55 protein-coding genes and 1 tRNA gene (1 of these 56 cut by a window edge) are annotated in these 56,627 nt (G+C 67.1%); 31 read left to right on the forward strand and 25 right to left on the reverse strand.

The genetic code is table 11. From position 1 onward, the window contains the following. Positions 1-10: 10 nt before the first annotated feature. The 4 genes from ABJK40_RS09205 (at position 11) to ABJK40_RS09220 (ending at position 5,706) form a co-directional block, all read left to right on the forward strand. Positions 11-994 carry a hypothetical protein gene (locus tag ABJK40_RS09205; RefSeq protein ID WP_348480464.1) on the forward strand — a complete coding sequence of 328 codons (984 nt, stop codon included), beginning with the start codon at positions 11-13 and terminating at the stop codon, positions 992-994. Between the two features lie 65 nt (positions 995-1,059). Then, positions 1,060-3,429 carry a heavy metal translocating P-type ATPase gene (locus ABJK40_RS09210; RefSeq protein WP_348480465.1) on the forward strand — a complete coding sequence of 790 codons (2,370 nt, stop codon included), beginning with the start codon at positions 1,060-1,062 and terminating at the stop codon, positions 3,427-3,429. Further along, the gene (locus ABJK40_RS09215; protein WP_348480466.1) at positions 3,413-5,587 is read left to right on the forward strand and encodes a copper-translocating P-type ATPase; all 2,175 of its coding nucleotides are present in this window, start codon (positions 3,413-3,415) and stop codon (positions 5,585-5,587) included. The genes ABJK40_RS09210 and ABJK40_RS09215 overlap by 17 nt, the downstream gene beginning before the upstream one ends. After that, positions 5,584-5,706: a hypothetical protein gene (locus tag ABJK40_RS09220; protein ID WP_348480467.1), complete on the forward strand. Its 123-nt coding sequence runs from the start codon at positions 5,584-5,586 to the stop codon at positions 5,704-5,706. Before ABJK40_RS09215 ends, ABJK40_RS09220 begins: the two co-directional genes overlap by 4 nt. A gap of 85 nt (positions 5,707-5,791) precedes the next feature. Here ABJK40_RS09220 and ABJK40_RS09225 read toward each other — a convergent pair whose 3' ends face one another. The 3 genes from ABJK40_RS09225 to ABJK40_RS09235 form a co-directional block, all read right to left on the reverse strand. Next, on the reverse strand, positions 5,792-6,397 hold the full coding sequence (locus ABJK40_RS09225) for a DUF305 domain-containing protein (protein ID WP_348480468.1): 606 nt from the start codon (positions 6,395-6,397) through the stop codon (positions 5,792-5,794). A gap of 26 nt (positions 6,398-6,423) precedes the next feature. Beyond that, positions 6,424-7,854: a CopD family protein gene (locus tag ABJK40_RS09230; protein WP_348480469.1), complete on the reverse strand. Its 1,431-nt coding sequence runs from the start codon at positions 7,852-7,854 to the stop codon at positions 6,424-6,426. 335 nt (positions 7,855-8,189) lie between these two features. Further along, on the reverse strand, positions 8,190-9,083 hold the full coding sequence (locus ABJK40_RS09235; RefSeq protein WP_348480470.1) for an alpha/beta fold hydrolase: 894 nt from the start codon (positions 9,081-9,083) through the stop codon (positions 8,190-8,192). 10 nt (positions 9,084-9,093) lie between these two features. On the opposite strand from ABJK40_RS09235, the gene ABJK40_RS09240 reads away from it, so the two are divergent. Further along, the gene (locus tag ABJK40_RS09240; protein ID WP_348480471.1) at positions 9,094-9,444 is read left to right on the forward strand and encodes a hypothetical protein; all 351 of its coding nucleotides are present in this window, start codon (positions 9,094-9,096) and stop codon (positions 9,442-9,444) included. A 25-nt stretch (positions 9,445-9,469) separates the two neighbouring features. Here ABJK40_RS09240 and ABJK40_RS09245 read toward each other — a convergent pair whose 3' ends face one another. Together ABJK40_RS09245 and ABJK40_RS09250 are read right to left on the reverse strand one after the other, a co-directional pair. After that, a complete protein-coding gene (locus tag ABJK40_RS09245; RefSeq protein ID WP_348480472.1) occupies positions 9,470-9,739 on the reverse strand; it encodes a hypothetical protein in 270 nt (89 codons plus the stop codon). Continuing rightward, entirely contained in the window at positions 9,736-10,047 is a 312-nt protein-coding gene (locus tag ABJK40_RS09250) for a cytochrome c (RefSeq protein ID WP_348480473.1), read from the reverse strand. Before ABJK40_RS09250 ends, ABJK40_RS09245 begins: the two co-directional genes overlap by 4 nt. A gap of 433 nt (positions 10,048-10,480) precedes the next feature. On the opposite strand from ABJK40_RS09250, the gene ABJK40_RS09255 reads away from it, so the two are divergent. The 5 genes from ABJK40_RS09255 to ABJK40_RS09275 all read left to right on the forward strand — a co-directional run bounded on the left by ABJK40_RS09255 (position 10,481) and on the right by ABJK40_RS09275 (position 15,713). Next, complete coding sequence (locus tag ABJK40_RS09255) at positions 10,481-10,834, forward strand: BlaI/MecI/CopY family transcriptional regulator (RefSeq protein WP_348480474.1); 354 nt, start codon at positions 10,481-10,483, stop codon at positions 10,832-10,834. Continuing rightward, positions 10,831-11,700 (forward strand): M56 family metallopeptidase, encoded by an 870-nt coding sequence (locus ABJK40_RS09260; RefSeq protein WP_348480475.1) that lies wholly within the window; start codon positions 10,831-10,833, stop codon positions 11,698-11,700. The genes ABJK40_RS09255 and ABJK40_RS09260 overlap by 4 nt, the downstream gene beginning before the upstream one ends. 266 nt (positions 11,701-11,966) lie before the next feature. Next, complete coding sequence (locus ABJK40_RS09265; protein ID WP_348480476.1) at positions 11,967-13,196, forward strand: peptidoglycan DD-metalloendopeptidase family protein; 1,230 nt, start codon at positions 11,967-11,969, stop codon at positions 13,194-13,196. Between the two features lie 251 nt (positions 13,197-13,447). Beyond that, positions 13,448-14,425: a L,D-transpeptidase gene (locus tag ABJK40_RS09270; protein ID WP_348510240.1), complete on the forward strand. Its 978-nt coding sequence runs from the start codon at positions 13,448-13,450 to the stop codon at positions 14,423-14,425. 124 nt (positions 14,426-14,549) lie between these two features. Continuing rightward, positions 14,550-15,713: a L,D-transpeptidase family protein gene (locus tag ABJK40_RS09275; protein ID WP_348480479.1), complete on the forward strand. Its 1,164-nt coding sequence runs from the start codon at positions 14,550-14,552 to the stop codon at positions 15,711-15,713. Between the two features lie 232 nt (positions 15,714-15,945). Here the strand turns inward: ABJK40_RS09275 and ABJK40_RS09280 are convergent, their stop codons facing one another. The 7 genes from ABJK40_RS09280 to ABJK40_RS09310 form a co-directional block, all read right to left on the reverse strand. Then, positions 15,946-17,187, reverse strand: coding sequence for a tyrosine-type recombinase/integrase (locus ABJK40_RS09280; RefSeq protein ID WP_348480480.1), 1,242 nt, complete (start codon positions 17,185-17,187; stop codon positions 15,946-15,948). Positions 17,188-17,342: 155 nt separating this feature from the next. Further along, positions 17,343-17,433 (reverse strand) — tRNA-Ser (locus tag ABJK40_RS09285). A 54-nt stretch (positions 17,434-17,487) separates the two neighbouring features. Beyond that, entirely contained in the window at positions 17,488-18,291 is an 804-nt protein-coding gene (locus tag ABJK40_RS09290) for an SDR family oxidoreductase (protein WP_348480481.1), read from the reverse strand. Position 18,292: 1 nt separating this feature from the next. After that, entirely contained in the window at positions 18,293-18,508 is a 216-nt protein-coding gene (locus ABJK40_RS09295) for a hypothetical protein (RefSeq protein ID WP_348480482.1), read from the reverse strand. Continuing rightward, complete coding sequence (locus ABJK40_RS09300; RefSeq protein ID WP_348480483.1) at positions 18,505-19,938, reverse strand: aromatic ring-hydroxylating dioxygenase subunit alpha; 1,434 nt, start codon at positions 19,936-19,938, stop codon at positions 18,505-18,507. The genes ABJK40_RS09295 and ABJK40_RS09300 overlap by 4 nt, the downstream gene beginning before the upstream one ends. Before the next feature lie 45 nt (positions 19,939-19,983). Beyond that, complete coding sequence (locus ABJK40_RS09305) at positions 19,984-20,625, reverse strand: HAD family phosphatase (protein ID WP_348480484.1); 642 nt, start codon at positions 20,623-20,625, stop codon at positions 19,984-19,986. A gap of 10 nt (positions 20,626-20,635) precedes the next feature. Then, the gene (locus ABJK40_RS09310) at positions 20,636-20,983 is read right to left on the reverse strand and encodes an antibiotic biosynthesis monooxygenase (protein WP_348480485.1); all 348 of its coding nucleotides are present in this window, start codon (positions 20,981-20,983) and stop codon (positions 20,636-20,638) included. A gap of 171 nt (positions 20,984-21,154) precedes the next feature. On the opposite strand from ABJK40_RS09310, the gene ABJK40_RS09315 reads away from it, so the two are divergent. From ABJK40_RS09315 to ABJK40_RS09350, 8 genes are all read left to right on the forward strand, one after another. Further along, entirely contained in the window at positions 21,155-22,189 is a 1,035-nt protein-coding gene (locus ABJK40_RS09315; RefSeq protein WP_348480486.1) for a zinc-binding dehydrogenase, read from the forward strand. 75 nt (positions 22,190-22,264) lie between these two features. Beyond that, positions 22,265-23,182 (forward strand): SDR family oxidoreductase, encoded by a 918-nt coding sequence (locus tag ABJK40_RS09320; protein ID WP_348480487.1) that lies wholly within the window; start codon positions 22,265-22,267, stop codon positions 23,180-23,182. A 159-nt stretch (positions 23,183-23,341) separates the two neighbouring features. Further along, entirely contained in the window at positions 23,342-24,877 is a 1,536-nt protein-coding gene (locus ABJK40_RS09325) for an ABC transporter substrate-binding protein (protein ID WP_348480488.1), read from the forward strand. Between the two features lie 142 nt (positions 24,878-25,019). Further along, on the forward strand, positions 25,020-27,587 hold the full coding sequence (locus ABJK40_RS09330) for an ABC transporter permease (protein ID WP_348480489.1): 2,568 nt from the start codon (positions 25,020-25,022) through the stop codon (positions 27,585-27,587). Between the two features lies 1 nt (position 27,588). Further along, complete coding sequence (locus tag ABJK40_RS09335; RefSeq protein ID WP_348480490.1) at positions 27,589-28,440, forward strand: ABC transporter ATP-binding protein; 852 nt, start codon at positions 27,589-27,591, stop codon at positions 28,438-28,440. Beyond that, the gene (locus tag ABJK40_RS09340) at positions 28,437-29,216 is read left to right on the forward strand and encodes an ABC transporter ATP-binding protein (protein ID WP_348480491.1); all 780 of its coding nucleotides are present in this window, start codon (positions 28,437-28,439) and stop codon (positions 29,214-29,216) included. The genes ABJK40_RS09335 and ABJK40_RS09340 overlap by 4 nt, the downstream gene beginning before the upstream one ends. 21 nt (positions 29,217-29,237) lie before the next feature. Next, a complete protein-coding gene (locus tag ABJK40_RS09345; protein ID WP_348480492.1) occupies positions 29,238-31,235 on the forward strand; it encodes an ABC transporter permease in 1,998 nt (665 codons plus the stop codon). A 7-nt stretch (positions 31,236-31,242) separates the two neighbouring features. Beyond that, the gene (locus ABJK40_RS09350; protein WP_348480493.1) at positions 31,243-32,067 is read left to right on the forward strand and encodes an SDR family oxidoreductase; all 825 of its coding nucleotides are present in this window, start codon (positions 31,243-31,245) and stop codon (positions 32,065-32,067) included. Between the two features lie 49 nt (positions 32,068-32,116). Here the strand turns inward: ABJK40_RS09350 and ABJK40_RS09355 are convergent, their stop codons facing one another. Then, positions 32,117-32,980, reverse strand: a complete 864-nt coding sequence (locus tag ABJK40_RS09355) for an LLM class F420-dependent oxidoreductase (protein WP_348480494.1) — start codon at positions 32,978-32,980, stop codon at positions 32,117-32,119. 211 nt (positions 32,981-33,191) lie between these two features. On the opposite strand from ABJK40_RS09355, the gene ABJK40_RS09360 reads away from it, so the two are divergent. Beyond that, positions 33,192-33,596 carry an antibiotic biosynthesis monooxygenase gene (locus ABJK40_RS09360; protein WP_348480495.1) on the forward strand — a complete coding sequence of 135 codons (405 nt, stop codon included), beginning with the start codon at positions 33,192-33,194 and terminating at the stop codon, positions 33,594-33,596. 36 nt (positions 33,597-33,632) lie between these two features. Here the strand turns inward: ABJK40_RS09360 and ABJK40_RS09365 are convergent, their stop codons facing one another. The 3 genes from ABJK40_RS09365 to ABJK40_RS09375 form a co-directional block, all read right to left on the reverse strand. After that, positions 33,633-33,914: a hypothetical protein gene (locus ABJK40_RS09365; RefSeq protein ID WP_348480496.1), complete on the reverse strand. Its 282-nt coding sequence runs from the start codon at positions 33,912-33,914 to the stop codon at positions 33,633-33,635. 36 nt (positions 33,915-33,950) lie between these two features. Then, entirely contained in the window at positions 33,951-34,136 is a 186-nt protein-coding gene (locus ABJK40_RS09370; RefSeq protein ID WP_348480497.1) for a hypothetical protein, read from the reverse strand. A gap of 88 nt (positions 34,137-34,224) precedes the next feature. Then, entirely contained in the window at positions 34,225-36,438 is a 2,214-nt protein-coding gene (locus tag ABJK40_RS09375; protein WP_348480498.1) for a molybdopterin-dependent oxidoreductase, read from the reverse strand. A 136-nt stretch (positions 36,439-36,574) separates the two neighbouring features. Here ABJK40_RS09375 and ABJK40_RS09380 point away from each other — a divergent pair, with 136 nt between their 5' ends. The 4 genes from ABJK40_RS09380 to ABJK40_RS09395 all read left to right on the forward strand — a co-directional run bounded on the left by ABJK40_RS09380 (position 36,575) and on the right by ABJK40_RS09395 (position 40,881). Continuing rightward, positions 36,575-37,558 (forward strand): TIGR03621 family F420-dependent LLM class oxidoreductase, encoded by a 984-nt coding sequence (locus ABJK40_RS09380; protein ID WP_348480499.1) that lies wholly within the window; start codon positions 36,575-36,577, stop codon positions 37,556-37,558. Positions 37,559-37,603: 45 nt separating this feature from the next. Then, positions 37,604-38,692, forward strand: a complete 1,089-nt coding sequence (locus tag ABJK40_RS09385; RefSeq protein ID WP_348480500.1) for an LLM class flavin-dependent oxidoreductase — start codon at positions 37,604-37,606, stop codon at positions 38,690-38,692. 63 nt (positions 38,693-38,755) lie between these two features. After that, positions 38,756-40,048, forward strand: coding sequence for a cytochrome P450 (locus ABJK40_RS09390; RefSeq protein ID WP_348480501.1), 1,293 nt, complete (start codon positions 38,756-38,758; stop codon positions 40,046-40,048). Then, the gene (locus ABJK40_RS09395) at positions 40,048-40,881 is read left to right on the forward strand and encodes an SDR family NAD(P)-dependent oxidoreductase (protein WP_348480502.1); all 834 of its coding nucleotides are present in this window, start codon (positions 40,048-40,050) and stop codon (positions 40,879-40,881) included. Before ABJK40_RS09390 ends, ABJK40_RS09395 begins: the two co-directional genes overlap by 1 nt. Positions 40,882-40,911: 30 nt before the next feature. Here the strand turns inward: ABJK40_RS09395 and ABJK40_RS09400 are convergent, their stop codons facing one another. Continuing rightward, positions 40,912-41,766: an SDR family NAD(P)-dependent oxidoreductase gene (locus ABJK40_RS09400; RefSeq protein ID WP_348510241.1), complete on the reverse strand. Its 855-nt coding sequence runs from the start codon at positions 41,764-41,766 to the stop codon at positions 40,912-40,914. Positions 41,767-41,943: 177 nt separating this feature from the next. Here ABJK40_RS09400 and ABJK40_RS09405 point away from each other — a divergent pair, with 177 nt between their 5' ends. Next, positions 41,944-43,719: an amidohydrolase family protein gene (locus ABJK40_RS09405; protein ID WP_348480504.1), complete on the forward strand. Its 1,776-nt coding sequence runs from the start codon at positions 41,944-41,946 to the stop codon at positions 43,717-43,719. A gap of 110 nt (positions 43,720-43,829) precedes the next feature. Further along, a complete protein-coding gene (locus tag ABJK40_RS09410; RefSeq protein WP_348480505.1) occupies positions 43,830-44,087 on the forward strand; it encodes a hypothetical protein in 258 nt (85 codons plus the stop codon). Positions 44,088-44,197: 110 nt separating this feature from the next. Here ABJK40_RS09410 and ABJK40_RS09415 read toward each other — a convergent pair whose 3' ends face one another. The 3 genes from ABJK40_RS09415 to ABJK40_RS09425 all read right to left on the reverse strand — a co-directional run bounded on the left by ABJK40_RS09415 (position 44,198) and on the right by ABJK40_RS09425 (position 47,853). Then, on the reverse strand, positions 44,198-45,013 hold the full coding sequence (locus ABJK40_RS09415) for a PPK2 family polyphosphate kinase (RefSeq protein ID WP_348480506.1): 816 nt from the start codon (positions 45,011-45,013) through the stop codon (positions 44,198-44,200). A gap of 74 nt (positions 45,014-45,087) precedes the next feature. Then, on the reverse strand, positions 45,088-45,276 hold the full coding sequence (locus ABJK40_RS09420; RefSeq protein ID WP_348480507.1) for a hypothetical protein: 189 nt from the start codon (positions 45,274-45,276) through the stop codon (positions 45,088-45,090). A 69-nt stretch (positions 45,277-45,345) separates the two neighbouring features. Next, entirely contained in the window at positions 45,346-47,853 is a 2,508-nt protein-coding gene (locus tag ABJK40_RS09425; RefSeq protein ID WP_348480508.1) for a serine/threonine-protein kinase, read from the reverse strand. Between the two features lie 173 nt (positions 47,854-48,026). On the opposite strand from ABJK40_RS09425, the gene ABJK40_RS09430 reads away from it, so the two are divergent. From ABJK40_RS09430 to ABJK40_RS09445, 4 genes are all read left to right on the forward strand, one after another. Continuing rightward, positions 48,027-48,797: an ATP-binding cassette domain-containing protein gene (locus ABJK40_RS09430; protein ID WP_348480509.1), complete on the forward strand. Its 771-nt coding sequence runs from the start codon at positions 48,027-48,029 to the stop codon at positions 48,795-48,797. Beyond that, the gene (fetB, locus tag ABJK40_RS09435) at positions 48,794-49,564 is read left to right on the forward strand and encodes an iron export ABC transporter permease subunit FetB (RefSeq protein ID WP_348480510.1); all 771 of its coding nucleotides are present in this window, start codon (positions 48,794-48,796) and stop codon (positions 49,562-49,564) included. The genes ABJK40_RS09430 and fetB overlap by 4 nt, the downstream gene beginning before the upstream one ends. Positions 49,565-49,655: 91 nt before the next feature. Beyond that, the gene (locus ABJK40_RS09440) at positions 49,656-50,264 is read left to right on the forward strand and encodes an ATP-dependent Clp protease proteolytic subunit (protein WP_348480511.1); all 609 of its coding nucleotides are present in this window, start codon (positions 49,656-49,658) and stop codon (positions 50,262-50,264) included. Next, positions 50,261-50,920 carry an ATP-dependent Clp protease proteolytic subunit gene (locus ABJK40_RS09445; RefSeq protein ID WP_348480512.1) on the forward strand — a complete coding sequence of 220 codons (660 nt, stop codon included), beginning with the start codon at positions 50,261-50,263 and terminating at the stop codon, positions 50,918-50,920. The genes ABJK40_RS09440 and ABJK40_RS09445 overlap by 4 nt, the downstream gene beginning before the upstream one ends. Here ABJK40_RS09445 and ABJK40_RS09450 read toward each other — a convergent pair. Continuing rightward, a complete protein-coding gene (locus tag ABJK40_RS09450) occupies positions 50,852-51,262 on the reverse strand; it encodes a helix-turn-helix transcriptional regulator (protein ID WP_348480513.1) in 411 nt (136 codons plus the stop codon). The genes ABJK40_RS09445 and ABJK40_RS09450 overlap by 69 nt on opposite strands. A 166-nt stretch (positions 51,263-51,428) precedes the next feature. On the opposite strand from ABJK40_RS09450, the gene ABJK40_RS09455 reads away from it, so the two are divergent. After that, entirely contained in the window at positions 51,429-52,034 is a 606-nt protein-coding gene (locus ABJK40_RS09455) for a flavin reductase family protein (RefSeq protein ID WP_348480514.1), read from the forward strand. 34 nt (positions 52,035-52,068) lie between these two features. Here ABJK40_RS09455 and ABJK40_RS09460 read toward each other — a convergent pair whose 3' ends face one another. Then, on the reverse strand, positions 52,069-52,917 hold the full coding sequence (locus tag ABJK40_RS09460; RefSeq protein ID WP_348480515.1) for a crotonase/enoyl-CoA hydratase family protein: 849 nt from the start codon (positions 52,915-52,917) through the stop codon (positions 52,069-52,071). Between the two features lie 125 nt (positions 52,918-53,042). Between ABJK40_RS09460 and ABJK40_RS09465 the strand changes: the two genes are divergently transcribed. Next, a complete protein-coding gene (locus ABJK40_RS09465; RefSeq protein ID WP_348480516.1) occupies positions 53,043-54,230 on the forward strand; it encodes a CoA transferase in 1,188 nt (395 codons plus the stop codon). 91 nt (positions 54,231-54,321) lie between these two features. Here the strand turns inward: ABJK40_RS09465 and ABJK40_RS09470 are convergent, their stop codons facing one another. From ABJK40_RS09470 to ABJK40_RS09480, 3 genes are all read right to left on the reverse strand, one after another. Continuing rightward, entirely contained in the window at positions 54,322-54,951 is a 630-nt protein-coding gene (locus ABJK40_RS09470; RefSeq protein ID WP_348480517.1) for a methyltransferase domain-containing protein, read from the reverse strand. Beyond that, positions 54,948-55,580 (reverse strand): DUF1269 domain-containing protein, encoded by a 633-nt coding sequence (locus ABJK40_RS09475; RefSeq protein ID WP_348480518.1) that lies wholly within the window; start codon positions 55,578-55,580, stop codon positions 54,948-54,950. Before ABJK40_RS09475 ends, ABJK40_RS09470 begins: the two co-directional genes overlap by 4 nt. Positions 55,581-55,720: 140 nt before the next feature. Beyond that, positions 55,721-56,627: the 3' portion of an acyl-CoA dehydrogenase family protein gene (locus tag ABJK40_RS09480; RefSeq protein WP_348480519.1), read on the reverse strand. The gene runs 302 nt beyond the window's last position; 907 of the gene's 1,209 nt are visible here — the last part of the coding sequence; its start codon lies beyond the right edge, outside the window — the gene reads right to left on this strand; its stop codon occupies positions 55,721-55,723.

Consider the following 56,627-nt stretch of genomic DNA (forward strand, 5'->3'; position numbering starts at 1 on the left):
GGGAGAAGTGATGCGCACCCCGACCAAACTGGCCGCCTTCGGCGGCGGCGTCACCCTCGTGTTCGCCGGATCGCTCGGCGTGGGCGCCGCGACCGGCAGCCCGATCGCGGACAGCCCCATGAGCCCTCATGGCGCTGAGCACGGCCAACACGAGTCCACTCCAACAGGTGAGGGAACCCCGAGCGACTCGCTCCCGGGTGGCCTCGTCGTCGCTGACCGCGGGTATGCGCTCGTTCTGGCCGAAACGGTCCTGCCCGCAGGCAGTGCGGTCGATCTCGCCTTTCGGCTCACCACCGCTGGCGGTGACCCGGTCGTGGACTACGAGGTCAGCCACGAGAAGGAGATGCATCTGATCCTGGTGCGTCGCGATGGCACCGGTTTCCAGCATCTCCACCCGACGATGACGCCTGACGGCACGTGGTCGACGTCTGCAGAACTGACTCCGGGCGCGTGGCAGGTGTTCGCCGACTTCGTTCCCGCCGGCGGCGAGAACCTCACGCTCGGCTCGGATCTGTCGGTCCCCGGCGTCTGCGACCCCGAGGAGATTCCGGAGCCGGCGGCGATGGCGACGGTCGACGGCTACGAGGTGACCCTCGACGGCGAACTGGTCCCTGGGCGCGAGAGTGAGCTGACCTTGTCGGTCAGTCGCGACGGTGTGGCCGTCGACGACCTGGAGCCGTACCTCGGTGCCTACGGGCATCTGGTTGCGCTGCGCGCTGGTGATCTGGCCTACCTGCACGTCCATCCCGATGGCGACTCCAGCGACAGCACCACGCCGGCTGGCCCGGACGTGACGTTCTACGCAAACGCACCATCGAGTGGCACGTACCTGCTGTACCTGGACTTCCAACACGACGGCCGGGTCCGCACCGCTCAGTTCACGGTCGCCACCGGCGTCCAGCACGACGCGACCGCCCCGTCGTCGGCCCCGGCTGACCACGGCAGCGACGACCACAGCAGCGACGGCCACGGCGACGACGGCCACGGCCACTGAACCGCTCGGGCGTCCATCGCGCCCTTGCGAGGAGTTTTCCACGACGAACAACGAGGAGTGAACAGATGAGTTCATGGACAGAAATCGCGACAGACAAGCAACTGAAGCAAGGTGACGAGCGAGCGCTCGAGCTGACGATCGGCGGGATGACCTGCGCCAGCTGCGCCAACCGCATCGAGAAGCGGCTGAACAAGCTCGAGGGTGTGCACGCCACCGTCAACTACGCCACCGAGAAGGCGAAGGTCACATTCGGCGGCGACCTGCTGGCTCCCGAGGACTTCGTCGCCGCCGTCGAGTCGGCTGGCTACACCGCCAAGCTCCCGGCTGCCGACACTGGGATCCTCGGGGGCGACGCCGGCGCTGACCGAGACGCCGCGGAGGATGACCCGACTTCCGGCCTCCGTCAGCGGGTGACGATCAGTGCGGTGCTGAGCGTGCCGATCATTGTGATGGCGATGATCCCGGCGTTGCAGTTCACCTACTGGCAGTGGTTGAGCTTCGCGCTGGCTGGACCGGTGCTGTTCTGGGCAGGTCTACCGTTCCACCGGGCGGCGTGGGCCAACTTGAAGCACGGCGCGGCGACGATGGACACGCTCATCTCGATGGGCACGCTCGCCGCGTTTGCGTGGTCGACGTATGCGCTGTTCCTCGGGACTGCGGGCGAGCCCGGTATGACCCACCCATTCGAACTGACCGTGTCGAGGATGGACGGCGCGGCGAACATCTATCTGGAGGTCGCTGCTGGGGTCATCACGTTCATCTTGCTCGGCAGGTACTTCGAAGCCCGCTCCAAGCGACGCGCCGGCGCGGCGCTGCGTGCGTTGCTCGAACTCGGAGCCAAGGATGTCGCAGTGCTCCGCGACGGGCGCGAGCAGCGGATCCCGATCGCCGAGCTCGCGGTCGGCGACGTGTTCGTCGTTCGCCCGGGAGAGAAGATCGCCACCGACGGGATCGTGGAGGAGGGCACGTCGGCAGTCGACATGAGCATGCTGACCGGTGAATCCGTTCCGGTCGAGGTCGGACCTGGGGACCGGGTCGTGGGCGCCACTGTCAACGCAGGCGGTCGGCTCCTCGTCAGCGCCACGCGCATCGGCTCCGACACCCAACTCGCGCAGATGGCCAAACTCGTCGAGGACGCGCAGAACGGCAAGGCACAGATTCAGCGTCTGGCTGACCGGATCTCGGGCGTCTTCGTGCCTGTCGTCATCGTTGTTGCGGCGGCGACTCTCGGGTTCTGGCTCGGAGCCGGCGAGTCCGCCAGCACTGCGTTCACGGCTGCGGTCGCAGTCCTGATCATCGCCTGCCCGTGTGCATTGGGGCTCGCCACGCCGACTGCGCTGCTCGTCGGAACCGGCCGTGGAGCCCAGCTCGGCATCCTTATCAAGGGTCCTGAGGTACTGGAGAGCACCCGCAAGATCGACACGATCGTGCTGGACAAGACCGGCACCGTGACCACCGGCAAGATGACCCTGCTCGACGTCGTCGCCGCCGACGGCGTCGACCGTGCAGAACTGCTCCGCCTGTCCGGAGCGCTCGAGAACGCGTCGGAACACCCGATCGCCCAGACGATCGCCGCGGGTGCCGCCGATGAGGTCGGCGAACTCCCGGCCGTCGAGGACTTCCAGAACCTCGAGGGCCTGGGCGTTACAGGGATCGTCGACGGCCACGCCGTCCTCGTCGGCCGAACCCGACTCCTCGAGGACTGGTCCCAACAGCTGCCGGCCGCCCTGCAGCACGCCAAGGCTGACGCCGAACGGCAGGGCCGCACGGCAGTTGCCGTCGGCTGGGACGACCAGGCCCGAGGCGTCCTCGTCGTCGCCGACGCCGTGAAGCCCACCAGCGCCGAGGCCATCGCCCAGTTCCGCTCGCTGGGCCTCACCCCGATCCTGCTGACCGGCGACAACGCCGCGGTTGCGCAGACAGTCGCCGACGAGATCGGCATCGACGAGGTCATCGCCGAGGTCCTCCCCGCGGACAAGGTCGACGTCGTCAAGCGGCTGCAGGCAGAAGGCAAGGCCGTTGCGATGGTCGGCGACGGCGTCAACGACGCTGCGGCACTTGCGCAGGCCGATCTCGGACTCAGTATGGGAACCGGTGCCGATGTCGCCATCGAGGCGAGCGACTTGACGCTCGTGCGCGGCGACCTGCGTGTGGCCGCTGACGCGATTCGCCTGTCACGGCGGACACTTCGCAGCATCAAGCAGAACCTCGTGTGGGCCTTCGGGTACAACGTCGCTGCGATCCCGCTGGCAGCCGCCGGTCTGCTGAACCCGATGATTGCCGGCGCTGCCATGGCGTTCTCGTCGGTGTCCGTGGTCGCGAACAGCCTCCGGTTGCGTCGCTTCCAGGCGCTTAACGACCAACTCGACCACCCAGCACCGGAGGCCTCCCTCGGGGCAGGCTCCAAGAGAGGTTCCCATGTCCGGGCCACCTGAAATACACCATCAGTCGAACGCGGCCACCGCCGCACCTGGTGTGGGCGGCACCTCAGGCTGCGATGACCAGCACACCGGTCACGACAAGCACACCGGACACGACAAGCACAGCGGACACGACAAGCACAGCGGGCATGACCCCGAGTCGTTCCGGCGTCGTTTCTGGATCTCGCTGCTCCTGACCGTTCCGCTGGTCGTCACCAGCCACATGGTCATGGACTGGTTCGGGTACATGCTCGATTTCCCTGGCATCGAGTGGGTCGGCCCGATACTCGGCTCGATCGTGTTCGTGTGGGGCGGCTGGCCGTTTCTCCAAGGCGGCTGGCGCGAGGTGCTCGATCGCCAACCGGGGATGATGCTGCTCATCTCGATGGCGATCGTCGTCGCGTACACCGCGTCGATGGCGACGAGTCTCGGCCGGTTCGACCTGGACTTCTGGTGGGAACTCGCAGCGCTCGTCACGATCATGCTCCTTGGCCACTGGCAGGAGATGAAGGCAATCGGCCAAGCACGCGGGGCGCTCGCAGCGCTCGCCGAACTCATCCCCGACGACGCGGAAGTCATCGACGAGAACGGTGCCGTCGAGACCGTCTCGGTCGCCTCGCTGAGCGTGGGCGACATCGTGCTCGTCCGCGCCGGCGGTCGAATCCCGGCCGACGGCGACATCGCCGAGGGTGAAGCCGAACTCGACGAGTCGATGATCACCGGAGAGTCCCGACCAGTACCGAAGGGGCCCGGCGACGACGTCGTTGCCGGCACCGTCTCGACCGACTCGGCACTCCGTGTTCGGATCACCGCCGTCGGCGACGACACAGCGCTCGCAGGTATCCAGCGCATGGTCGCAACCGCGCAAGCCTCTGGCAGCCGTGCCCAGGTGCTCGCCGATCGGTTTGCCGCCCTGCTGTTCTACGTCGCCGCCGGTGCCGCCGCGCTCACGATGCTGATCTGGACCCTGCTCGGCGACGTCGATTCTGCCGTCGTCAAGACCGTCACCGTTCTGGTCATCGCGTGCCCACATGCGCTCGGTCTCGCCATCCCGCTGGTCATCTCGATCTCCACTGCCGTCTCGGCACAGGCCGGCATCCTCGTGAAGGACCGCCTCGCCCTGGAACGCATGCGGACCATCGACGCGGTGCTGTTCGACAAGACCGGCACCCTCACCAAGGGCGCCCACATCGTCACCGGCGTCGCCGCTGCGACCGGGATCGACGAAGCCGAGATGGTCGCCATCGCCGGAGCGGTCGAGAGCGACAGCGAGCACCCGCTCGCTCGCGCCATCACCGCACGAGCCGGAGAGTACGGCGAGCTTCGTGTCGCAACCCTGTTCCGCTCACGCACCGGTCGCGGTGTCGAAGCGACCGTCGACGGTACCGGCTACTCGATGGGTGGCCCAGCGCTGCTGCGCGAGATCGGCACCGACGTGCCCACTGAGATCATGGTGCACGCCGAGACGTGGGCCGAGCGGGGTGCGGCTGTCCTGTACCTGTTCCGCGATGACGAGGTCATCGGCGGGTTCGCCCTCGAGGACGAGATCCGCCCCGAGGCACGACAGGCCGTCGATGACCTCAAGGCCATGGGCATCCAGGTCGTGATGATCACCGGCGACGCGCAACAGGTCGCCGACTCCGTCGGCGCCGAACTCGGTCTCGACCGGGTCGTGGCCGAGGTGCTCCCCGAGGACAAGGACCGCGCCGTCGCCGAGCTGCAGTCGCAAGGCCTGATTGTGGCGATGGTGGGCGACGGAGTCAACGACGCACCAGCGCTGGCCCGCGCCGACGTCGGCCTCGCGATCGGTGCAGGAACCGATGTCGCCATCGAGTCCGCTGGCGTCGTGCTCGCCTCGAGCGATCCGCGATCGGTCACCGGCGTGGTCCGTCTGTCCCGGGCCAGCTACCGCAAGATGATCCAGAACCTCACATGGGCCGCCGGCTACAACATCGTCGCCATCCCACTCGCAGCCGGGGTGTTCACATGGGCCGGTCTCGACTTGTCTCCAGCTGTCGGGGCCATTCTCATGAGCCTGTCCACCATCGTCGTCGCCCTCAACGCTCAGCTCCTCCGACGGGTACACCTACAACTCGACTCGGTCCCCGCCACTCATCCACAGAGTCGTGCCGGCATGAACGCAAAGTCAGCCTCCCGCGTCAACGCATCATGAGAGCCCTGGCCAACCTCTTCAATGCGCGGGCAGCGTTGCGCGTCGCGCTGCCGGTCGCAATCGTTCTCCTTGAACTCGCCCGAGATGCGTTGGGCAATCGCAACGACACCACCAACTGAGCGTCGTCCGGCGGAACGCCTCCGAATCGGATTGGCGCCTCGATGGGGCCTGGTCGGCGCCCATCGAGGCACCTTGCGACCGTGGTCATCCCTCGAGCAGTGTCTCCATCTCGGTGATCTCGGCCTGCTGCGTGGTGATGATCGTCTCGGCCAACGCCAGTGCGTCGGCGTTGGAGCCGTTGGCTTGAACTGTTTCGGACTGGGTGATTGCGCCCTCGTGGTGGTCGATCATCATGTCGAGCCACATCCGGTCGAACTCGGTGCCGGTTGCCACTGCGAGGGCGTCCATCTGCTCGACGGTCATCATCCCGTCCATCGACGACATGTCGTGGCCCTCGGACATGTCCATGGTGATCGATGCGCCGCCGTCGGTGAGCAGGGTCGTCATCTGGTCGATCTCGGGTTCTTGTGCTGATTGGATCCGAGTCGCGAGATCGCTGACCTCTGGGCTGGCGCTGCGGCTGGGGTCGAGAGCGATCTCGGCCATCTCGATCGCTTGTTCGTGGTGCGCGATCATCCCCTGTGCGAACTCGATGTCGGCGTCGTTCAACGCGACTGCGCTGCCCGCTTCATCGGCCGCTCCTGTGGGTGCTGGGGTGTCGGCTGCGGGACTCTCGTCGGAGCCGCAGGCGGCGAGTGTGACGGCGAGGAGTGCGGCGAGGGGGAGTGCGGCGAGACGTTGCGTGATCATGAGGGGGCCTTTCGAAAGGGTGATTACTACGCAATGTAGTATACGGGGTGGTCGGGTCTTGCGGGCGCGGCTGCGTCGCTGGTGGCCGGCGGCGACACGACCATCGCAGCGGTGACGGCAACGATCACGAGGCCGATGGCGAACTCGGCGAGCATGGCGTTGCGGAGCGGCCCGACGTGCTGCTGGACCGTGTCGGCATCGTCGAGCCGGCGGTCGACTCGCCTCCGGTTGACGTTGGCGAGAGCGAGCATCACGGCAAGGATCGCCAACTTCGCAACGAGGTATCGGCCGTGATCGACTGCGAACAGGTCACCGGGACCTCCGACGAGACGAACGGTCTGGACGGCGCCGGTGACGACGAGAACGGCGACGCTGACGGCTGCCACCCGCGAGAAGCGGCGAACGACGCCCACGAGCACGTCGGGTCGAGCGGAGGGGATCACGATCCAGCCGACGACGGCCAGCCCGGCGATCCACGCAGCCGCTGCGGCGTGGTGGGCGACGTCGGTGAGGACCCCGAGGGTCGACCATCGCATCGACGCACCATGACCCGCGAATGCCCAGGTGGCCAGCAACCCGAGGGCAGGGAGTGACACGGCGCTCCAGTAGACATCGGGCTGGCTCAGATCGGATCGGAACAGCAGCAGCCACAACGCGAGGGCGAGCACGATCCGGACCGCGAACGCCAACCCGGCGTTGGTCGACAAGGCAGGATCAACTTCGCTGAACGCCGACCACGGCGCTGCGGCGGCGATGTCGGACGCAATGATCATCAGCTGTGCGAATCCGAGCGCAGCAGTGACGAGCAGGCTGGCGCTGAGGATCCGCCGGAGCAGCGGATGTGAGCCGGAGTCGGCCCAGACCGTGGCGCTGGCCAACAGGACCCCGACCACGGCCATGATCGCCAGATAGGACCCGTACCGCAGCATCCACCGCAGCGAAGATGGGGTCGAGAACTCGTCGAGGTCGTCGTCCGCCGAGGCGACGTCAGGCGCGGGGATCGTTGTGGACGGAGCGGCTGACGGTGTGCCGATGGTCGCCTCGACTGGCATCGTGGTGGCGGGTGATGCGGTGACGGTGAAGTCGACCCGTCCCGTGATCGGGTGACCGTCGGCTCCGACGAGTCGCCACCGCACCGACACCTCTCCAGCGAGCTCGGGCAGGGGCGTGACGACCTGGCTGTCGCCAACGGCGCCGTGGGCGGATCCTTCCAACTCGGTGCGCGCTCCCGTGGCGTCGATCAACGTGACGGTCATCGAGTCGAGCGGCACCGGGTTGTCGAAGTTCCAGGTGATGTCCGACGGCGCAACGCCCAGTGTGGAGCCGTCGGCGGGGTCACTGGACACCAACGTGTTGTGCGCTGCCACCGGACCCGCCGAAAGCCCGAGGGTTGCTGCGGTGACGGCACAGCCGACGAGAACGAGCAAGGCGAGGCGGCGCAGGAAAGAGGTCGGCATGAGCTCACGAAACGGCGGCGCCCCACTGGAGCAACTACACCGCGTAGAACCATACTCGCGCCGATGAGTAGATCGGTCGTCACCCGATCTGCGCAGCACGGAGGATCGATGACACGCAGACCTGACGGCGCACTCGAACACGACGCAGCGAACCCAGGCAGCGACGGCGTCAGCAGTACCGGCCCGCGCCTTCCGAGCAATCCATCGAGCCCAGTGCCGGTACAGCGCACGGGCGAGCGTCGAGTAGCAGCCATTCATGGTGCGCGTTCGAAACGTGTCCGTCGGCGCTTCGACAGACAGTCATGACCTCGGGTGCAGCCCGACGGGTCGGCTGACTACCGTTCGCCGAGAGCGTCGAAGAGCAGTTGCGGATGCTGGAGAGCGACGTGATGATCTGCCCCGGGGACCTCTGCGATCTTCGCTCTGCCGATCATCTTCGCTATGTGGGCCTGATCGCCGATCGGATCGTTTGCGCCGTGGAAGACGGTGACGGGAACGCCTGCGGGGAGCACGCGTGACCAGTCGAACTCGAAGATCAGGTTGCGCAGTGAGAGGTGGTAGGCCTCCCAGGTGTGCCGGCCGGCAACTCTGCTGATCTGGGTCGGCCATCGCGGCGCCATGAGCGCCATCACCCGGCCGCTGACGTCTCGGTTCGAACAGCTCAGGCGGCAAGCACGTTCGGCCCACTTCGCATCGAGCGCGAACAGGCGTCCCATGGGTCCGTACTCCTTCGCAACGGCCTGGGCGGCCACGTCGTCCGGGTAGATGGGTGGACCCCAGAGATATACGTGTCCGGTGCGTTCGCTGTTCCGATCGGCCCACGTCAGCGCAATCGCTGTCGACATCGAATGGGCCGCGAGTACAACCGGCTGATCGGTGACCCCGAGTGAATCGAGGGCCGCATCGAGGGCGGCCACGTGGTCGTCGATACCGAACTCCGAACGAGTTTCATCGAGTGAATGGCCGAACCCGAGGAGGTCGATGATCACCACCCGGTTCCGTCGGCTCAGTCCGTCGTAGAAGGCACCGAAGTAGTCGCCAGTTGCGCCGAGCCCATGGAGGAACACGATGGTGCGCTCGTCGTCGCGGCCCGTGGTGCCGCTGTCGAGCACCGAGAGCGGCCCGGCGCCCCGACGTGGGAACGCAGACGGCCCCCAGCGACGCACGAGGGACGACGACCGGTGCATTGCCTGCCAGCACACGACGGCGGCGGCAACGAGTGCGATCATCGTGAGCAGCATGTTCTCTGTCGACCGTCGGCTAGGAAACAGCGGGAATGAGCCAGGTCGCAGCTACGAGCACGACCAGGACGACGACGGAACCTCTGGACATGATTCCGTACACTACGACGCGATGTCGTATTTCCTGCGCCTGTGGCATGTTCGCCGCGTTGCCATCCTCGTCCTTGTCGTCGGATCTGTATCGGCGGCATGTTCGAGCACAGACGCTCCCGCCACGTCCGCACCGGTGACGGCGGACCTTGCGGCGGCCGGTTACGTCGACGTGATCGACCCCGACGGTGGGATGAATGCCTGGGACGCCAGAGGCAACAGCCTGCTCGACGACCCCGCCGCCGCCGGCGACACATGACCCGACCGGGATGTTGTCGCGGTCGTCAACGTGGACGAGTCTCGATGTCGCTCGGCTCGATGTCGCTCAGGATGCGTTCGAGGTCGTCAGCGTCGATCATTCCGTGCGCGTACCGCTCGATCGCGATGTCGGCGGGTGTGGGCGGCGAGTGCCTGGTCGGCCGCATGAGCGACCAGGCGAAGACGAAGAGAAACAACGAGAAGGCGATCATCGACAGCACGGTCCAGATCGATCCGGCGGCCATGTGCGCGGCGGAGGCGCTGTCGGCGTGGCCGAGCAGCTCCGATGTGATCACCGCTCGAAACCTTGGAGCGTCTGTTCGGAACGGATGTAGGCGATGATGTCGTCGACCTCGGAATCGTCGAGGCCGGGGATCGCCGCCATGTCACCGAAACTCCAGTGGTGCTGTTGCGCGCCGTTCGCGATCGCTGAGCGGAATGCGTCGTCGCCGTGATGGTTCGGTTCGTACACGATCGACAGGTGCGACGGCCCCTTGTCGGTGCCGCGCAGATCGTCGCCGTGGCACGACGCGCAGTTCGACTGGTACAACTCGGCCCCCGATACAGACCCCATCGACGCCGCCGGTTCGGACTCGACCGGCACACTTCCACACGATGCGGCAACGACCGCGATGAACCCAGTCACAGACGCTGCGATCGTGGTGTGGCGTCGCCAGATCGGGACCACACCGTGGTCAGACGACCGAACCATTGCGCGCGGGTTCAATTTCACGGCTCCGAAACTACGACACGTTGTAGACAGCCAAACCTCCGAGCGAGGATTCCGTGAAGGCGACATGTGATCAAAGCCCCTCGCAGAGCGCTCGGATCGACGCATCTCACGAGCCATCGGCGGGTCGGCAGCCATGTCAGTCGGTTTGCTGCGAAGTCGAACATGGTCGGCGTCGCGTTCGAGGTGTGGCGTTCCGGTTCGGGAATCGTGCCTCGATACGATCGATCGAACCAACACTCGGACCGCACATGAGCTGGGCACCTCAAGCGAGCCGAGCGCACTCAAGAGAGACGACATCCACACCATGACACGACGAGCTGACGGCGAACTCGAGACCGACGTCCTGCGGGCCCTCTGGACCCTCGACCGACCTGCGTCGCCCGGCGATGTGATCGACGAGATGGGCACTGACCTCGCATACACGAGCATCGCGACAATCCTCGGCCGGCTGTGCGACAAGGGACTCGCCACCCGTCGACGAGCCGGTCGGGCCTTCGAGTACGCCGCCGCGAACAGTGAGGCCGAACTCACGGCGCAGCGTCTGCGAACCGTCCTCGATGCGACGTCTGATCGCCAGTCCGCCCTCGCTGGATTCGCACAGTCGCTCGATCCGTCCGAAGCAGCGCAACTCGCAGCGATTCTCAACGGTCAGGCATGATCGATTTCGTTGCCCTGCCCCTCGTCGCCACACTCGCCGTGGCCCTCGCCGGGAGCCGCCGACTCGACGGGCTCCGACCGGCAGCGGCCGCACGCTGCAGCGCCGTGCTCCTCATCGCAGTCGCCGTCGCGGCCGTTCCGACGCTCTGGCTGATCGGCCTCAGCGGGCTCGCTCACCTCGGCTTCCACAACCCTGTCACCGACTGGTCGCAGCACCTCCTTCACGACCATCAGCCGTTCGGGGCGATCATCGGCGTTGCGTCATTCGTTGTCGCACTCGCCGGGACGATCCGAGCCGGACGTGTCCTCGCACACCACCGTCGAGTCCGGTGCGCCGACACCTGCGCGGTCCACTACATCGACACCGACGAGGTGTACGCCTACACGCTGCCCGGACCGGCCCGGACGATCGCGATCTCCAACGGGCTGCGCAACACGCTCGACGACGACGAGTTCGACGTCGTGATGGCCCACGAGCAAGCCCACGCACGGCACCGCCACGACCGGTTCAAACTGCTCGCACTCGTGACGACGGCGTTCATCCCGCCCGCCGCCACCGTCATGGCTCGACTCGACTTCTACCTCGAACGATGGGCCGACGAAGAAGCACTCGAACACACCGGGGCCGACCGCCGCCTCGCAGCACGCACCATCGCCAAGGTCGCGCTCGCCAGCCCGAGCCCCCGACTGGCTCTCGGTATCGCCGACCACGGGGTCGCCGCGCGAGCGACCGCCCTGTTGCAGCCCATTCAACATGCCGGGGTCGTCGCCCGCATCCAGACCGCTGCGATCGTCGGCGCGACACTCGCCTTGACGTCATACCAGCTCCACCACAGTCTGATCTTCGCCGTCGGGCTGACCCACTGACAGAGTCGCCCAGAAACCGCGCAGGCACCGCGGACCCAACTTTTTCGGCATCCGATCCGAAGCCCTCGCCGCGAGAGAAGTCTGACGGATTCGACGCCGAGGTCGACAAACATTCCGCTTGCCGGCTCTCGAGGACTGTCGTAATGAAGTGTCGTCATTCACCCCTGCCTGAAGCGCGGGGAGGCCTCTGGCAAGTATTCTCCGACATCGTGTCGTACCCGTGCTCGCGTTCGTGCCCGCCCCAACGACGTTCCCGTCGTCACGTCGTGCTCGCAGTCGTCGTTGCCGTCGTTGCCGCCTCGCTCACGTTGCTTCCTTCGCCTGTCGTCGCCGATCACGGAACGGCCGCCGCCAAACAGGCGGCGGCCGACATCCAATCCGCACGTGATCGAGCCAACACTGCGTCCCAGGCCATGTTCGATGCCGAATCCGATATCGACGGACTCGACATGGACATCGCCGCAGCCGAGGAAGAACTCGCCGACCTCGAAGCTCAGGCCGCCGAGATGGAACAGGGCCTTCAGGATCAGGCCGTGCGCAGCTTCGTCGGTGCAGGAACCGGCAGCGAGTTTCCGTTGCTGATCGACCTGGACCAGATCAACGACGGCCTCACCGCCGACGTGATGTCGGCCGTCTCACGCGAAACCGCCAACGTCGACCTCGATGAGTACGACGAGGTGATGGATGACGTCAACGATGCACGCGACCGGTTGGCGGAGGATCGACAGGAATCCGAGCAGGCAAAACTCGACTTCGCCGAACTCAAGACGACGGCCGAAGCCGAGATCGAATCGCTGGCCGAGATCGAAGCCGAGCGTCTCGTCAGCGAGGAGGTCGAGCACGAACTCGAACTCCAGCGCGAACGCGAGGCCGCTGCCGAGGCTGAACGGGCCGCCCAGGAAGCCGCCCTGGCTGCGCAGCAGCAATCCAACGCGGCTGCAACACCGTCGCCGTCGGTGGCCGTCGCACCCGCACCCGCAGGCGGTGGCGGTGGCGGTAGCACCGCCCCACCCGCGGCAACACCTTCGAACCCGAGTGCAGACCCAGCACCCGCACCCGCCGCACCCGCTCCGACCCCTCCCCCCGAGCGCGCTCCGACGCCGGTACCCACGAGCGGAATCGTATGTCCGGTCAATGGACCACGGGCATTCGCCGACACATGGGGCGCAGCGCGCTCGGGCGGACGCAGCCACGAAGGAGTCGACATGATGTCGCCTCGGGGCACACCCCTCGTTGCGGTCGAGTCGGGCACGGCGACCTTCAAGACCAACAACCTCGGCGGAAACGCCATCTGGATCACCGGCAACAGCGGAACGAAGTACTACTACGCCCACCTCAGCGCATGGGAAGGATCCAGCCGAACCGTGTCGCAAGGAGAGGTGATCGGTTACGTCGGAGCAACCGGCAACACCTCCGCCAACCACCTCCACTTCGAGGTTCACCCAGGCGGGGGACGCGCAGTCAACCCCTACCCCTACGTCCGGGCCGTGTGTTGATGAACCTCCTTCGCATTCCCGCACCGTCCAAGAGGCGTCGACGCGTCTGGCTCGTGCTCGCTGGATCCGTGACATTCGCGGCGTGCACCTCGTCGGTCGCCACGGACACGCGGCCGGACGCAGCCCGCTCGACGTCACCGCCACCGCCAACCACACCCTCCACACCGACAACCGTGCCGGAGACAACCGTGCCGAAGACAACCGTCCCGGAGACAACCGTCCCGGAGACAACGGTCTCGGAGACAACGATCGTGGACTCCACGACCACCACGGCTGCGACCACCACCACGACGACCACGACGACCACCACGGTGCCGGCTTCGCTGGACGTGTTCGATCCGGACTGCGTCGTGCGCGCCGACGTGGCCACGACGTTCGAGCAGATCGCCATCCAGAACTCCGCTGGGGATCCCGTTGCTCTGTGGCTCGCGAACGGCCAGATGGACAGCATCGAGGCGGGAGCCCTCGTCGATGTCTGCCCGGGGAACGCACTGAACGACATCGACGGCGAGCCCGGACCGACCCTCGACGACGCAACGGTCTCGTCCGCATTGGCGTCCAACACCGAACGTCAACAGGCCAAACTGAACGAGCTGTTCTCCAGCTTCGGCACCGGTGACCTCGCCGTCGACGGAGTGGCAGGACCGCTCACCGGCCAACGACTCTGCGCCGCTCGCCTCGCGCTCGGGCTCGACACGACGATCGACGACATGATGCCCGGGTCGATCGAACAGGCCGCACTGTTCGCAACCGACTCGCTCCCCACGCCGAACTCGACCGCCATCGAATCGGAGCGATGGGTGCTGATCGACCGCACGTGTCAGATCATGTTCATCGGAGCCGGCTCCGACACCGCTTTCGTCTTCCCGACCTCCACCGGATCAGAAGGCTTCGAGACCCGGGAACAAGATCGTTCTGAGGCGTTTCGCTTCAACCCGGCGCCGGACAACGGGGGCTGGCACGACAGCAGCGAGTTCCCCGTGGGGGTCGACAATCCGCTCAACGGAAACCTGTACAAGCCGCTCTACTTCGACCTCGGTCAAGCGATCCACGGTGCCAACAACGTGCCGCCCACCCCGCAGAGCAAGGGCTGTGCTCGTCTGCGCGTCGCCGATCAGGACACCTTTGTCGCATGGCTCGGACTCGACGACGCAACCGGCGAGACGTGGCGGAAGGACGAGATGAACGTGACCGTCAACGTGCAGGGTGAGTTCGCTCCCCGACCGTAGGCGCGAACGAGCGCCCTCGGTCGTCGAGCGATCGGCCGACAGGTACCCCTCCGCCGAGGAAACCTCGTGAAAACTCGGCGCCCCGCCGTGATCATGTTCTACGACAGTTCGTAGTATCTGAGATGTGGACACACCTGGCACTGGCACGCGATCGCACTTCGGCGTCGACGATCAACGCCCCGCTGCCACGTTCAGCCGCCGACACCTTCTCGTCGCCGGCATCGCTGCGACGGCGACGGTGGGATATGCCACCTACGCCCCCGGCGGCACCACGGACACCAGAAAGACCGCACCGACCACCGCAGTTCCCGGCACGGCCGCATCGGCTGCGACATCGTCGACAACGCTGCCCGCCTCGGCCGAGCCTGTGCCCTCCGTTGCCGTCGAAGCGACGCCGACGCCGACTCGCCCACTGACTCAGGACCTCGGCCAGGGGATGGTCGGCGACGACGTCGAGGTGCTGCAGGCCCAGCTCGCTGTGCTCGGTTTCGACCCCGGACCGATCGACGGCATCTTCGGTGGCGCCACGCTCCGGTCCGTGTGGGCATTCGAGAAGCTCGCTCTGCGGACCAAACGCACGGCAATCACCGGGGTCGTCACTCCGGAGGTCTGGCAGACGATGAACGGCAACGTCCACATCCGACCTCGCCGCACACCCGGCGGTACTCACATGGAAGTGTACCTCCCGGAGCAGGTGTCGGTGCTCTTCACCGACGGCGAAGCGCGTGTCATCAGCCACGTCTCATCGGGAGAGAACGTCGAGTGGTGCGACGTCGTCGAGATCGACCTCGACGACGGCACGACCGAGGAGAAAGGGATCTGCGGGATCTCCAAGACCCCCGGCGGCGTCTACCACTTCGAGCGCAAGATCGACGGCTGGCGCAACGCCAAACTCGGACGGCTGTACCAGCCGGTCTACTTCAACTACGGCATTGCCATCCACGGCTCCGGCAACGTCCCCGACTACCCGGCATCACGGGGATGCGTCCGCCATCCGATGCACATCGCCGAGTACCTCCCCGACCTCATCGAGATCAACGACATGATCTACGTGTTCGACGGCGTCGAAGAGCCCGAGACCTACGGGGCCCAGCCGATGATCTTCGACTACCCGGACCCCGAGTGGACGCCACCGACCTCGACGACGACCACCACGACCAGCACGACGGCCGTCCCCACGACCACGACGCCCGCGACGACACTGCCGCCCGCAACCACCACCCCGTCCACGCCGCCCTCGGGTGGGTTGACGTCCGCAACCACGACGTCACTCGTGGCACCGACCTGAGCCACGCCTCGCTCCCGGCGACTTCGCCCGTTTCGGAAGTGGAGCCCGGCCCGCGCTCACCGCCCATCGGTGGATCACCGTGGACCGCAGCCGATCTCGAGTTGCCCGGCTCTCGGTCGCGCCTCGGCAACGCGTTCTGGCTCCATCAGCAGTCGAACGCCGACTGCGGGTAATCGGGCGCTCGATATCGACGGCGATATGTGCGGCGAACGAGATGCCGAAAGTCGACCGGTCAGGCCTCGTCCTTGGTCGGCCTGGGATCCAAGAGTTCAAGAGCGCGCTCGCTGACCTGCCTCGGCCGATCGCCTTCGTGTTGGACGTAGCCCCGAGTCGTCGCCACATCGTTGTGGCCGACGAAGCGGGCAACATCCTCCAGGTCAAGCGACCCGGACGCGAACAGGTTCGTCACAACGGAGCGCCGGCCGGCATGGGTGCCGAGTCCAGCGGACTCGATGGCGGCTCGCTCGGCTGCCTTGCGGATTGCCCGATCGACGTGTTGGCGCAGCGTCGGTGTTCCGTCCGCAGTCGTGAACACGAGGTCGAGTTGCTCGCCGTCGTAGTCGACGGTGGGCCACCGGCCCGGATACGCCGCACGATCTGCTTCGTTTAGATCGCGGCGGGCCCGGAGCAGCGACACGACGGTTCGCCCGAGCATCTGGACGCCCGTGGCTCCTCGTGTCTTGGTCGGGCCGAGGACCATGCCGACTCGATCTGCGTACGTCGAGCCCCTGCGCACGAGGACCGAACCCTCGTCGAGGTCGAGGTCCTGCCAAGCCAGGCCGAGTGCTTCGCTGATCCGCCAACCCTGCACGAAGCAGAGCGCGGCTGCCGCAGCGAATCGAGGGTCGCACTCGGCGATCAGTTGCTGCGTCTGAGCAGGGGTGATCGTGCGTCGTTGCTTCGGCGCAGCCTTCGGAGCTTTCACCTTGCGTGCGACGTTCTGCGTGGCCAACCCGAACTCGACGCCCTGCTCCAAGATCTGAACGAGCAGCGTCCTCACGTTCTTCGCCCGTGATGCGGAACCCTCATCGAGCAGTTCCGAGACGAAGGTCGTCACCTGCTCGGCCCGTAGGTCGAAGACCGGCACCGCTCCGAGTTTGTCGGCGATCACCGACGCATGCTTGCGATACGTGGCGAGCGACGTCGGCCGCACCCGATGTCGGGCGACGTGCTCCAACCACCAAGCGGACAGTTCGCCGACGGTCGTGTGATCGTTGAAGCCGTCGGCCAGTTCACCGAACTGTGCCTCGTGCGCGGCTTTCGCTACGTGGCGGTCGCGTGAGGCAGCGGCGAGCGCTCTCGTCTTGCCGGTCGGGCGACCGACCTTGCCGTCCGGTTTGCGCCACGGTGCGACCCACACCTGGCGAGTCCGGTCGAAGAACGGCTCGGCCTCGCCGTTGGGCGCCTTGTTGACGACGACGAACGATTCACCCGCAGCATCGGACACTCGCTTCCCACGTGGTGCTTTCGGCATCGCTCGAGCCTCCTGGCATGAGTCTCAAACCCCCGTTTGAGACTAACCGTGAGACTAACGCACTGAAAACGATGACGGGCGTCCATGGATCTCGATTCACGTTTCCCCTGCTCAGGAGGGTTTCAGTGGATCTCCATGGACGCCCGTAAACGTACTGGCGGAAGGCGTGGGATTCGAACCCACGGAGGCCCAGAAGACCTCAACAGTTTTCGAGACTGTCCCATTCGTCCGCTCTGGCAGCCTTCCGGAGTCGAGACTAGCGACAAATACCGCCCGATGGCTCCCTCGTCATCGACGGCCTCACGTCCAGCGCCCGGCCACGTCTGCGTACATCTGTGGAGTGGGAAGCGCGAGAAGCGACGCACCACCGTCGACGTGGAGCGTGTGGCCCGTGACGAACGATGCGAGGTCGCTGGCCAGGTAGAGCGCCGCGTTGGCGATGTCCTGGCTCGACCCCATGCGCCCGATCGGCGTCATCTCCACCATTGCCTGGATCACGGGACCGACCGTGAACGCACGTGCGGTCATCGGCGTCTCGATCAGCGACGCCGCGATCGAGTTGAAGCGGATCCGGTCGGCGCCGTACTCGACCGCGGCGATCTTCGACGCGTACTCCAGGCCGGCCTTGGCCGACGCATACGCGGCGAGTCCGCGTGCCGGAGCGTGAGCGGTGAGGGAACTGATGGAGATCACCGATCCGCCGTTGCCGAGGTCGCGCATCGCGTTGCCGGCGTGCCGCAGGCAGTACATCGCCCCCTGGATCTGCACGGCGTGCATCTCGGACAGCTTCTCGGGGGTGAGGTCGGCGATCGGCGTCGACTCGGAGTAACCGGCGCAGTTGACGAACACATCGAGACGTCCGGTCCGATCGACCGCTGTCTCGACGATCGCCCGCACGTCGTCGTCGTTCGTGATGTCGCACTCGACGCCGATGCCGTCGACACGGGACGCAGCCTCCTCGACCACGTCGACACGACGTGCACCGATCACGACCTTGGCGCCGTGCGTGGCGAACGTCCGGCTGATCGCCTCGCCGAAACCGCTGTGCCCGCCGACGACGACCGCCGTCCGGCCTGCCAGGAGTTCGTTCTCGAACCCGCCCACGTCAGCGATTCGTCGGCTGGGTGTTGACGCGGTGGTTGGCGATCTGCGGGCCTCCGACCCACCCGCACAGTTGGGGGTCGCACTCGCGCAGTTCGCCCGAGATCCAGTGACCGTCGGTCCCGAAGATCCCCGACACGTCACCGAGGGTCACTCGGATGTTGCCCTCGCCGTCCTGCTCGTGCAGGGCGCCGGTGAAGGGGTGCACGATGCCGTTCACGATGCTCCTCCCGTGGCGGTGCTCCGAGCCGTGCCCCCCGTTCCGACACTGACGGCGACGTCGTCGTTCACCCATTCACCGAGCAACGTGTGCAGCCACCGGATCTTGGACTCCTGGTAGTTGGAGAACGTGGCGCCCGGCTTGCGGGTGGTCTCCAGGCCCTTCTGCACCTTGGCCATGTTGAACACGTCCTGCTGGAACACCTTCGCGAGCATCCCGAGCACGGGAGCGTCGGTCCACGGGTCGTCGACGCCCAGTCGGATCTCGGCGGCCGGCGGCGGACGCTCGCCTTCGAACGGCGAGAGGAAGAACACCTCCATGATCGACGAACGGTGGTCGTCGCCGTTCGGGCGGAACCGGTAGACGATCCGGTTGAACGCGCCCCACGGATGGAAGTTCGGGAAGACGGTGTAGTCGAGCGAATCCATCATCTCCGAGTCGCTCATCTGGTCCACGCTGTCACCGACGATCGGACGCCACCGTTCGCGCGATGCGCCGGCCGCCATCTCCCGCGCGGTGCGTCCCTCGGGGACGTCGAAGGGTGCGTCCTGGTCGACGCGCACGTCGAGCATCGAGCGCAGCATCTCCTGCTCGGAGAGCGCGGTGCCGTCACCGAGCAACGGGCTGGGGGTGCCGCCGGGCGTGATCACCCGTGAGCAGTGGTCGAACACGTCGACCTGGCTGTTGACGTCGCCGAGGTAGGGGAGGATCTGGGGATGCGTCGCGTTGACGTGGTACGCCTCGCAGAACGCCTCCTGCGCGATCTTCCAGTTCGCTTCGATCACCCTGGACACCTGGGCCTCGACGAAGCGGTTCTCGAGGTCCCACACCTCGAAGTGCTGCATCAGCTCACCGAGGTGTTCCTCGAGCGGTGCGGCGTCGGGGTCGGGGTTGATGAACACGAAGCCCGCCCACGTGCCGACGCTGCACTCCGGCAGGGTGAAGTCGTCGGGCCGCTGATCGACGTGCGGGAAGTCCCACGCCGCGGGAACGTCCTGCAGTTGCCCGTCGAGCTTCCAGGCGAAGCCGTGGAACGGGCAACGGATCTCCGAGCAGTGGCCGTCGTACTCCTTGAGCTGGCGGCCACGGTGCAGGCAGGCGTTCGGGTACGACTTGATGCTGCCGTCGTCCTGTCGCATCACGAGGAACGAGAGCTCGGCGATCTCGTAGACGATGTAGTCGCCGGCCTCGGGGATGTGCTCCTCGCGGCACGCGAACTGCCAGACGCGCGACCAGAGTTGGTCGACCTCACGGCGATGCCACTCCCGCGAGACGTACCGCTCGATCGGTACGTCCTCGCTGCCGAAGTACTTCGGCGATTCGAGACGGAGCACGTCGGGAACCGGGTGCGTGTCGGCGTCGAGGAGGTCCTGATAGCTGACACCGGGTGAGCGTGCACCCGTGTCGAGATCGGAATCGATGGTGGTCATGCACCCATTATTGATCACCTGGTGACTTCCGGCTGCACCGGAGCTTCACGGGGTGGACAACACCTCGTCGAGTTCTCGGAGTGCCGCCGTCGGGTCGGTGACGTGGATGGTCGTCCAGCCGAGAGCGCGTGCGGGCTCGAGGTTCTGGTCGAAGTCGTCGAGGTAGACGATGTCGCTGTGCGCGACGCCCAACGCCTCTGCCGTCGCCTCGTAGATGGCGACCTCGGGTTTGCGAGCCCCGACCGCGAACGACTCGACGACGGCATCGAAGAGTGCGAAGTCCACGTCGCGCTCCATGATCGGTCGGAACTCGGCGAACGTGTTGGTGAGCAGTCCGGTCGCCAGGCCGTCGTCGCGCAACGTCGCGATCCGTTCGGCCATCGCATGGACGATCTCGTAGCCGCCGGGAGCGAGCAGGCGGTCGATCTCGTCACCGCGCAACTCCACGCCGCGGTTGCGTGCCCACGGGGCCAGCCGCGACTGGATCTCCTCGATCGGGAGTCCACCCCGCTCGGCCAGATGCCAGGGATGGTCGGGCGTGGACTCGCGAGGTCCGAGCAGGATCTCGTGCAAGGTCGCGGGTGTGACGTCGAGGTCGTCGGCGATGGTCGCGATCTGGTTGGCGATCGTCGTGATCAGGACGCCTCCGAAGTCGAAGACGACTGCACGCGGACAAGGCGTGACCACGGGCGCCGTGTCAGTCGAACGCAGCGGTCGGTGTGCGATCCGCGTTGTAGACCGGAGCCGTCGCATCGATGCGGTGCTTCCGGCTCACCGCGCCCGTGAGGCCGCCCTCGTTCAGCATCGTGCGCATGTCGAGGTAGTTCTGGTGGTCGAAGTGTGCGGCGAGCGCCTCCTCGGACGCCCACAGTTCGTAGACCTGGATGAGGTCGGCCTGGCACGGGTCGGCAGCGAAGCAGTAGACGAGGCATCCGGGCTCGTCGTCCCGGGTCGCCTTCTGGATCGGCGCCGACCGGTCGATCAGCGCCTGACGGGTGGACGGGTCGGCGACGGTGATCGCAGCTTCGACGGCGATGAGACTCATGGTGGCGGTGTCCTTCTCGGGCCGTGGCGATCGATCGGTCGTCGCTGGGTCGTGCCCGGGTTCGTTGCTCGATGGGTGGTCGTGGTCAGTATGACGACGGGGCACTCCTCGCGAGCGAGGCGGACGCGCGAGGCGACTGCTCCTGACCGAACCGTCGAGAGGGAGAGCAGGATGTACGCAGCGTTGATCACCGGCAAGGACACCGTCGAACTCCGTGAATTCCCGGACCCCGTTCCGGCCGAGCACGGAGTGGTCGTCGACATCGCCTTCTGCGGCATCTGCGGGACCGACATCCACGCCTACCAATCGGGCCGCGAGTACAACCCGGCGATCTGCGGCCACGAGTGGTCGGGCACCGTGTCGGCCATCGGCGCAGCGGTGAGGAGTGTCGGTGAGGGTGACCGCGTCGTGGTGTCGGTCGCCTCCGCGTGCGGTGCGTGCGCGGCATGTCGCCAAGGCCAGGCCGGGTACTGCCAGCAGGCGTTCCTGTCGGCGGTCGGTCGTGATGCACTCGCCCCCGCTCATGGGGGCTTCGCGCCCAGGATCGCCGTGGCGGCCGAGCGGGTGGTCGGAACGAACACCGGTCTGACAGATGAGCAGGCCGCCCAGGTCGAACCCGCCACGGTCGCGTTCCACGCCGTGCGTTCGAGTCATCTGCGACTCGGCGACGTCGCTGTGATCCAGGGTGGTGGCCCGATCGGACTCGGCACCATGCAGTGGGTGCGGGCCGGAGGTGCTGGCATCGTGATCGTGGTCGAACCGAACCCGCAGCGCCGCGCCTTGGCGATCGAGCTCGGCGCACATCATGCCGTCGAGCCGGGAGCCGTTGCCGACGAACTGATCAAGGAACTCACGCACGGGCTCGGTGCGGACATCGTGTACGAGTGCGTCGGGCGCGGCTTCGCCGTGCAGTCCGCCGTCGACCTCGCTCGTCGGGGCGGAGCGATGTGTCTCGTCGGCCTCCCCGACGAGGAGGCGGCGATCACCGTCGGCACCTGGCTCGTCAAGGAGATCCGCACCACGTCGTCGCTCGCCTATGTGCGCGAGGAGTTCGAGATGGCGATGGGGATGATCGCCGACGGTCGGGTCGTCGTGGAGCCGATGCACTCGTCGACCGTCGGCCTCGACGGCCTCGAAGCAGCGCTCGCCGATCTGGCGAGCGGCACGAGCGAACAGGTGAAGGTCCTCGTCGACCCCAACCTCTGACGACGTCGGGGTTCTCGGCGCAGTGGAGGACGTTCCACTGATGAGTGGGCGCCACCGTTTCGCGACACTGCCGCGATGTACGACTACACGGGAAAGACGGTGCTCGTCACGGGCGCCTCGATGGGACTCGGCGAAGGCTTCGCCCACGGATTCGCGGAGGCGGGTGCGGACCTGATCCTCACGGCGCGTTCGGTCGACCTGCTCGAAGGCGTCGCGGAGGTGTGCCGTTCGAAGGGGAGCGGCAAGGTCACCGTCGTGCCGGGGGACGTCTCCGTCGAGGCCGACGTGGCCCGCGTCGTCGAGACCGGGATCACCGCCCACGGCAGGATCGACGCGCTGATCAACAACGCGGGCGTGAGCGACATGCGCGGTGTCGCCCCCGAACAGTTCGACATGGAGACGTGGAACTGGATCATGTCCGTCGACCTGAACGGCGCGTTCATGTACCTCCGCGACGTCGGCAGGCACATGCTCGAATCGGGAGGCGGCTCGATCGTCAACATCTGCTCGATCATGGGTCACGGCGCGAACGAGTTGAACATCATCGCCTACACCGCCGCGAAGGGCGCGTTGCGCAACGTGACGCTGCAACTCGGGTGCGAGTGGGCGGACCGCGGCGTGCGGGTCAACTCGGTGTCGCCGGGATTCATCATCACCGAGATGGTCCGCCCAGCGCTGGAAGGCATGGGGATGGACAAGTGGATCGCCAGCCGCACGCCGATGCGCCGGATCGGTGAGCTGCACGAGATCGTCGACCCCGTGATGTTCCTCGCATCGGACGGCGCGAGCTACATCACCGGCCACGACCTCAACGTCGACGGCGGCACGAACGCATCGAACGGCACCTACCAGATCCCGCCGATCCACCAGGAGTGGAACGCCGACACCGCACCACGGATCGGTCGCGGGTACGAGGGCGTCCAGCCCCGCCCCGACTGGTACGAGGTGATGAAGGCCGGCATCCCCGGCATCCACTACACGCCCGAGTCGTGAGTGCGGTCCGCCGGCCACATCGGTGTCGCTCCGATGAAGTGTGACGTTCGGCTCGTCTGGTAAACAACCGCTTGGTTAGTTTCCTGACCACGAGGCACCAACTGCTTCGGAACGCGGCGGCCGTGGGAGGTCGCTGCTCAAACAACAACAGGGGGAAAAATGACTTCACGATCGAGGAACAAGCGGCTCGCCGCCGCAGCGTTCAGCTTCGCGCTGGTCGCAGCGGCGTGCGGCGGCAGCAGTGACGGGGGCGGTGACGACGCAGCCGGAGACGATCCCGTCGCGACCGAGGCCGCCGGTGGCGACACCGAGACGACCGAAGCGGCGGACGACGGTGGCGACACCGAGACGACCGAAGCGGCAGACGACGGTGGGGACACCGAGACGACCGAGGCGGACGACGGTGGGGAGACCGAGACGACCGAAGCCGGAGGAGGCGACGAAGGTCCGGTGGAGGAGCCCACGGGTGAACCCTTCGTGATCGGTGTCCAGAACCTCGAGGGTGATCCGAACGGGTCGTTCCCCGAGTTCTCGGTCGCCATCCAGGCAGCTGCCGACTACGTCAACGCCGAACTCGGCGGCCTGCAGGGTCGCCCGATCGAGATCGAGCTGTGCAAGTCGGTCGTGTCGCCCGACGATTCGCAGCGCTGCGCGAACGAGCTGTCCGCTGACGGTGTCGACCTCGCCATCTCGACGATCAACTTCTTCGGGAACCACTTCTCGATCTACCAGGGTTCGGACATTCCCGTCCTCGTCGTCACGCCGGTGACGATCGCCGACTTCACGTCCGAGGGCGTGTACTCGATCGGTGCGGGCGGCGGGTGCCTCGGCGCTCACACCGGACTCATCGAGTTCGTCACGAACCAGATCGAGGCGGAAGAAGGCATCACCGTGAACAAGGTCGGTGTGCCGTGGGCCGACACGCCTCCCGGCGTGGTCTGCTACAACGACCTCGAGGCCAAGCCGCTCGACGTGTTGAACGGCACGGAGCCGGGCGACGCAGAGCGGGCCGGGTCCAAGCCCGACCTCACCTACGTCGGTGTGCCCGTCGCCCCTGCCCTTCCGGATGCCACGCCGCAGGCCACCGAGGTCCTCGACTTCGAACCCGATGCGATCATCTTCTCGGGTCAGGGCGCCGACTGCTGGAACCTCGTCGATGCGATGGGTCGACTCGGGTGGACCCCCGAACAGATCCCGCTGGTGCTCTCGGGTTCCTGCACCGACTTCGACGCGATGCGTGCTGCCGGCCCTCTGGCCGAGGGCGTGTACTTCATCGGGAGCGGCAACAGCCTGCTGTCGCCACTCGATGGCCAGGAGCCGGGCAAGAACCTCGACGAGGCGACCATCTACCAGACCAAGATGGCGGAGTACGGGGTGTCCGAGGACGACATCTTCAAGGGCTTCGGCACGCAGGGCTTCTCGGCCATCATGAACATCTGGGAGATCGCGAACGGCGTCGACGGTGACGTCACCGCCGAAGCGATCGAGGCCGGCTTCCAAGCCACTGACGGCACCGCAGACACCTTCGGTGGCCTGCCGCTCAACTGCTCGGGAGCCCCGGATCCGTACGTCGCCGTCTGCAGCTCGTCGGTCAGCGTCAACCGCTGGACGGGCGATGCGTTCGAGACGGTCGAGGAGGAACTGACCGGACTCGACCTGGTGGCGGGCACCGAACTCCGCCCCGGACCGACCTGATCACCTGAACACCTGAACACCTGAATTCATGAACACCTGAACACCGGCGTCCTGGAGTCGGGGTGATCCCACCGAGGATCACCCCGACTCGGCCGCCTCCATCCTTCGACTTGATTCTCGATCCACGCCTGGGGGTACTCGCGTGAAAGACATCATCTTCGACCTGATCAGCGGCCTCGGCCTCGGAGCACTCTTTGCGATGCTCGCGGCTGGACTCGTCGTCTCCTACAAGGGATCTGGCGTCATCAACTTCGCACACGGTGCGCTCGCGATGTACGGCATGTTCACCTTCGATGCGGCATGGAATCGTGGTGAGATCTTCCTGCCGTGGGTCGACTTCCTGCCCACGCACACGCTGAACGTGCCCGTGCGGATCACCGTCGCCAGCGACGGCAGTTGGGAGATGATCCCGTCTCTGATCGTGGCCCTGCTGATGGCTGCGGTGCTCGGACTCGCGGTCCACTTCCTGATCTTCCGACCGCTGCGAAATGCGGCGCCACTCGGCAAGGTGGTCGCCTCGGTCGGACTGCTGCTGTATCTGCAGGGCGTCGCCCTGCTCAACTTCGGCACCGCCTTCCCCCAGCCACGCAGCGTCGTTCCCGACGAGGTGCTGCAGAACTTCCTCGGGCTCGGCAAGCCCTATCCGCGCAACTCGGTGTACGTGGTCGGCTTCGCGTTGCTGTTCGGACTCGTGTTGTGGGCGGGATACCGCTTCACCAAGTTCGGCCTCGCCACACGTGCCGCCGCCGGCAACGAGAAGGGCGCGATCCTGCTCGGCTATTCGCCCCAGACCCTGGCGGCCGTCAACTGGGTGATCGCCTCGGTCACCGCGACGCTCGCCGTCATCATCGTCGGCCCGATCCAGGGCACGATCACCCCGATCGGCCTCTCGGCGCTCATCGTCCCGGCACTTGCAGCGGCACTGATCGGCAGCCTGCGATCCGTGCCGATCGCCATCGCCGGCGGCCTCGGACTCGGTGCGGTGCGCACGATGCTCGAACTGAACAAGGCGGACTGGTTCGACACCGGCCCCCTCACGTGGATCGAGAACGGCGTCAGTCAGGCGGTTCCGTTGATCGTCATCGTGCTCGTCCTCGTGCTGCGCGGCAAGAGTCTCCCGATCCGCGGCACGGTCGAGGAACGTCGGCTTCCACTCGCGCCCCAACCCAAGCGGATGTACGAACACGCCCTGGTCTGGGTCACCGTCATCACACTGTTCGCCTTCGTGTTCGAGAACGCCGGTGACCGCACCCGCTTCGCCAACGCGATCCAGAACGGTCTCGTGCTGGCGATCGTGATGCTGTCGCTCGTCATCCTCACCGGATACATCGGTCAGATCTCCCTGATGCAGATGTCCTTCGCCGGAATCTCCGGCTTCATGACGGCGAGGATGATGGCGGACGGAATCGGGCGAGGGTCGAACCTCTCGCCGGTCACCGGGCCCGGTCTGCCGTGGCCGATCGCCGGAGCGATCGGAGTGCTCGTCGCGATCGTCGTCGGGGTGGTGGTCGGGCTCCCGGCGCTGCGGATCCGTGGTGTGCAACTGGCCGTGGTCACCATCGCCACGGCGGTCGCCATCCAGGCGCTCTACCTCGAGAACGAGGTCATCACCCAACTCCGTGCCGGCATCCCGGCGTACGTGAAGGAACCGACGTTCTTCGGTGCCGACATCGGTGCTCGAAGTGTGCGACAGCAGAACGAGAATCCGGCGTTCGCGCTGTTCGGAGGCATCGTCCTCGCGCTCTGCGCGATCGGGGTGGCGAACATCCGCCGCACCGGCGTGGGACGACGGTTCCTGGCGGTGCGCGCCAACGAGCGAGCCGCTGCGTCGGCCGGCATCAACGTGGCACGGACCAAGCTCCTGGCGTTCGCGATGAGCGCCGGCATCGCTGGTCTGGGCGGCGTGATGCTCGGCTTCAAGCAGGTCGAGGTGTCGTCGGCGAACTTCGTGTACGGCGCGAGCCTCGGAATCCTCGCCACTGCGTACCTCGCAGGCATCACCTCGATCAACGGGGCGATCATCGGCGGCATGTTGATCAGCGGCGGTGCGATCGTGCCGACGTTCTCCAACTACATGTTCGCGGGGACCAACATCGACAACTACGTCGGCGCCGTCACCGGATTGGGCATCATCGTCACCGCGATCGTCCACCCCGAGGGTGTCGCACCGTTCTTCGGCGGTCCGATGAGACACGCCGGGAACTGGTTGGTCGGTGCGATCCCCGGGGCCGAGACCATCCGGCGCGAGTACCGCGGGTCGCGAGCGGTGGCGGTCAAGGCGTTCATGGCCGCACTCGTCATCGGCACGGCGTTCTTCGCGTACAACGCCAAGTTCGTCGAGGACGTGTACCTCTGGACGGTCATCGTGGCGGTTCTCTTCTGGCTCGTGATCCTCGCAGCCTCGCTCGCACTCGGCGGCATCACGCCGACGTTCCCCGAAGCGGGAACGGCGTGGATCGGATGGGCGAAGGCCTTCGGTCCCACCGCACTCCTGGGGTACGTCGCCGGCTGGCTGATCTGGCCGATACGCGTCGACACCTATCCGAAGTTGTGGATGCCGATCGTGGGAGCACTCCTCGCACTGTTCATCCGCTCGATCGTCCGCCAGATCCGCGGGGTGGGCGCGAGTCACGACGACCCGTCCGGCGGATCGACTGTCGCCGCGACCGAGCCACCGAATTCCACCGCGGCGATCGCAGGGGTGAACTGACATGGCATTGCTCGAAGCACGTGGACTCAGCGTCAACTACGGCGGTCTGTACGCGAACCGCGACATCGACCTCGACTGTCACACCGGCAAGTTGGTCGGACTGATCGGCCCCAACGGCGCCGGCAAGACGACCTTCATCGACGCGATCACCGGCTTCACGCCGGTCACGGAGGGCACGGTCGTCTTCGACGGTCAGGACCTCGCCGGGATGACGCCCGACACTCGGGCCAAGATGGGTCTCACCCGCACCTTCCAGTCGCTCGAACTCTTCGAGGACCTCAGTGTGCGGGACAACCTGATGGCGGCAGCCGAGCGTCCTCAGTGGCATTCGTTCATCACCGACATCCTGTTGCCGGGCCGCAACGAGCGTCAGTACCGCGAGCAGGTCGACTGGGCGCTGTCGATCATGCGTCTGACCGACATGGGCGACAAGCTCCCGAGCGACCTGAGCCATGGCCAGCGCAAGCTGATCAGCGTGGCTCGTGCGCTCGCCGCCCGACCGAAACTCGTCCTGCTCGACGAGCCCGCCGCCGGCCTCGACACAGCCGAGAGCCAGTTGCTCGGGTCCCACCTCCGCGAGTTCCTCGACCACGACATGAGTCTGTTCCTGATCGACCACGACATGGGCCTCGTGCTCAACGTGTGCGACTACATCTACGTGCTCGACTTCGGTCAGATCATCGCTCACGGCACACCGGCCGAAGTGCGTGCGGATCCGGCGGTGATCGCCGCGTACCTGGGCGAGAGCGCCGGCGAGTCACAGGCAGCGAGTGGTGCCTCGTTCGGCGGCAAGAGTGGGATCGACGCCGCGCTCGACACCGTCATCGACGAACTCACGGAGGAGAAGGCATGACGAATGCAACAGTGACCGATCCGGCGGTCGACGACGTGCCGTCGGCGGGCGGTGATCGGCTGATCGAGGTACGTGGGCTCCATGCCGGGTACGGCGGCATCCCCGTCGTGCGCAACCTCGATCTGGTGGTCGGTCCGGGCGAGGTCGTCGCGCTGCTCGGCCCCAACGGCGCCGGGAAGACCACCACGCTGCTGACCCTGTCGGGCCTGCTCACACCGATCTCGGGGTCGGTCATGGTGCTGGGTGAGGAGGTCGACGGGTCGCGTCCACACCTGATTCCTCGTCGCGGGCTCGCCCATGTCGCAGAGGACCGTTCGCTCTTCTTCGACCTGACCGTCGACGAGAACATCAAGCTCGGCCTCACCGGTGACAAGCGATCGCGCAAGGCCTCGCACGAGCGGGCGTTGGAACTCCTCCCCGCCCTCAAGCCACTCGGGAGCCGCGCTGCGGGTCTGCTGTCGGGTGGCGAACAACAGATGCTCGCAATGGCACGCGCTCTCGTGTCCGAACCCAAGTGCCTCCTGGTGGACGAGATGAGCCTCGGGTTGGCGCCGATCATCGTCGAGCGGCTGCTGCCGATCGTGCGTGACATCGCCGACCAGACGGGGTGTGGCGTGCTCGTCGTCGAGCAGCACATCCACATGGCGCTCGAGGTCGCCGACCGCGGCTACGTCCTCCAGCACGGAGAGGTCTCGATGCAGGGAACGGCCAAGGAGTTGTTGTCGCAGCGATCGGTCCTCGAAGCGAGCTACCTGGGCGACGCTGCGCTGGGCTGACCTCGTGTCGACTCTCAGCCGATGACCACGTGGGCGTTCTACGCTCTGCTCGGCGTCGGAACGGGGGCCATGTACGCGGCGTTCTCGATGAGCGTCGTCATCACGTACCGCGGCAGCGGGGTGATCAACTTCGCCGTCGGCGCGCTCGCGATGATCCCGGCGATGACGTTCGCCGAGCTGCGGCGCTCGGGTGACCTCGTCCTGCCGTTGGTCCTCGTTCCTCGTCGGTGGTCGTTCGGGGAGCCGATGGGACTCGTTCCGGCGGCGCTGGTCGCCACGCTCGTGGGACTCGTCGTCTCGGCCGCGATCTACGTGACGGTCATCCGGACCCTGCGTTCGGCGCCGCCCGTGACGATGCTCGTCGCCACCGTCGGCGTGGCGCTCGCCCTCCAGGCGCTCGCCGTGAAGGGCTTCGGCAACGTCACGTTGCGATCACCGGGGATCCTGCCCGACTCGGTGATCCGAGTCGGCTCTCGTGGGTTCCCGGTCGACCGACTCTGGCTGCTCGGCATCGTCCTCCTGCTCACGTGCGCCGTCGTTGCGGTGTATCGGGCGACACGATTCGGCATCGCGACACGTGCCTCGTTCCTGAACGAGAAGGGGGCGATCCTGCTGGGGCTCGAACCTGCACGGCTCGGGCTGTACAACTGGCTCTTCGCCTCGCTGCTCGCGGGGTCGGTCGGCATCGTCGGCTCCTCACTCGGCGGGGTCAGCCCGTTCAACTTCAGTCTCTTCGTCGTCCCGGCGTTCGCGGCAGCACTCGCCGCACGTCTCAAGTCGATGCCGATCGCGGTGTCGGTCGCCGTGGCGATCGGTTCGTTCGAGGCCATGGCGGTCCACGTCGTGGCCCAGGGACGCGTCCCGGCGTTCTTCCAGGGCGGCATCAGCACGCTCGTCCCGTTCCTCGCGATCGTCGGTGCGTTGATGCTCGTCGGCAGCCGACTCCCGAATCGGGCGGCGATCGTCGAGCGTGCGCACGTGCCGGTCGCTCGCAGTGCGCCTCGGCCGGTGCTCTGGACGGTGTTGGTCGTCGGCGCGATCCTGGTGCTGGCATCGGACGATCCCTCGATCCGGTTCGCCGCACTGCAGAGCCTGATCGCCACGACCCTGCTCATGTCGATCGGGGTCATCACCGGCATGGTCGGCCAGTTGTCGCTCGCCCAGTTGTCGCTCGCCGGAATCTGCGCATTCCTGATGTCGCGTCTGGACACCGCTCTGGGCTTCCCACTGGCGCCGATCGTGGCGATCGTCGCCTCGGTGCTGGTGGGAACGTTGGTGAGCATCCCCGCCCTCCGCGTGAGGGGCGTCCAGTTCGCGATCCTCAGCTTCTCACTCGCCGTGGTGGTCGACGACCTGCTGTTCCGGAGCCCGACCTTCGTCGGCGCGACGGGCGTCGCCGAGGTCGAACCGCCGATCTTCGCCGGGTTCGACCTCGGCATCTTCGGTGGCGCCCGGTTCCCGTCGAAGCTCTTCGGCTTCCTGATGCTGGCGACCACGGCCATGTGTGCAGCGCTGGTGATCGGGGTCCGTCGCGGACCGCTCGGACGTCGGTTCCTCGCGGTTCGCGCGAACGAGCGTGCGGCAGCGGCCGCCGGGATCGACGTCGCTCGTACGAAGGTGCTCGGTGCAGCGATCTCCTCGCTGCTGGCCGCAGTGGCCGGCGTGATGATCGCCTACAAGTCGTCGACCTTGACGGGTGGCGGCCTCACCGCTCAGGACGGACTGCAGTTGCTCGCGCTGGCCTACCTGGGCGGAATCGGTTCACTCGGCGGAGCCGTGGTCGGCGGGATCCTCGCTCCGTCCGGACTCTTCACGGTCGCGATCCTCGGCGGCGGGAGCTCGATCGACCAGTTCCTGTTCACCGGTCTGGGCCTCGTGCTCGTCGCGGTCAAGTTCCCGGAGGGCATCGCAGGGAGTTGGACGATGTTTCTGAGGTCGCGTCGCAGAGCGCTGGCGCCGTCGGCCGAGTCGAACGACCGTCCGGACCGACTGATCGTGTTCGACGCCGAGCCGCGATGATGTCACCGTGACCCGACACGAGACCTCCACCGCGCCGTTCGCGAACGACCTGCTCGCCGGTCGCACGGCGCTCGTGACCGGCGGCGGGTCGGGGCTCGGCAGGGCGATCGCCACCGGGCTGTCGATGGCGGGAGCCGACGTGGTCATCGCAGCGCGCCGCCTGGAACGGCTCGAGGAGGCAGCGGTCGAGATCACCGGCATCAGTGGGAATCCGGTCGCCGTCGACCAGGTCGACATCCGCGACCGCGCAACGGTCGAAGCACTCGCCGGTCGCCACGAGGTGGACATCCTCGTGAACAACGCCGGCGGCCAGTTCCCGCAGAAGGCACGCGACTTCAGCCCGAACGGCTGGAACAGTGTGATCGACCTGAACCTCAACGGCACCTGGGCGATGACCCAGGTGTTCGGCAACCAGATGCTCGACCGCGCCGCCGCCGGGGGCCCGGTCGGGTCGATCGTGCAGATCGTCGCGATCGTCGGGCGCGGCATCCCCGGTATCGCCCACTCGGCCTCGGCGCGCGCGGCGGTCGTCGAACTGAGCAGGTCGCTCGCCTTCGAATGGGGGCCGTCGGTGCGCGTCAACTGCGTGGCGCCGGGAGCGTTCCACACCGACGGCTGGGAGGCCACCTACGACTCCGAGGTCGGTGACATGACCGGGGTGCCGCTGCCCTACCCGGGCCGCCCGGTCGACATCGCCAACGCAGTCGTCTTCATGGCGTCGCCCGCGTCTGCGTTCATCACCGGAGCGTGCCTCGACGTCGACGGAGGCCAACTGCTCCACGGCACCATCAGCGCCTTGCCCCCCGGGGCCTACGAGGAACGCATGTTCTGACGCCACGGCGGACGCCTCCCGCCTGACGACGGGTGTCGCACTCCGTCCCTCAGGTGAGCTGTGCGGCCGCAGCGAACTCGGCGAAGAACTCGATGTGTGCGTCGATGGAATCGCGCCCGCCGTTCATCGAGACCGCCGAGAAGTGCGTCCCGCCCGCCTCGCGCCACCGCTCGGCCTGTTCGGCGGAGTCGATGGGTCCGTCGTTGCGCAACGCGATGTGTTCGAGTCCGTGACCATCGAGGTCGACACGGCGACGGGTCGCCAACTTGCGGTAGTCGTCGAGAGCGTGATGCACGGCCGACTCCTTGCCCGCGAACATGAAGCCGTCGCCGGCCGCCAGGCCCCGTCGGAACGCCGGCGGACTGAAACCGCCGATCCAGATCGGGATCCGTCGGCCGGGTCCGGGGACCAAGGCGCCGCGGTCGAGTGTGTCGAACTCGCCGTCGTACGACGTGACCTCTCCGAGCCAGAGGTCGCGCAGAACGCCGATCTGTTCGTCGGCTCGCCGGCCACGCGAGTCGAAGTCCTGGCCGAGTGCGTCGTACTCGACGTAGTTCCAGCCGACACCGACTCCGAGTCGCAGGCGGCCGCCCGACAGGAGGTCGAGGTCGGCGGCCTGCTTCGCGACGAGAACCGTCTGACGTTGCGGCAGGATCAGCACACCGGTGGCGAACTCGATCCGCTCGGTGATGGCCGCGAGGTACGCGAACATCACGAACGGGTCGTGGAACGGGTCGTGCTCGTCGTACGGGCCCCACAGCGGCGGTTCGCGATCGGTGTGCACGGCGCCGACCACGTGGTCGTACGCCACCAGCCCGTCGAACCCGAGATGTTCGACGGCGAGTCCGATCCGACGCACGGCCTCCGGGTCACCTCCGACCTCGGTCTGGGGATACACCGCGTTGATCTTCATGGGTTCGCTCCGTTCGTTCGTGCCACGTCCATGATCGCGCCATTGCAGCGCAGCCGCCACACGACCGCTGCCGCCTGGTCACTGGTCGGTCCGGTTGTGCGGTGAGTCTGGGTCGTCCTCATGCCGGGGGAGGCTCACCGCACGGTCGTGGTTGGTCCGGGGGTTCGGCCCGGGCCGCACGATTTTCACGCGTCCGTGGAAGGCTGGCGTGATGGCGACGCTGCTGGCTCACATCACCGTCCGGTCCGGTTCGGAGGCGCGATTCGAGGAGATCGCCCGCGAGCTGTACGCGAAGACCCACGCCGACGAACCCGACGTGCTGCGCTACGAGTACTGGCGTGGCGCCGACGAACGGACCTACTACTCGCTGCTGTCGTTCCCCGACCACCGCGGCTTCATCGTCCATCAGACGAGCGATCATCACGAGGTCGCCTCGCCGCTCATCGGCGCCGTCGTGGAGTCGATCCGTCTCGAATGGGTCGACCCGCTCGCAGGCGCGAGCGACCTGGCCTCGACCGAAGCGCAAGACGCCCCCGAAGGCGCCGACGAGCTCACGATGAAGTACACCGAGCGCTTCGCCGCCGAGGTCGCCGACTGGTGGCTCGCACTCCGTTGACGAACCGACTGAAGGTGCCGGTCACCCCTCGAGGTGTCAGTCGGTGGCGGGCTCACGGCTCCACAGGACGTCGAAGTCCCGGGCGATGTCGAGCACCTGGAACGCTCGACCGATACCGAGGCAGAAGCCACACGTGATGGCCAGTTCGAGGATCTCCGGGTCGGAGAACAGCTCCTTGAGCTTCACCCACATGGCGTCGTCGATCGCCGTGTGATCGATCGCGTACTGCTCGGCGAACGCTGCCGCCAGCTTCTCGCGCGGCGTGAACTCGTCACGGTTGCGGAAGTCCTCGACGGCCTCGTACAGCTCGTCGGTCATGCCCTGCTGCATCGCCGATGCAGCCCGCGTGTTCATTCAAACGTGGCACTCGTTGAGCTGTGCGATGCGCATCCGCGCGATCTCCCGCTCGCGGATCGCCAGGCTGGACTTCTCGTACACCGCCTCGCTCATCGCGTGCAGCCCCGCCCCCATGTGCGGTGCGAGTTGCCACAGTCGTGACGCCTCGCGGCCTTTACCCTCCGGAATGTCGATCTTTGCCATGCGCATTCTCCTTCGTGGTCGGACAGGCCGTACCGGGTCGGACCCACTCAGGCCGAACGGCGCGAGTGCGTCAGACCCGATACGACCGTCAGTCGATTGTCGTCTTCGAGACGGCGACGGGGATGGCGCTCGACACGACCATGCCCGTGACGGGGTCGGAGCCGACGTGGGTCGACACGAGTCGGCTCGTCGGCGACCCGATCTCGCGTACCTTCTCGTCGCTCAGTGACCGCCCACCCCACGAGTGCGCCATGGAGATCACACCTCTCTTGACGTCCTCGGCCGGCTCGACCACCCCCAGGAGCTTGGCCTTCGGCGACGAGATCTCGATGATCTCACCGGCGACGAGTTCGAGTTCGGCCACGTCGTCGGGGTGCATGTACGCAGGATTGGTCGTGCCCTTGCGCGCCAGACCCGGCAGCTCGGTTCCCGTCGAGTTGAGCACGTGCTTGAGCCGTCGCGACACCAGACGGAACGGATACGCGGACACGTCGGTTCCGGCGAAGATGTTCGAACCCTCGGCGAGCACGACGGCCAGTTCGGCCACGAACTCCTCGGGTGCCAACGTGAACTTCGCCGTGGCGTTCTCGTCGGCGGGTTCCACGGTGAGCTTCTTGTCGAGATGCACCTGACGGAGCTGCGAGCGGACCTCGTCGAGCGGCATGCGTGAGCCGTGGTACGCGCGGTCGATGATCTCGTCGGTGTCGGGACGCACGCTCATGTCGGGCGACCCGCCCGGGAGTGGCAGCTCGCTCCCGAGGCGCGAGGCGAGCTCCCAGAACACCTCCCATTCGTTGAGCACGTCGCCGTCGCGTTCGACCACCGGCTCGGTGTAGTTCGTGTAGGGCGCCCGGAACCAGCGGTCCATCAGGTGGGGCACGTCGGCCCGCTCCAGCGGGAGCGTCGGTGCGATCACGTAGTCGGCCATCTCGGCGGTCGCCGTCATGCGGTAGTCGACCACGACGAGCAGTTCGAGGTCGGCCATCGCCTCCATCGTCAGTTCGTGATCGGGGAACGCCACCACGGGGTTGCCGCCGGACACGATCAGCGCGCGGATGCGGCCCTCGCCGGGAGTGAGGATCTCCTCGGCGAGCGTGGCTGCCGGCATCTCGCCGCGGTACCCGCGTAGGTCGCGGATGCGGGCGGGTGGGCCGTTGTTGGGATTGCGTGGCGCCGTGGCCTGCGCCCGATGTGGCGCTTCGGGGTACAGGAGAAGGCCGTTCTCCATCAGGTCACCCTCGCGGTTGACGCGTCCGAGCACGGTGTTGAGCACGGTGGTCATGTGCTCGGTGAGGCTCGAGTGTGCGGCCATGTTCGGGCCCGTTCCGGTACCGGCGGTTCCACGCGGTCCGGCGGCGAACATGCGGGTGGCGGCCACGATGTCGTCGGGATCGAGTTGGCAGCGATCGGCGACCACGTCGAGGGTGAACCCGTCGACGGCCGCTTCCAGTTCGGCCAGTTGGTCGACCCAGCGCTCGCAGAACTCGTGGTCCTGCAGACCTTCGGCCAACACGATGCGGATCATTCCTGCGAGCAGCGTCGTGTCCTGCCCGGGTCGGATCTGGAGATGGATGTCGGCGAAGCTCGCGAGCTCGGTCCGGCGCGGGTCGATGACGATCAGCTTCATCCCCTCGGCCTTGCGCCGGCGCATCACCGTGAACGGGTTGGTGCCTTGGAGGCCGCCGATCGGGGCGTACGACGAGACCATCGAGTTGTACCCGATCGCCATGTGGACGTCACTGCTGGTGAAGGAGTGGTACCCGGCCTCCCACCCGCCCATCCGCAGCATCGCCAGACCCTTGGCCGGTTGGTCGATGGTGACCGACGTGTAGAACGACACCGAGTCGAGTCCCTGGTGGAAGGCACGGGCGGCGGGCACGGCGACGGAGTTCTGGTAGCCGCCGGTCCCCGTGTACGACGCGACGGCGCGGGGTCCGTGCTCGTCGATGATCCGACGCAGGTGGGCGGCGATGTCGTCCATCGCGTCCGAACTCGACAACTCCTCGAACGTTCCGTCGGGGCGCCGGCGCAACGAGCGACGGATGCGCCCCGGATCGGCCATCTGGTCGGGGATCTGTCGGCCCTTGATGCAGGTGTATCCCTCGAACAGCGGGTCGTCCATCACGCCGCGGACCGCGACGACCCGGTTGTCGACGACGTCGACCTCCATCGGGCAACTCGCGTGGCACACGCGGCAGAACGTGTGGCGCGTGTCCACGGAGTTCTTCCCGCTGGTCCCCACGTCGGTGGTCGCGGTGGTCTCGGTCTTCGTGTTGGTCGCCATGGCGGCTCTCCGATCCATGTCCGGTTCGTCCCGTACGAATCAAAACTAACCCAGCGGCTAATTTCCCATCGCAGCGGGGCGACACGTTCCGCACGGGATGATTCGACGAAGGCCGGGGGGTCGCAGTGACAGTGAACTTCATCGGGGGCAGGCGATGACGCGGCCCTTCCGATTCGGGCTCCAGAGCTATGCGGCGGAGTCGCCGGCGGACTGGCGCGAGCAGGCCAAGCGTGCGGAGGATCTCGGATTCTCGACGTTCAGCGTGGCCGATCACGTGATCGGCCCGGGCCCGAAACTCGCAGCGACGAACCACCCGGTGCAGAACGTCGCAGCGGTGCCGGCGATGGCGGTGGCGATCGAGGCCACCAGCACGATCAACGTCGGAGCCCGAGTGTTCTGCACCGACTACCGCCAACCGGTGATGTTCGCGAAGGAACTCGCCACGCTGGATTTCTTCTCCGAAGGTCGCCTCGAGATCGGCATCGGCTGCGGGTGGCTCCAGGGCGAGTACGAAGCGATGGGGGTCCCGTGGGATCCGGCTGGTATTCGTCTCGACCGGATGGAGGAGACGCTCACGCTGATCCGCCAGCACCTCGGCGACGGCGATGTCGACCTCCGGGGCGAGCATGTCGATGCGACGGGGTTCACCGGTGTGCCGAAGCCGGCGAATGGTATGCCACCGATCATGATCGGTGGCGGTGCCAAGCGGGTGCTCGGCATCGCCGGGCGCGAAGCCGACATCGTCAGCCTCAACTTCGACAACAGCTCCGGCAAGATCGGCCCCGACGGTGTCGGCAGCAGCACGGCGGCGCTGACGGCCGAGAAGATCGACTTCATCCGATCGGGCGCAGCGCGACGCACCGACGACAAGAGCTTCGACGACATCGAGATCGAGATCGGCGCCTACTTCACGGTCGTCACCGACCAGCGTGCAGCGACGTTGGAACAGATGGCGCCGATGTTCCAGCTCGAACCAGAGCAGTTCGCCGAACATCCGCATGCGTTGATCGGATCGGTCGACGAGATCTGCGCGCAACTGATCGAGCGTCGGGAGACCTACGGCATCTCCTACGTCACGTTCGGGGCGACAGCGGTGTCCAGCGTCGCCCCCGTCGTCGAACGCCTCGCCGGTACCTGACCGCCGGTCCGTCCACCATCGATCGAACGAAACGAGAGAAGCAGCATGAAAGTCGGGATCAACCTTCCATCCCAGTTCCCGTGGGCGAGCACCGCCGCGATGCTCGAGGTGTACGAACAGGTCGGGTTCGACTCCTACTGGTCACCGGACCACATCCTCGGCGTGTTCCATCCCGAACTGTGGAGCGAGACCCCGCTGTCCGCGCTCGCTGCGGACCCCGACGCGTTCTACGACCCGTTCGTCTACGGGGCCAAGGTCGGCACCATGACCGACCTGCCCTTCGGCATCTCGGTCACCGACGCGACCCGCCGTGGAGCTGCCGACCTGGCCCGCACCGCACTCACCCTGAACGACCTGAATCCGGGCGGCTTCATCCTCGGCATCGGTTCGGGCGAAGCCGAGAGCCTGCTCCCGTTCGGCTACCCCTTCGACAAGCCGGTGGGCGTCCTCGAAGACGTCCTGCGCGACCTGCGATCGCTGCTCGACACCGGGAAGATGGCCGACGGTGGCGTCGGTCGGATGGGCCTGCCGTTGCAGGCCGAAGGTCGCGGGTCGCCGCCGGTCTGGGTCGCCGGTCACGGACCCCGGATGCTGCGTCTCACCGGACAGTACGGCGATGGCTGGATTCCGGCCTGGTGGATGAAGCCAGACGAGTACGGCGAGAAGCGCGAGGTGATCGCGCAGCACGCGGCCGAAGCCGGACGACCGGCGCCCGAGAACTCGCTGCTTCCGTTCGTGCTGTTCGCGGAGAGCCAGGACCGGGCTGCCGAGATGTTCGACGCCGAGCCGCTCGGCAAGTTGTTCGGGCTGTTCGCGATGGGCCACATCTGGGAGTCGCACGGGATGCAACATCCGCTCGGCAACGACTCGCTCGGCTTCGTCGACGTGATCATCCACGACCTCGATCCGAACGAACTCCGCGACCTCGCCGGTCAGATTCCGTTCGACATGGTCAAGGAGGTGCTGTTCATCGGCAACTCCGACGAACTCGCCACCCAGTTCGAGGGCTATGCGAGGAACGGTCTGGAACACATCGTGCTCGCCAACATCACCGGTGTCGTGGGTGGCATGGAGGAGATCATGGCCCGTGGCATGGAACTCCCGACACTGAAGAACACCCTGTCCGAACTCTGACCCGCGTCACTCCGGATGTCGGACACCTCGAGCGACACCGGACCAACCCAAGGAGACACCGAGATGACCGATCTCGCCACTTTCAACCCGTTCGATCCGGCCACCCTGCAATGCCCGTTCCCGCACTACGCGCAGATGCGCGACGAGGCGCCGGTGATGCACATCGAATCGATGGGGATGTATCTCGTCACCCGCTACGACCTGGTGCTCCAGATCATCCGTGACGTCGAGACGTACTCGTCGCGATTCGGTGGTGCGAGCATGCCGCTGCCACCCGACGACCGGGCGAAGCTCGACGAGGTGATGGCCGACGGGTACCCGCGTCTGGCGACGATGCTCACCGCCGACATGCCCGACCACACGCGGTACCGCCGCCTGATCTCGAAGGCGTTCACGCCCAAGGTGATCGCCGAACTGGAGCCGAAGATCCGGGAGATCACGACTCGGCTGATCGACGCGTTCGTCGCCGATGCCGAGGGTGGGACCGGCTCGATGGAGTTCGTCGAGCAGTTCGGCGTGCCGCTTCCCGTGGAGGTGATCGCCCATGCACTCAACGTCCCCGACGATCGACTGGCGGACTTCAAGCGGTGGTCCGACGACTCGATCGCCGGTATCGGAACGCAGATCTCGATCGAGGAGCGGATGGAGGCCGAGCGCGGCGTCAACGAGTACCAGCACTACTTCGCCGCCGAGCTGGAGAAGCGACGCACCGAGCCCCAGGACGACCTGCTCACGAACCTGCTGAACGCACGGGTGGACGATCACGACCCCGACATCGAGGACAAGCGTCCGCTCGACATGGCCGAGATGCTCTCCATGGTGCAGCAGCTGCTGGTCGCTGGCAACGAGACCACCACCAAGCTGCTCACGGAGTCGATGCGCCTCATCGCCGAGACGCCCGGAGAATGGGAGAAGCTCCGTGCCGATCCGACCCGCGCCCCGAAGATGGTCGAGGAAGCACTGCGCCTGACCACGCCGACGCAGGGCATGTTCCGGATCTCGACCAAGGACCACGAACTCGAGGGCGTGCACATCCCGAAGGGAGCCCGCCTGGTGATCGTGTTCGCCGCGGCCAATCGGGACACGTCGTTGTACGAGGATCCCGACTCGTTCTGCCCGGAGCGCGACAACCTGCGCGATCACCTGGCATTCGGGAAGGGCATCCACTTCTGCCTCGGCGCTGCGCTCTCCCGGCTCGAAGGCAAGGTGGCGTTGGAGGAGCTGTCCCGCCGGATCGAGTCGTTCTCGCTGCCCGCATCGAACGACTTCTCCTACTTCCCGAGTTTCCTGCTGCGCGGGTTGACGCGGCTCGACGTCGATTTCGTCGTGGACGACTCCGCGAAGGCGTCCGTCTGATGGCCGGTGAGCTGAGCGGGAAGATCGCGGTCGTCACGGGCTCCAGCCGAGGGATCGGACGGGGGACGGCGATCGCACTGGGCGAGATGGGTGCCACGGTCTACGTCACCGGACGCACGACCGGCGACGGTGAGCTGTCGATCGACACGACCGCACGGTTGGTCGACGAGGCCGGCGGCACCGGTATCGCGGTCGAGACGGATCACGGGGTCGACGCGGAGATCGAGGCGCTGTTCGCACGTGTCGGTGAGGAGCAGGGCAAGCTCGACATCCTCGTCAACAACGTCTACAAGATCCCGAATCCCCCCGCATGGGGCGGCGGATTCTGGGAGCACCCGGTGTCGATCTGGGACGACCAGGTCGGAATCGGCATGCGCAGCCACTACATCGCGTCGTGGCATGCAGCGCCGTTGCTGTTCGCTGCGGGTGAGGGCGGCTGCATCATCAACGTGTCGTCGCCGGGCGGTCGTTCCTACATCTTCTCGTCGTCGTACGGTGCGGGCAAAGCCGGATTCGACCGGCTGAGCGCGGACATGGCGATCGAGTTGGAGCCGAAGGGCATCGCCTCGGTCACGCTCTATCCCGGCAGCGTGTCGACGGAGTTCATCCTCGAGGCGCGCGGTGGGACCACGGAGTCGATGGTCACGGCACAGACGCCGCTGGCGGTGGGTCGTGCGGCAGCCGCGCTGGCGGCTGCACCCGACCTGATGTCCCGCACCGGTTCGATCCAGTGGGTCGAGGACCTCGCCGACGAGTTCGACATCACCGACGAATTCGGTCGCCGCCCCGCGCCCTACGCCCAGCGGAACCAATCGGTGTCCGACACCGAATGACGACCGGTCGGCATCGGCAGCCGTCCGGTCTCAGACGAAGCCGGTCAGGGGTGGGTTGATCCCGTCGACGATCTGACGGGCGCGTTCGGTGATGGCGGGCGTGCTCTCGGGGTGGGTGAGGATCCAGAACTCGTCGTTCACCACGGCGTCGTGGACCGCCTCGGCGACGTCTGCTGTCGGGATGCCCGATGCGACGAGCCGTTCGATCACGGACTGCGTGCCGCTCGTCTCGGAGGCCGACCCGTCGCGACCGTGAGCGGCCTTGACCTCGTCGGGCAGGTTGCGGTCGCTCGTGGCGATCTTGGTCTGGACGAACGCCGGGCAGAGCACCGACACCCCGAGCGTCGTCTGCATCATCGCCATCTCCTTGGCCATGGTCTCGGAGAGTGCGACGACCCCGTACTTCGAGATGTTGTAGGGGCCCATCATCGGTGCCGACAGGTGACCGGCCATGGACGCGGTGTTGACGATGTGGGCACCCTCGCCGTGCTCGATCATCGCTCCCATGAAGACCTTGCAGCCGTAGATCACGCCCCACAGGTTGATGTCGATCGTCCATTTCCACAGGTCGAGGTTGTCCATGTCGGCCACCGGCCCTCCGGCGCCGACCCCTGCGTTGTTGCACAGCAGATGCACGTTGCCGAAGCTCTCCCGGGCGAACGATTCGAACGCCCGGATGCCGTCGAGGTCGCTCACGTCGAGTTCCATCGCGGCGACGTCGTAGCCGGCGTCGCTCAACTCGGTCGTGGCCAGGTCGAGCGGCCCCGACTCGATGTCGCCGACGACGAGGTTCATCCCCGCCGCGCCGAAGCGGTGGGCGAGGGCCAGCCCGATCCCGCTCGCCGCTCCCGTGATGACTGCTGTCTTCCCACTCAGTTCCTGCATCTCCGCAGTCTGACCCATCGACACCCCACGCCCGAAAGTGCGGGGCACCGGGTGGACGACCAGATGGTGCCGGACGACGAACGAGTCTCTCGCACACGGTGCGCCGACGCGCTGTCATCCGGTCTGTCATCCGGTGTCTGACACCATTCGGATTCGGGGGCCGTGCGACGATGGGGCATGGCCGAGTTCGATCTGGTGGTACGTGGTGGAGAACTGATCGACGGGACCGGTTCGCCTGGCCGGGCGTCAGACGTCGCGGTACGCGACGGCATCGTCGTCGAGGTCGGCGACGTGTCCGGATCGGGAACGCAGGAGATCGATGCCGACGGCGCGCTCGTGATCCCCGGCATCGTCGACATCCACGCCCACTACGACGGTCAGGCCACGTGGGAGGAGCGGATGCAGCCGTCGTCGTGGCACGGCGTCACCACGGTCGTGATGGGCAACTGCGGCGTCGGATTCGCGCCCGTCCACGACGCCGACCACGACCAACTCATCGAACTGATGGAAGGCGTGGAGGACATCCCGGGCGCCGCACTCCACGAAGGCCTCGCATGGGACTGGAACACCTTCGCCGAGTTCCTCGACGCCGTCGACGCCCGGCCCCACGACATCGACGTCGCCGCGCAGGTCCCCCACGGCGCACTCCGCCTGCACGTCATGGGCGAGCGCGGAGCGAATCACGAAGACGCCACGCCGAACGACATCGCCGCCATGGCCGACCTCGCACGGGAAGGGATCCTCGCCGGCGGACTGGGCTTCACGACCAGCAGGACGCGCAACCACAAGACCTCGACCGGCGCCTACACGCCGACCCTGACCGCAGCGCCCGACGAACTGATCGGAATCGCCGAAGGCGTGGGGGCGGCGGGCACCGGCGTGTTGCAGGTGGTCTCCGACTTCCTCGACGTCGACGACGAGTTCGCGACCCTGCGCCAGATGGTCGCCCGGTCCGGTCGGCCGATGTCGATCTCGGTCGCCCGGAATCCGATGGTTCCCGATGCCTTTCGTTCGATCCTCGATCACATCACGTCGGCGAACCGCGACGGACTGACCATCACCGGCCAGGTCGCCGCGCGAGCCGTGGGGTTGATCCTCGGACTCGAACTCACCCTCCATCCGTTCCTCACCAACGACGTCCATGCGGAGATCGCCGATCGGCCACTGGTCGAGCGGGTGACGGCTCTGCGCGATCCGAGCTTCCGCGAGCGCCTGCTCGCCCGTCAGCGCGAGCAACTCGCAGATCGCAACCGGGACAAGCTCGGCGGGTCGTTGATCCACAGGTTCGACCTGCTCTTCGAGATGACCGACGAGCCCGACTACGAACCGTCCCTCGACGACTCGATCGCGGCTCGTGCCGCACGGGGCGGAGTCACGCCCGAGGAACTCGCCCTCGACGTGTTGATCGGACCCGCCGGTGACGGGTCGGGCCTGCTGTACCTGCCGTTCCTGAACTACGTCGACGGGAACCTCGACGGTGTCCACGAGATGCTCACCCACCCCCACACCGTGCCGGGCCTCGGCGACGGCGGGGCCCACGTCGGCACCATCTGCGACGGCAGTTTCCCGACCACGCTGCTGCAGTACTGGGGCCGCGACAGGTCTCGTGGCACGATTGACCTGGCGATGCTCGTGCAGCGCCACTGTCAGGGCACGGCGCGAACCGTCGGGTTGCACGACCGCGGCGTGCTGGCGCCCGGGTACCGCGCCGACCTCAACGTCGTCGACTTCGACAACCTCCGCCTGTACAAGCCGCAGATCGCACACGACCTCCCGGCCGGGGGGCGTCGGCTCCTCCAGCGCGCCAACGGCTGGATGCACACCGTCGTCGCCGGCCACGAGACGTACCGGAACGGTGAAGCCACGGACGCTCTGCCCGGCCGCCTGATCCGCGGCGCCCAGGCCGCGCCGGGTGCAAGTCACCCCGCACGTCGAGCACCCACCGCACACTGAAGGTCGCTCGGACTCCGGTTCGTCCGGTGCGGTGCCGTCGAGATGCGACGGGCCCGTTGTCGCGTCACGTCGCGAACGCGCCTCGGCGGAATCGGTGCCATGATCGCAGGGTGGGATTCCGTGATGCGATGCAACGGTGGTTCGGTGCGTCCGACGAGGTCGACCCCGATGATCCGACCGAGATCGGGGTGGTCCCGATCGCCACGGGGCCGATCGCCGTCGAGAGGCTCCGTGACGCCGGTTTCCATGCCGTTGGACACGATGCGTTCAACATCGTGTCGAGCGTGTCGACCGGATATCGCATCGTGGTTCCGCAGCACCAGTCGGAAGCAGCGGTGGTGAAGCTCGAGGAGATCCTGCGCGGCTGACGCCTTCCGAGACGTTCACCTGGCCCGAGGCGTGCGACTCGCGGTCGGTCGTCCTGGTTCTGAACGGATCGGACCGACTGGTGCGGGCGCGCGGCACCCGAGGGCGTCGTTCAGGTGACGGTGATGTCGTCGAAGTCGATCTCGGCGTCGGGTTCGGGGTACTTCGGGTCGATCCGTTCGAGGTGGTGGCGCAGGATCCGGGCGATGCACACGTTGCGTGCCCACTTGCGATCGGCAGGCACCACGTACCAGGGCGCATCGTCGGTCGACGTCTTCTGCATCGCCTCGGTGTAGGCGTCCATGTACTCGTCCCACAGAGCACGATCGTCGAGGTCGCCGGCACGGAACTTCCAGCGTTTGTCGGGTCGTTCGAGTCGTTCCTCGAACCGCTCCTTCTGCTTGTCCTTCGACACGTTGAGGAAGATCTTCACGACGTGCGTGCCCTCGTCGACGAGCATCTGCTCGAAGTTCCGGATGTGCTCGTAGCGCCGCTTCCACACCTTCTCCGGAGCGAAGCTTTTGACGCGTACGACCAACACGTCTTCGTAGTGCGACCGGTTGAAGACGGTGATGTAGCCGTCCTCGGGCGCATGGGCGTGGACACGCCAGAGGTAGTCGTGGCCGCTCTCCTCCTCGGTCGGCACGCCGAACGGTTGCACGTCGACACCGGCCGGATTGAGCCCACTCATCACCGCTCGGATCGTCGAATCCTTCCCGGCCGCGTCCATCGCCTGGAGCACGACGAGGAGCGACGCCGACTTGGCGGCGAACAGCTTCTCCTGCAGTTCGATCAACTCGGCCAGCTCGTCGGCGAACATCGCCTCGGCCTCGTCGCGTTCCCAGCCGAACGTCTCGGAGGGGTCGTGGGACGACAGGTCGGGGTCGCCGCTGACGCGGAGGCGATCGAGGAGGTCCTTGTCGTCCATCGCGTCAACGTAGCGGACGGCGTCGTGGCGAGTCCGGGGTGATCGGGGTCGCCGAGGTTCGGTGCCCGTAGTGGTCAGTCGTCGAGTTCGTCCTGCGTCCGGGTGCCGTCGGCGAGGGTCTTCGACGGAGGGGTGTCGTCCTCGGGTTGATCGCCCGGCATGTTGTGGTCCGAGTCGACGAACGAGCCGGGCATCTCGCCGACCTCCTCCTGGTTCCGCGGGTCCATCTCGGGTTCACCGAGTTCTTCCTTCGGATCGGGCATCGTGGGCCTCCTGGATCTGGGGTGCTCTGACTGTGGGAACCCGGGACTACCCGGCGACCGGAGCGCCAATCATCCGGCGGGAGCGCAGCCGACGACGGTGTCGGCGATGCGGTCCGCGAAGGTGGCCACGAAGTCCGGGCCGAGCGTGACGTCGAGTTCGATCACGTAGCCGAAGTCCGGGAGGAAGTACCGCTTCGACACGACGTCCCCTTGCGCGACGGAACTGGTGAGCACCGACCGACCGCCGATGAACTCGGTGGACGTGGCGCCGACATCGACGCCCGAGAGCCTCAACTGGTCGGCGACCTGTTGCGGACTCGAACCGATCCGGTAGTCGCCGGGGAAGATCGACGCCGTCAGGTCTGCCGGCGTCCCGTCGTCGAGGGTTCCGTCGGCGTACAGCACACCGCCGTCGTCCACGATGCCCTGGATCACGGCGGCGAAGTCATCGTCGGTCGGGAAGAGCTCCTCGGCGACCGCCGCAGGGGTTTGTTCCACCAGGTCGGCCGACCGCCAGCCCTCGGGAACGATCATGGTGACGCCGATCGCGCAGCGACCGATGAACGTGCCGGAGATCCGATCGGTCTGTCGAGCCAGCGTTTCGAGATCCCAGGTCTGCAGGAACGGCGCGCAGTTCCCCGTGCCGGGCAGTGCGACCTGGTCGGCGTCGGCCACGATCACGCAGAGGTGGCGCGCATCCGCAGCTCGGGCATCGGCAACGGTGAACATCGTGCGGCCGCTGTCGCCCTGGAGGGCGACGATGTCGAACGGCAGGTCCCACGGCTTGTAGGTCGCAACCGAACTCGCGCTCCCCGCCGCTCGCTCGTCGCCGTCGACCGTGGTGTCGAAGTAGAAGTGGACGTGATCGCCGGCCGGTTCCAGTTCGGGGACGAAACCCTGCGTGAAGAAGCTGACGTTGATCACGCCGGTGGATTCGTCCATGCCGACTCCGGCGTGGATGCACGCCACCTTCGGCTGGTCGAGGGGGCACGGTGTGGGGGCGAAGGGCGACGTTGCGTCCTCGGGAACGTACGACGCAGGGCGGTTGGAGAAGTCGGCCGGATCGTCCACGGGTGCGACCAGTGGCAGCGTCGTGACCGCGACGCTCACGGAAGGGGGTTCGGTCGTCGCGACGTCGGTCGTCGGATCGACCCCGGGAGCGACCGAGGACGGGCCGACGTCGTCGGGGTCGACGGCGACCGGAGATGCGGAGACCGGTGCCGAGGTGTCGACCTCGCTCCCGTCGGCCGAGTCGTCCTCGTCGCCGGAGCGCACGACGAGCAACGCCACGATCGCCACGACGAGCACGACGGCGACGGCACCGAGCGCCGCCACCAGCCGGCTCCGCCCACCGTCGGGGCCGGCCGCGCGTGCGACCTCGACATCACGAGTGGGAGGCGCAGGTGGAGCCGGTGAGGTCGGTGCGGCGGGCATCGCCGGACCGCGTGGCGCACCGGGAGGTGGGTCGACCGGGGTCGGACCCCAGCCGACCGGAGGTGGAATCGGCGGTGCGATCGGCGGTGCGTCGCCCTCGCTCGGCGAGCCGCGTCCGATCAGCGTGTCGTTGCGATCCGTCAGCGCACTGGCCGGGCTGATCACGTCGTGCGGCTCGTTCGCCGCCTGCACGGTGATGGTGCCGCCGGTGCCCACTGGCCTCCCGTCGCTCGGGCGTTCGTTCTCGGCGACCATGTCGGGCCAGTGCAGCGTGAACCCCCGCCGACGCAGCCACCCCGATCCGAACGACCGGACGCACGCCCTCGAGAGGTCGGATGCCAGGTCGGCGGCGGTCGAGTGGCGGTGCTCCAGGGACTTCGTCAGCGCACGGTCGACCACCTCGCCGATGGCCTTGGGCAGCTCGGGTCGCGTCGACAACAGCGGAATCGGTTCGGTCGCGAGGTGATGGGCGAGCAATCCGGTCACGGCGGACGTGACCGGGAAGGGGAGCGTTCCGGTCAGCAGTTCGTAGGCCATCATCGCCACCGAGTACACGTCGGACGCACCCGTGAGTTCGTCTCCCCGCACCTGCTCGGGGCTCATGTAGGCAGGGGTCCCCACGACCATGCCGGTCTTCGTGCGACGCACGTCGTTGTCCAGGGCGCGGGCGATGCCGAAGTCGGCGAGCTTGACCACTCCCTTCGTGTCGAGCATCAGGTTCTCGGGCTTCACGTCGCGGTGCAGCACCCCGCGCGAGTGAGCGAAGTCGAGCGCGGCGAGACACGACAGCACGGCCGCACACGCTTCGTCGGTGGCCACCCCGACGTCCTTGAACCGGTCGCCGACCGATGCGACGCACCGCTCCATGATCAGCATGCACGCCTCGTCGTCCTCGACGTAGTCGTACACCGGGACGATGTGGGGGTGGTCGAGCGACGCGACCATCTTCGCCTCGTCGACGAACCGAGCGCGCACGTCGTCGTCCGCGGCAAAAATTCGAGGCAGGACCTTGATCGCCACCTCTCGTCCGAGTTGGGTGTGGCGCGCTGCGTAGACCACGCCGAACGCGCCGCGACCGAGTTCCCCCTCGACGTCGTAGGAGGGCAATGCTGCCTGCAGCGCCCGACGGGCTCGAGGTTCCACGCTCTCAGTCTCGCGGATCCTCGTCATGCCCGGGTCAACCGGGCATCACGGCGCGGCGGGGGTCCCGGGAGCGGGTCGGTGGTCCACACGTGCCGCCTGCGACCGAGCCGACGCCATCCACCGTTCGAGGTGCTGGTCCGGGCGGCTCCGTGACCGGGATGTAGCGTTCGAGCGTGTCCTCGCCGATCGCGTTCGAGTTGATCGACGTCGTCGCCGGTCCGCCGGATGCGCCGATCCTGAAGGGAATCTCCCTCTCGATCCCCGTCGACGGCATCCTGGCGATCGCCGGTCCGTCGGGCTCCGGGAAGTCCACGTTGCTGCGTCTGCTCAACCGCCTCGACGACCCGGTGTCGGGAACGATCACCTGGGAAGGTCGGGACCTCACCGAGTGGGAACCGCGAGAGTTGCGTCGGCGAGTCGCGATGGTGTTCCAGCGGGCGCCGATCTTTCCCGGAACCGTGATGGACAACTTCGCGGTCGCTGCGCCGGACATCGACCTCGCTCGCGCTCATCACGTGCTCGATCACGTCGGGATGCCACGCGAACTGCTCGAACGACGGGCCGATCGGCTGAGTGGCGGCGAGGCGCAGCGGATGTCGATCGCTCGGGCGTTGCTGACCGACCCGTCGGTCCTGCTCGCCGACGAGCCCACTGCCGCGCTCGACGGCGCTGCACGCCGAACGGTCGAAGACCTCGGGGTGGAGGTCGCGGCGTCGGGTGTGCCGATCGTGTGGATCACGCACGACACCGCGCAACTCCGCCGAATCGCCGATCACGCCGTGGTGCTCGTCGACGGCGAGATCGCAGCGTTCGGCCACCTCGACGAACTCGACGTCCACGCCGACCCCCGCGTGCGCGAACTGGTCGGCGCCGGTGCGCCACGGGGCGCGCCGCCCGCGTCGACGCAGGACGCCGTCGACGACTCGCCGGACGGTACGGCGTGAACCGGGCCGACATCGGCCTGGTGGGGCTCGCAGCGTCGAGCATCCTGATCGCAGTCGCCGTGGCGATCTCGATGTGGCGGCGACTCGGCCTCGAACGCGACGTGGTGTGGTCGGCGTTCCGAGCGCTGGTGCAACTGCTCATCGTCGGGTTCGCCTTGCAACTGGTCGTCGACGACGACGATCCGCTGTTCCTCTCGGGCATCTGGCTCCTGGTGATGCACCTCTTCGCCGCGTACACGACCTGGAGGCGGGCGAAGGACGTGCCGTCGGTGTTCGGACTCTCGTTGCTCGCGTACTCGGCGTCGGCACTCGTCACGCTCGGGGTGTTGTTCGGGTTCCGCGTGTACGAACTCGAGGGTCGCACGATCGTGCCGCTCGCGGGGATCGTCGTCGGCAACTCGATGTCGGCGACGGTGCTCGTGTCGCGACGTCTGTTCGACGCGACGAAGGAGCGTCGGGAGGAGATCGAAGGTCGTCTCGCACTCGGCCTGTCGGCGGCCGATGCGTTCCAGCCGGTACTGCGCGAATCCCTCCGCACGGCGCTCGTCCCGCAGATCGAGTCGACCAAGGCGGTCGGGATCATCGCGCTGCCCGGCGCGATGGTCGGTCTGATCCTCGCGGGAGTGGACCCCGGTGATGCCGTGCGGGTGCAGATCTCGGTGATGTATCTGGTGCTCGGGAGCGTCGCCACGACGACCACGGTGATGGGCCTCGGCATCTCCCGCAAGCTCTTCACGAACGCCGACCAACTCATCCGCCGCGACTGACGAGTCGGGCTCGTACCCGCCCCTCACGTGGACGTTCTGCCTGTGGCAGAAGCCGTCCGAACGAGGCGGGGTGGCGAGGACGATGGCGGCCATGAACTCCATCACGTCCCGCCCGATCGGCGACCGGCTGCTCGACGCCCGGATCGTCATGCTCTCGAACGAGGTCTCCGACGATTCCGCCGATGCCGTCATCGCCCAACTGCTCGCACTGTCGGCCGACGATCCCGAGTCCGACATCTGCCTGTTCGTCAACTCGCCCGGGGGCTCGGTCCTCGCCGGACTCGCCGTGTACGACGTGATGCAGTTGATCCCGAACGACGTCGTGACCGTGGCGACGGGGCTGGCGGCGAGCATGGGCCAGGTGCTGCTGTGCGCCGGATCGGCGGGCAAACGCTTCGCCCTCCCGAACGCACAGGTGCTGATGCACGAGGGGTCGGCGGGGATCGGCGGCTCGGCGTCCGACGTCGAGATCCAGGCCGAGAACCTGGTGGCGACGCTCGACCGACTGCGATCGATCATCGCTCGCCACACCGGACGCCACATCGACCAGGTGATCGAGGACGTCGGTCGCGACCGCTGGTTCGACGCCGACCAGGCCCTCGAGTACGGATTCGTCGACCGCATCGTGGCGAGCCTCGACGAGGTGCTTCCGCGCCGCATCGTCCGCCGCGTCGGCCTTGCCGCCGGAGGTGCACGATGAGCAGCTACACGATCCCGATGGTGATCGAGACGACGGCGCGGGGCGAGCGCACGTCGGACATCTACAGCCGTCTGCTCGCCGACCGGATCGTGTTCATCGGCACGCCGATCGACGACGGCGTCGCGAACGTGATCGTTGCCCAACTCCTCCACCTCGCAGCCGCCGAGCCGAGCCGGGACATCCAGCTGTACATCAACTCACCGGGCGGCTCGCTCACCGCGGTTCTCGCGATCTACGACACGATCAACCACATCGCCGCCGACGTCGCGACGCTGTGTGTCGGCCAGGCGGCCTCGTCGGCTGCGCTCCTCCTGGCTGCGGGCGCTCACGGCAAGCGTGCCGTGCTCGAACACGCCCGGGTGATGCTGCACCAGCCGCACACCGAGGTCAGTCGTGGGTCGATGAGCGACCTCGCGGTCGAGGCCGCCGAACTCGCCCGGGTCCGTGGCGATGCGGAACGGATCCTGGCCCGGCACACCGGACAGACCGTCGATCGTGTGCGTGCCGACACCGAGCGTGCACTCGTCCTGTCGAGTGCTGCCGCCGTTGCGTACGGGGTGGCGGACTTCGTGCCCGAACGGGTGGAGTCAGGCCGCCGCGAGTTGCAGGCGCGTACCGCCCTGCGCCCGGGCGTCGATGCGGAGGCGATCGGCTGACCGCTGCAGCACGTCCGCGAGCGGGAGGTCGAGCGCGTCGCAGATCGCGCCGAGCACGTCGGACGACACGTCCTTGATGCCGCGTTCCACCTCGGACAGGTAGGGCAGTGACACCGCTGCCTCGCGAGCCACGTCGGCGAGTGTGCGGTCCTGATCGAGGCGTTCGTCGCGCAGCACGCCGCCCACGACGTCACGCAGCCGGGGTCCGGGCCGTTCGCCGCCCGCGTCGTCGGGGTCGTCGGCGTCGCGATCCAGGTCGGGGTCCCGTTCGAGGTCGCGGTTGCGGTCGCCGGCACGTTCGCTGCGACGGCCGTTGGACGGGAAGCGCAAGACGTTGCTCACCGGCGTCACGCTACTCCTCCCGCCGTTGCCGGGCTTCGCGAGAGGTGGTCGCGCCCGACGGCCGCAACAACCTCACGCGCTCGGGTGGAGGTGGGGCGGGCTCGAGGGCGTGTCACCGGCTGACGGTCGCGACGTGAGGTCGGGGAGCCGGACGTAGCGTGACGCGATGCAACGCTTCGTCACCGCCGACATCGACGCCATCGACGCCTACAAGCTGTTGTCCGGCCTGGTGGTTCCCCGCCCGATCGGCTGGATCGGGACCCGCTCGGCCGACGGCGTCAACAACCTCGCGCCGTACTCCTTCTTCAACGCCGTCGCCGCCTCACCTCCGACCGTGATGTTCGCGCCGACCGGTCAGCCGTCGGCACGCAAGGACACCCTCACCAACGTGCGCGACACCGGTGTGTTCACCGTGAACATCGTGAACTTCGACCTCGGCCCGGCGATGAACGAGACCTCGGGAACCCACGCCGCCGACGTCGACGAGTTCGAGGTCGCGGGACTGACGGTGCGCGAAGCCGAACTGGTCGACGCGCCGTCCGTCGCGGAGGCCCCGGCCACGTTCGAGTGCAGGGTGGTGCAGATTCTCGACATCGGCGAGGCGCCGATGGGCAGCAGCGTCGTGTTCGGCGAAGTGTTGGCGTTCGACGTCGCGGACCGCCTCCTCGACGGCACTCGGGTCGACCAGGTCGGCCTCGACTCGATCGGCCGCCACGTGGGCAACTACTACTCGCACAACGGTGAGCTGTACGAGATGGCCCGACCCGACTGATTCCCCACCGACGCGGCGGTACGCCGCAGATGTGTCAGAGACCGTCGAACTGCGAGTGGAGGTCGGGGTAGTCGGCGGCGCGACCCTCGATGGCGGCGGCGGCCGCTTCGGCCATGTCGTCGGTGTCGAACATCGCCGCGTTCCAGTTGGCGATGAACTCCAGTCCGTCGGCCACGGAGTGGTCGCGGGTGTAGTGCATCGTCTGCTTCGTCCCCCACACCGCCATCGGGCTCTTCGAAGCGATCTCGGCGGCGATCGTGTGGACCCCGTCGAGCAGTGACGCGTGGTCGTCGAACAGTGCGTTGACGAATCCGGCGGCGTGCGCTTCGGCAGCGGTCCACTTGCGACCCGTGTACGCGAGTTCGCGCACGATGCCTTCGGCGACGAGCTTCGGCATCCGCTGCAGGGTGCCGACGTCGGCGGTCATCCCGATGTTGATCTCGGCGATCGAGAAGAACGCGTCGGTCGTTGCGTAGCGCATGTCGGTCGCCGAGATCATGTCGATCCCACCGCCCACGCAGGCACCCTGGATCGCGCACAGCACCGGCATCCGTGCGCGTTCGAGGGCGGTGAACGACTCCTGCAGGTGGAGGGCCGTCGACCGGAACCGCTCGTTGCGACGGCTCCGATGCGCGCCCATGGTCGACCCCGACAGGCCGTTGTCCCCGGACCCGAACACCGACAGGTCCATGCCGGAGCAGAAGTGGCGGCCCTCGGCCGACAGCACCAACGCCCGGACCGAGCCCGACGCCGACATCTCGTCGACGATCGCCGGGAGGTCACGCCAGAACGACGGAACCATCGAGTTCGCCTTCTCCGGGCGGATCATCGTGAGATGGCCGACCTTGTCGACGATCTCGACGTCGAAACACTCGTATCCCATCGGACCAGCTTCACACAGTGACCCGGAGAGGCCGAAACGGCGCCCCGAACACCGTGCCGGGTTGCCGCCGTGGGGGACGCAGCTGCGGCTCGTCGCGGCGACCCGGCCAGGCGCGACGATGAGGCATGAGCGACGCAGCAGGTCCACTGTCCGGCATCAAGGTCATCGACTTCTCGGTGATGATCTCCGGGCCGCTCGCGGCGATGCAGCTCGCCGATCAGGGTGCCGACGTGATCAAGGTCGAGTCACCCGGCCTCGGCGACATCATGCGCTACCTCGGCAGCCAGAAGAACGGGATGACCGGGATCTTCGCGAACAACAACCGGGGCAAACGGTCGATCGTCGTCGACCTGAAGCACGCCGACGGTGTGGACGTCGTACGTCGTCTCGTCGCAGACGCCGATGTGGTGATCCAGAACTTCCGGCCGGGTGCGATGGCTCGACTCGGCCTCGGATTCGAGGATCTCGCCGCCGCGAGTCCGGACCTGATCTACACCTCGATCTCCGGGTACGGCCAGCACGGACCGAACAGTGGGCGGCGGGTCTACGACAACGTGATCCAGGCGGCGTCAGGTCTCGCGAGCGTCCAGTCGGATCCGGCGACCGGTGAGCCGCAACTGTTCCGCACGCTGCTCTGCGACAAGGCCACGGCGTACACCGCTGCGCAAGCGATCACGGCGGCCCTGTTCGCACGCGCGACCGGGCGGGCCGCAGGTCAACACCTCGAGATCGCGATGCTCGACACGGCGATCGCCTTCATGTGGCCCGACTCCGCCATGGATGCCGCACTCCTCGACGACGACGTCACTCGCTCACCGACCATTGCCGCGAACTACGGCGTGACCCGTCTCGCCGACGGGTTCGCATCGGCGTCGGCGGTGACCGACAGCGAGTTCACCGGCCTCTGCGCGGCGCTCGGCCGCCCCGAGATCGCGGACGATCCGCGGTTCGTGAACACACCGACCCGTATCGCCAACGCCGTCGAGATGGTCGCGTTGCTCGCCGAAGCGTCGGCGGCGTGTTCGCTCGTCGACTTCGTGGCCCGCTCCGCCGAGCACGATGTGCCGTCGTCGGCCATCAACACGCTCGACGACCTTCCGACCGACCCGCAGGTGATCCACAACGACGTGTTCGTCACCCGCGATCATCCCCTCGCCGGGACGATCCGTGAGCCCCGCCCGGCAGCGAAGTTCTCGGCCACCCCGTCGCGGGTGAGTTCGCCGGCACCCGCGGTGGGTGAGCACAGTGACGAGATCGTCACCGGCTTGGGACTGGACGCCGCCGCCCTTCGAGCGGCCGGCGTGATCGCCTGACCAGACCTCTGTTGTTCCGTCCCGGACAGAACAACAGAGGTCGCCTCGACGGCCGGGTTCCGGGGAACACGCGTCGACGCGCGCCGTCGGGTCAGACGCGTCGCGCCGACACCGCGAACAGCGGGTCGCCGGAGGCTCCGGGATTGCGGTGTTGCGCGACCGGTTCGTCGAAGCCGTCGGTGAGTTCGAAGTACGTCGCCACGATCCCACATCGCCCACGGTCGTCGGTCGACAACCATCCGCGGATCGCCTTCGTCGGGAAGCAGCGGTTGGAGAACGTGCACACGAACAGCCCTCCCGGTCGCAGCACCCGTGCGACCTCGGTGAACACCTCGAGTGGCTGCGAGAGGTAATCGACCGACACGGCACACGTGACGGCGTCGAACGACGCATCGTCGAAGGCGAGCGTCGGATCCGAGTTGAGGTCGCCGACCGACCACTCGTCGGCCATCTCGTTGGCGGCCAGCTCGGCCGCGTTCATGCCGGTGACGACCAGGCGACCGGGCTTGGTCGGGAAGTGCGAGATCCACGACGAGCAGATGTCCAGCACCTCGAGGTCGGCTCCGGTCAGACCCGACTCCTCGTACAACTCGCCGATCAACGCGATGGCGTCGTCGTCGATGTGGGTGACGAAGCGGTCGAACGAATAGAACCTCGCGTCGTCGGACTCGTCCTGGCGGGCGAAGAAACCGGCCGGGAACGGTGACGGCGCGTGGCTCACGATCCGTCGAAGGCGTCGTCCAACCGTTCCATCGCATCGTCGGGCAACGACGTGTACAGGAGCTCTGCGCCCTGGAAGCGCTTGGCCTCCTCGGCGAGTGCCCAGACCTGCACGTGTCGAGCGAGGATGATCACGGTCGACGTTCCGGGCTCGACCGTGTCCTTGAACCAGTCGACCCACTCGTCGGGGATGCCGAGATCGATCACCTTCGCCGCGACCGCACCCGCACCTGCGCCGAGACCGATGCCGGCCGCCCACCCGATGGGCCCGCCGACGAACAGGCCGAGCAGCCCGAGCCACATGCCGCCCGAGATCGCCGCCTTGCCCGGAGTGGGGTCGATCGTCTCGGTGACGTTGACCTTTCCGTCGTCGCTCTTGGTGACGGTGACGGCGTCGTGCAGTTCGAGCACGCCGCTCTGGCGCAGCCGACCCATCGCCAGCAGGTACTCCTGGGCCTTGAGCACGTTGTCGAACGACACGCCGATGATCACCTGCGCTTCGGGGTCGAAGACCGCCGGATGCTCCTCGTCGATGCCTGCCCGCAGCGTCGGGTCCGGTGGTGCGAACGGCGACGCCGCCGGTGGGGTGTCGGTCGATCCGGCCGCGGTGGGAGTCTGCTCGTCGGTCATGGGTGCATTCTGCCCGAGCAGGACCCCGACGAGACCGCCCCTGCCGAGCATCGGCACGAGGATCGTCTCGATCCGCGGGACCAGGTCGCCGCCATGCATGGGGGTGTCCTCTCCATGACGGCGACCTCGGGTCCGTCGGTTCAGCTGGACTGGGTGCCGACCTTGAGGTCCTTGAACGGGACGCCCTTGTCGACGCTGGGTTCCCGCGGCAGGCCGAGGACGCGGTCACCGATGATGTTGCGTTGGATCTCGTCGGTGCCGCCGGCGATCGACGACTGGAACGAGTTGAGCACGATCCGCTGACGCTCGCCGCCGTCACCGTCCTCGGGGTCCCACGCGATCGACGACGGGCCGGCCAGTTCGAGGGCGATCTCGCGCATCTTCCACGCGATGTTCGAGCCGAACAGCTTGCCGAGCGAGCCACCGGGCCCGGGGGTCTTGCCGGCCTTCTGCTCGGCCTTGTTGCGCATCGCGACCATCGCCTTGGTGGTCTCCATGGAGTAGATCTGCATCAGCTGGTCGCGCACGACCGGATCGTCGATCCTCCCGCTCTCCTCGGCGGCCGACTTGAGCAGCTTGAACGTGGGTTGGTTGATCTTGCCGGCACCCGCGGAACCGATCGCCACGCGCTCGTACATGAGCATGGCGGTGGCGAGCTTCCAGCCCTCGTTGTATCCGCCGAGCAGGTGATCCTTCGGGATGCGCACGTCGGTGAAGAACACCTCGTTGAAGTGGCTGCCGCCGTCGATCTGGTGGATGGGGCGGATCTCGACGCCCGGTGCGCGCATGTCGAGGATGAACATCGAGATGCCGGCGTGCTTGACCTGCTCGGGATCGGTGCGCGCCACCACGATGCCGTAGTCGGACTTGTGGGCGAGCGTGGTCCAGACCTTCTGGCCGTTGAGGATCCACTCGTCACCGTCGAGCTCGGCCTTGGACTGCAACGACGCCACGTCGGAGCCGGCGCCCGGCTCGGAGAACATCTGGCACCACATGGTCTTGCCCGAGATGTTGTCGGCCATGTACATCTTCTTCTGCTCGTCGGTG

It is taken from the genome of Ilumatobacter sp. (assembly GCF_039969435.1).
Taxonomy (GTDB): domain Bacteria; phylum Actinomycetota; class Acidimicrobiia; order Acidimicrobiales; family Ilumatobacteraceae; genus Ilumatobacter_A.

Bases quoted from the DNA above. Each gene is read 5' to 3' on its own strand.
- ABJK40_RS09205 (WP_348480464.1), top strand. From the start codon at position 11: ATGCGCACCCCGACCAAACTGGCCGCCTTCGGCGGCGGCGTCACCCTC.
- ABJK40_RS09210 (WP_348480465.1), top strand. From the start codon at position 1,060: ATGAGTTCATGGACAGAAATCGCGACAGACAAGCAACTGAAGCAAGGT.
- ABJK40_RS09215 (WP_348480466.1), top strand. From the start codon at position 3,413: ATGTCCGGGCCACCTGAAATACACCATCAGTCGAACGCGGCCACCGCC.
- ABJK40_RS09220 (WP_348480467.1), top strand. From the start codon at position 5,584: ATGAGAGCCCTGGCCAACCTCTTCAATGCGCGGGCAGCGTTGCGCGTC.
- ABJK40_RS09225 (WP_348480468.1), bottom strand. From the start codon at position 6,397: ATGATCACGCAACGTCTCGCCGCACTCCCCCTCGCCGCACTCCTCGCC.
- ABJK40_RS09230 (WP_348480469.1), bottom strand. From the start codon at position 7,854: ATGCCGACCTCTTTCCTGCGCCGCCTCGCCTTGCTCGTTCTCGTCGGC.
- ABJK40_RS09235 (WP_348480470.1), bottom strand. From the start codon at position 9,083: ATGATCGCACTCGTTGCCGCCGCCGTCGTGTGCTGGCAGGCAATGCAC.
- ABJK40_RS09240 (WP_348480471.1), top strand. From the start codon at position 9,094: ATGTTCTCTGTCGACCGTCGGCTAGGAAACAGCGGGAATGAGCCAGGT.
- ABJK40_RS09255 (WP_348480474.1), top strand. From the start codon at position 10,481: ATGACACGACGAGCTGACGGCGAACTCGAGACCGACGTCCTGCGGGCC.
- ABJK40_RS09260 (WP_348480475.1), top strand. From the start codon at position 10,831: ATGATCGATTTCGTTGCCCTGCCCCTCGTCGCCACACTCGCCGTGGCC.
- ABJK40_RS09280 (WP_348480480.1), bottom strand. From the start codon at position 17,187: ATGCCGAAAGCACCACGTGGGAAGCGAGTGTCCGATGCTGCGGGTGAA.
- ABJK40_RS09300 (WP_348480483.1), bottom strand. From the start codon at position 19,938: ATGACCACCATCGATTCCGATCTCGACACGGGTGCACGCTCACCCGGT.
- ABJK40_RS09310 (WP_348480485.1), bottom strand. From the start codon at position 20,983: ATGAGTCTCATCGCCGTCGAAGCTGCGATCACCGTCGCCGACCCGTCC.
- ABJK40_RS09315 (WP_348480486.1), top strand. From the start codon at position 21,155: ATGTACGCAGCGTTGATCACCGGCAAGGACACCGTCGAACTCCGTGAA.
- ABJK40_RS09320 (WP_348480487.1), top strand. From the start codon at position 22,265: ATGTACGACTACACGGGAAAGACGGTGCTCGTCACGGGCGCCTCGATG.
- ABJK40_RS09325 (WP_348480488.1), top strand. From the start codon at position 23,342: ATGACTTCACGATCGAGGAACAAGCGGCTCGCCGCCGCAGCGTTCAGC.
- ABJK40_RS09335 (WP_348480490.1), top strand. From the start codon at position 27,589: ATGGCATTGCTCGAAGCACGTGGACTCAGCGTCAACTACGGCGGTCTG.
- ABJK40_RS09340 (WP_348480491.1), top strand. From the start codon at position 28,437: ATGACGAATGCAACAGTGACCGATCCGGCGGTCGACGACGTGCCGTCG.
- ABJK40_RS09345 (WP_348480492.1), top strand. From the start codon at position 29,238: ATGACCACGTGGGCGTTCTACGCTCTGCTCGGCGTCGGAACGGGGGCC.
- ABJK40_RS09355 (WP_348480494.1), bottom strand. From the start codon at position 32,980: ATGAAGATCAACGCGGTGTATCCCCAGACCGAGGTCGGAGGTGACCCG.
- ABJK40_RS09360 (WP_348480495.1), top strand. From the start codon at position 33,192: ATGGCGACGCTGCTGGCTCACATCACCGTCCGGTCCGGTTCGGAGGCG.
- ABJK40_RS09365 (WP_348480496.1), bottom strand. From the start codon at position 33,914: ATGACCGACGAGCTGTACGAGGCCGTCGAGGACTTCCGCAACCGTGAC.
- ABJK40_RS09370 (WP_348480497.1), bottom strand. From the start codon at position 34,136: ATGGCAAAGATCGACATTCCGGAGGGTAAAGGCCGCGAGGCGTCACGA.
- ABJK40_RS09375 (WP_348480498.1), bottom strand. From the start codon at position 36,438: ATGGATCGGAGAGCCGCCATGGCGACCAACACGAAGACCGAGACCACC.
- ABJK40_RS09380 (WP_348480499.1), top strand. From the start codon at position 36,575: ATGACGCGGCCCTTCCGATTCGGGCTCCAGAGCTATGCGGCGGAGTCG.
- ABJK40_RS09385 (WP_348480500.1), top strand. From the start codon at position 37,604: ATGAAAGTCGGGATCAACCTTCCATCCCAGTTCCCGTGGGCGAGCACC.
- ABJK40_RS09390 (WP_348480501.1), top strand. From the start codon at position 38,756: ATGACCGATCTCGCCACTTTCAACCCGTTCGATCCGGCCACCCTGCAA.
- ABJK40_RS09395 (WP_348480502.1), top strand. From the start codon at position 40,048: ATGGCCGGTGAGCTGAGCGGGAAGATCGCGGTCGTCACGGGCTCCAGC.
- ABJK40_RS09400 (WP_348510241.1), bottom strand. From the start codon at position 41,766: ATGCAGGAACTGAGTGGGAAGACAGCAGTCATCACGGGAGCGGCGAGC.
- ABJK40_RS09405 (WP_348480504.1), top strand. From the start codon at position 41,944: ATGGCCGAGTTCGATCTGGTGGTACGTGGTGGAGAACTGATCGACGGG.
- ABJK40_RS09415 (WP_348480506.1), bottom strand. From the start codon at position 45,013: ATGGACGACAAGGACCTCCTCGATCGCCTCCGCGTCAGCGGCGACCCC.
- ABJK40_RS09420 (WP_348480507.1), bottom strand. From the start codon at position 45,276: ATGCCCGATCCGAAGGAAGAACTCGGTGAACCCGAGATGGACCCGCGG.
- ABJK40_RS09440 (WP_348480511.1), top strand. From the start codon at position 49,656: ATGAACTCCATCACGTCCCGCCCGATCGGCGACCGGCTGCTCGACGCC.
- ABJK40_RS09445 (WP_348480512.1), top strand. From the start codon at position 50,261: ATGAGCAGCTACACGATCCCGATGGTGATCGAGACGACGGCGCGGGGC.
- ABJK40_RS09455 (WP_348480514.1), top strand. From the start codon at position 51,429: ATGCAACGCTTCGTCACCGCCGACATCGACGCCATCGACGCCTACAAG.
- ABJK40_RS09460 (WP_348480515.1), bottom strand. From the start codon at position 52,917: ATGGGATACGAGTGTTTCGACGTCGAGATCGTCGACAAGGTCGGCCAT.
- ABJK40_RS09465 (WP_348480516.1), top strand. From the start codon at position 53,043: ATGAGCGACGCAGCAGGTCCACTGTCCGGCATCAAGGTCATCGACTTC.
- ABJK40_RS09475 (WP_348480518.1), bottom strand. From the start codon at position 55,580: ATGACCGACGAGCAGACTCCCACCGCGGCCGGATCGACCGACACCCCA.